We start from the raw sequence: 57,671 nt of genomic DNA on the forward strand, positions 1-57,671 counted from the left end.
AAAGAGGTAAATGCCAAGTTAATTGGGCACTACCACTACTATGGAGTGACCGACAACAGTAACGCAATACGTGCGTTTGGCTATCGAATACGCCGTAAAATGTTTGAAGTGCTCAACCGTAGAAGTCAGAAGAAGAGTCTGACTTGGGAAGGCTTTGCAAAACTTGAGAAACGATTTCCACTTGCTAGGGCAAGAATTTATATCAATATATATGGCTAAACATAGGTGAATGCTATTATGAAGAGCCGGATGCCTTAATAGGGCACGTCCGGTTCCGTGAGGGGGGCTAGATCGTGAGGTCTGCCTCTACTCGACTGCAAAAAGTAAACGGCCGATGGGTGAGGTGCTGGAAATATGCTTAATGTCAGCAATATAACCAAAGAGTTCAAAAATGGCTTATTTAAACGAACCCATACCCTTGCAGTGGACAATGTTTCTTTTTCAATTAAAGCCGGGGAAACATTGGGTTTGGTTGGCATGAGCGGGTCAGGCAAATCGACTCTTGGGCGTCTTGCTCTCAAACTTATACCATGCGATACTGGCAGAATCATTTTTAATGATGTAGAGATCAGCCATTTTACAATGAAGCAGATGAAAACACTGCGTAAAGATATGCAGATCTTGTTTCAAAATCCCGAGTCCTCGTTAAATCCTCGCATGACAATCTGTAGGAGTCTGGAAGAGCCTTGTCGATTTCATGACATAGGTGATAAAGGATATCTAGATGAGCAAATCGAGGAGCAGCTAAACTTTGTCGGACTTGGTGCGGAACTACTAAACAGGCGGCCGCATCAATTAAGCGGCGGTCAGCTGCAGCGCGTATGTATAGCAAGAGTGCTGCTGCTGCAACCCAAATTAATAGTATTGGATGAGCCTACTTCTATGCTGGATGTATCCGTTCAAGCCCAAGTAATTGAAGTACTTAAAAATGCGCAGAAAAAACACAAGATATCCTATCTGTTTATATCCCATGATCTTGATGTAATAAAAGCCTGTAGTGATGATATAGCTGTAATGTATAAAGGAAGAATCATTGAGCAGCAATCAGCCGAAGCGTTATACAAACAGCCTAAAGAAGAATATACGAAACAGCTGCTGGATACCTTTTTAAATTTTTAGAGGCATCTATAAGGGATAGGATTCAATCAAGAAAGTAAAATAATAGATTAAGTAAAAGAGGTAATAGGATGAAAAATAAGAGGATCGCTATGGCAATGCTATTCTACTTAGCTAGTACAGGTTTTATAGCAATGCCTGCCAACGCCGAAGAAGACCCGGAACAAAAATTGGATGAAGTAATTGTCGAAGCAGATCGGGAAAAAGAAGTTCAGCCTGGTGGATTTATCTATAGCGACGCAAGAAATGGTATTCTTGGCAATACCAATGTTATGGATATTCCTTTTAGCCAGATCGGCTATACGAAAAAGACCATTGAAACCTTTGGTGACCCAAGTCAGCCCCTCAATACGATCTTAGTGAACAATCCTTCGATCCGGACGAGCAGCAGCTCACCAAGGTATACTGACTTTTCTTTGCGCGGCATCAATATGAACGGTAATCATATGTATTTGAATGGGATTCCTAATTTATTCGCTCAGTTTCTAAGTCCGCCGGCTCATGTTATAGAAAGTATTGAAGTCATGTCCGGCCCTAATACAGTTCTAAACGGTTCCACTACTTCAGTAAACGGAACAAATGGTGTTGATGCACCTGCCGGTATTATCAGTATTACTACGAAAAAGGCCACAGATCAGCCAATTAACCAGTATACCCAAACCTTTTCCGGCAGAGGTTCTTTGGGGGAATATATCGATGTTGGCAGGAGGTTTGGCAAAGACAAAGAATGGGGAATCCGCGTCAATGCTGGTAATCTTGACGGGGATTTGTCTCTGCATGGAGCTGAAAAGGAAGAACGAACCCTGTTCATTAATTTAGACCATCGGGATGAAAAGAGTAAAACGAACCTCTTTGCCGGACATTTTGATTTAAGGACTGATGGAGGTCAGCGGTGGTTTGGTGTCAATAATGCCAGCACCAGCCTGGTTGATGCACCGGATTCTCAAAAAAGTTATGATTTCGATGGTATGACAAAATATATGCATGGCTATTTGATGACGTTGAACCATGAACAAAAAATGAATAATACCTGGAATCTCTTTTTTAATGCCGGAATGACAAATCGGAGCGGCTCCAAGTATGATACAGACAGTGGTTCTTTATCCCTAAATGGAAATACCGGTGCCATTAGCAGTTCCTTGATTCAAATGAAGGAAGCAAATAAGAACGTTTATTTTCAAACGGGTATAAAAGGTGAAATCTATACTGGTGCAGTAAAAAATAATCTATCTCTTGCGATTGATCGATCATGGACAAAAAATTATCGAACTTCTGCCTCTTTAAGCGGTAGTAAACTCGTGGGCAGCTTACTCGATGGCATTGTTGTACAAGGTGTACTTCCGCAGTCCGGTCCTGCAGCCTTGATTAACGAAGAAACTTCTGTGGGTATTACGCTTGCAGATACGTTGGAATATGGAAAAATGACAACATTGATTGCTGTTCAAAGACGTGATGGCAAATTTGATGCATATAATGCATCTACTGGAGCTAAAACAGAAAGTAATAATAAACTTTCCACTTCTCCTACGTATGCGATTTCGTATAAGCCTGTTGAGAATATATCCGTTTATGCCAGCCATTCCGAAGGGTATACACGAGCAAGAGTTGCTGATAGTAGTTATGCAAATGAAGGAGAATTGTTTGAACCTGCCAAAAATAAGCAAAACGAAATGGGGGTTAAGTACCAAAATGCCGGTGTATTAACAACTTTAAGTTTCTTTAAGTTGAACCAGGAAAACTTTTTTGATGTTACACCATCTACTGGGAAAAAAAGACTGACACGGGATGGCGAAAACACGTACAAAGGAATCGAATTGAATGTTAATGGCAAAATAACAGATAAATGGAATGCCATGGGCGGCATCCTGTACTTAGATGCTCAAAGAGAAAAAACTGCAAATGGGCTGCTGGATGGTTATCATGTTAACGGTGTTGCCAAATGGAGTGGTGTTTTGGCGTTGGAATACGAGGCTGATAAAAAGACTTCTATTATTGGTCGCGCTGTTTATAGCGGTTCTGCCTATGTTACCGATAATAAGGCACAAGTACCTTCTGTCGTGACATTTGATTTAGGCATAAAACATAGAACTGCATTTTCCGGTACTCCTGTAACCTTAAGTGCCATGTGCTATAACGCAGCCGACAAAGACTACTGGATTGCCAGGGGCGGGTCAAATACAATTGGCTTATCCATGCCAAGAACCTTAATGCTTTCTGCGACGTTTGATATATAATGATGTATTAAAAACAGGTTCATGATTTTTGATTGGAGGGAGATTCTCAACTAAGATTGAGAATCTCCCTTTAATTTTAGTTTTATCCTATGCAAAATGATCTTACAAAGAATGTCTAATTTTATCTCATAAGGATAGTTGTAGAATTATTCCAATAGGATTATAATGAAATAAATAGAATTATTTGAATTGCATTTAAAAACAATTATAAAAACTTAAATATAGGTACAGGTGCCCGTAAGGGCTTCATAGAAAAGTCGGTTAGATACCGGCGCGGTCCCGCCACTGTAATGGGGAGCAAATCCAAGATATGCCACTGGAACGAATTGTTCTGGGAAGGTTTGGAGGCGCAATGATCCTAAGCCAGGAGAACTGCCTGTACAACGATCACCGTTTTACCTGCGAGCGACAGGGAGGGAATTGGACTATAGTTTGTACAGCAGTTTAGCTGGGATAAATAATAGCTTCTTTTGATGTTGCCATCATAGGAGGCTTATTTTATTTTTAAAAAAAGAATAATCGTATAGGTGCCCGTAAGGGCTTGATAGAGAAGTCCGGTGCAATACCGGCGCGGTCCCGCCACTGTAATGGGGAGCAAATCCAAGATATGCCACTGGAATGAATCGTTCTGGGAAGGTTTGGAGGCGCAATGATCCTAAGTCAGGAGAACTGCCTGTACATCAATCACCGTTTTTACCTGCGAGCGACAGGGAGGGGAATTGGACTATTGTTTGTATTGGCCTTTTAGCCAGAAGGAAACAAAAAGCCTCTTTTGATGTCGCCATCATAAGAGGCTTATTTTATTTGCGGTAGAGCAGTAAAATTATTTAATTCATACATAGTGTTAGATAGTTGGATGGCAAGCTTCGTTATCTGCAGCAATCTTCGCTTAACCTGCGAGCGACAGGGAGAAGATTAGATACAGCTGCTGATTAGAAAAAAGCAGCATTTCTGTGAGTTTATCAGCACAAGAAAACTACTTGCAAATAAGGGGGGAAATAAAGACGGTAATTTACTAAAGAAATCCAGCCAGAGAAAGATAACTGCGGCATGCGAATTCAATATGTATGCTGGCAAGAAAGGATTCAGCTATTATTTTTATAAAATTTGAGATTTTTTGATTGTAAGAGGAGCGATTTTACAGTGATACGTAAGCTAAAGAAAAGATCATTGACGATGAGTATTGCCTGTGCTCTGGCGTTGACTATAACGCCAAGCTACTATAGGTGCGCTTATGGGGCTGAAAGCGATAGCGAGCAGCAGGATGAAATTTATCAATTACCTGCGGTGACAGTGGAAGCGCCTCGACCTGAATGGGAATCCAAGCTCTCGCCGGGCACCGTATCCATCGTTCGCCCTGAAGATTTCAAAGGCGAGCAAAAAACGTTGCCGGAATTGCTTAAGCGGGTGCCAGGGGTTCATATCAACGAACTTACCGGAACCGGGCAGTATACAGTGGCTAGTGTGCGTGGCAGTACGGCAGCTCAGGTAGGGGTTTTCGTGGATGGCGTGCTGACTAAGCTGGGCGGAGACGCGGCTAGTGATTTGTCCATGATTCCGGTGGAAAACGTGGAACGAATCGAAATTTACCGGGGTTACATTCCCGCTCGCTTTCCTGGTACCTGGATGGGTGGTGTTATCAACATTGTTACAAAGAAGCCACAAAAAACTGGTATTTCTCTAACCCAAGGGATGAGTTCCTACGGTGGCTATACGGGCAGCTTCGGAATGAACTCCCCGTTGGGCGATGGCAGCCTTTTTGTGGGAGTAAACCGGGATCAGAGTCAGGGCAACTATAAATATACATTCTATGATTCAGATATATCTCGTAATCGATTAAATAATGGCTATCAAAAAACTGATGTGCTGGTCAAGTGGCAGGATGATAACTGGCAGGTCAAATATGCCTGGAAACGGAATGATAGAGGGCTGCCTTATCACGTTCTTAATGAGAATTACGATAACCCTGCCTATTGGGGCAGCAAACAGCCATCTAAGAAGCTGCAGACGGATCAGTCAGATGTACTGATTGGTCGGCGACAGACGGTGGGCAACCTAGAGTGGGGCTGGCGGATGACTTACATGGATCAGGAGAAAAACTACAAGAATCCCTGGGGAAACAACGCTCTGTTTGGTAAGTGGAGCCGTTATCAGTCGCAGCGTTTAGGGGGCGCTCTGGATGGCTCCTTCAAGGCGGGTGACAACCATCTGTTGGAATTCGCCGTCAATTACTCGCATGAAGACCTTGATGTGAACGGTACTGGCATGACTTTACCATCCTATGCCTGGGTAAAGCATCACTATACGCAGACATTGGCAGATGCACAGCTTCAGGATACGATTACTCTAAATAAGGCGAAGGATTTTTGGTTTACTCCTAGCGTCCGCTGGAATTATTCCGGCGGACTGGGACAGGCCAATACGGGAGGTCTTTATTGGATAAAGGCCATTCAGGAGAATACAGACAGTAAATTCACCTGGCAGACTGCCTTGAAGAAAAAAGTGGATGATCATTATACTATGCGGGCGACCTATGGTACCTATTACCGTTTTCCCAATCTTTATGAACTCATTGGCGACGGTGCCTTTATTCTGCCTGTTTCTCCTACTAACACAGTACATGCCGCTCCGGCAGGACCGGAGAATGGCACCCAGTGGGATGTAGGCGTCCAATGGCAGGGAGAAATGCTCAAGGCCAAGTCTGACTGGTCCCTAACGTACTTCGGTCGCCATTCGGAGAACATGCTGGAACTGTACCGGATGGGCCTGACCTATATGTCTTATGTAAATGGCGGAGAAGGCCGGGTTAATGGTGTGGAACTAGAAGGCAAACTGAACTGGGAACGCTGGGATCTGGACTTGTCCGCCACCTATATGCAGTCCAAGGATCTGCAGCGATATAAAAAGATGTACTACCTCTATCCCAATGGTAACTATGGCAATTCACTGGAAAACTTTGCTCCTAAATGGGAAGGATTGCTCCGACTGACCTACCGTTTCCTTGGCGAACGAACTTCCGTCTTCAGTGAAGTCCGCTATGTAGGCGAAACGAATGTGGATGACGAAGTGGACTGGACTACCGCTTATACCACCGTCGGACTGGGGGTCAAGCATCAGTTTACCAAGAATACCAGGCTCACCGTAGGTGTCAACAATATGTTTAATAAGGTCCCCTATTGGAAGACGCTGCAGCAACCAACTGGATATGAACCTTGGTACGCTTACGGTACCATGAAGTATCCGCTGGCGGGCCGGACATATTATGCGACGATGCAGTGGGATTTTTAGGTTGTATACATGATAATAACCCCTTTGACAACCTAAAACGTCTATGTTATTATATAGGCAAATGGAAAATAATTGAATATTGGTGCAGGTGCCCGTAAGGGCTTGATAGAGAAGTCCGGTGCAATACCGGCGCGGTCCCGCCACTGTAAGGGGGAGCAAATCCAAGATATACCACTGGAACCATAAGTTCTGGGAAGGTTTGGAGGCGCTATGATCCCAAAGCCAGGAGAACTGCCTGTACATCAATCACCGTTTTACCCGCGAGCGATGGGGAGGGGATTTGGATACATTTCTATGCCAGAGGTTGAACTGGCTGGATGTATGATTTATGTCGGCAAAGTGTAGCCGATATAAAATAGGAGGCCCCTTCCGATGATGTCATCAGAGGAGGCCTCTTTTATTTTGCTATTTATGGCACTGTGGAGGTACAAGCTTCCTTATGACCGTCTTGTAGAAAGAAGGGAAATGACTGCATTTTGAAATACAATGATTGAGAGGTAAGTAGAGGTAAGGACTTTGGGGCTGGAAAGTGCCTGGAAGTTCAAGGTGAGCAAAGCGAAATTAGCGAGAGGAGGTGAAAGCGGTCCCGGAAAGCTTATAGCCAAGACAAAATCAAGGATATAATAAAAAGGGAGAGGATGATTTTTATGGCAAAGAAATTAGGTTATATCGTGACAAACTATAGCGGCAGTGATGCAGGGGATATCAATGTTGTCAGTACTACTGTCACCGTGAACAAAGCGCAAGTGCCGACGACGACGACTCCAGTGTGGGATTTGCATTCGAATGGTGATTCTAAAGTACATTCCTTCTTTGATACATCCAGCAATCTTCGGGTAGTTGTCGATCAATATGATTTCAGCACAGGTACAAGCCCCGGTTTACGGATCTACGATCCTTCTACAAGCACTTGGACTGCCGTGACTACTCCACGGAATTGGAGCGGCATTGAAAACCTGTACGGCGTGGTGAAATCAGGCAACTATCTCTATGCCATTGACTATGACGGCGCTAACGTTGTCAAAATCAGCCTGACAGGAGCCACGCCTTACACGGTAGCCGGTACCTATCACTTTGCTTCCGGCATATCGGGCTATGAAGACCATGGTGTGGCCATTGCAGCTGTAGGAGATTATGTCTATGCTCTCTTTATTACGTCGGATGCATCAGCTTCCAACTACCAAAACAGTACGGTAGTCAAGCTGGATGTCAGCGGCACTAACCCCACCTATGTGAGCCAGGCGTCAGTCGGTAAAAATGCCTTCACCTTGGAGTACTACGATGGCAAGTTCTATGTGGCTTGCATCGGTGGCATGCAGCAGGCCGGCAGCTATAACGCTGCGTCTCAGCTGAATGTGGTGACCATCAGCACGATGGGCGTCACTACTCCCTTCACCGCCAGTGCGACCATTCCTGGTGACTTCCGTGATATTGTCTTTAGCAACAGCGGCGATGCCTATATCCTGACAGGTTACTATGATTCCAGTTATACCAATCTAATTGGTAAGCTGTACAAAACTACCGCTGCAAATATCAATGCCGCCACTCCCAGTATTGGTACAGCGGTGGATACCTTCACGACGGCCGGCTATTTCTGGGCGACGCTGTACGAGGATGTCAGCGGCGGTAATACTGATTATTTCTGGTTTGCGAAAGGGAATCCCATCCAGATCTACCAGCCTGCTCCCACTACCAGTCCAGCTACACCTTTTGCAACGAAAACCCCAGCTGACTTGGGCAACTCTCCTAGAAATGTCAGCATCAACTGGATTACTCCATTTTGGGAACCTTCTTCACCTCTTGCTCGCAAGGGAGCTCCCCGATCCTTTGCAGCTCATGCCAAACTGGCTGTCGATGCCAAAAAGGCTGCTTTGGAGTTGGAAGACAAGAAATAATAGAGCCGATATTTTTACTTTGCTTGCAGAAACAGGACAAGTATCGTGAACTATCTAAACTCTAAAGTATTTAAAGATAATTTAATCTGAATAAAGAACGGTTCTCACGCAGCTTAGTTCCAGTTAAACCGGCAAAGAAGCTGCGATGAGACCGTTTTTTTTGTTAAATCTGCTTAGGTCAAGGAAGAGGTGATATTTCACTTTGAATTACTAGAATCCATAAAGAAGCATTAAGAAATTCTTCTTTATGGACAAATATGAATCGAATCTGAGCGTAATGCATAGAAATCTTTAATAGTAGGTTTAAGCAAAGATGCGAGGAGGGATCTGCATGCATGAAATAAAGCTTCTACCCTTTGAGGTGAAAGAAATCTTGGACAATGCGGAAAAAATACCTGATGGTATTCAATTAATGAAAGCACCGGAAGTTTGGGAGCCAAGCAAGCGAGGCAAAGGAGTGGTAGTTGCCATCCTGGATACGGGATGCCAGGTGGATCATCCCGATTTAAAAGACCGTATTATTGGCGGGCGCAACTTTACAGCTGATGATAATGGGGACCCGGATCAGTTTGGCGATAATAATGGTCATGGCACCCATGTGGCAGGGACTATTGCTGCTTCTGAGAACGGTCAGGGTGTTGTCGGTATGGCTCCTCAGGTGGATTTGCTGATTCTTAAGGTGCTTGACAGTAGTGGAAACGGAGGCTATGAAAATCTGATCAGTGCGATCAACTATGCTCTCCAGTGGCAGGGGGCTGAAGGGCAAAAAGTGCGTATCCTCTCCATGTCCTTAGGAGGAGAAACGGATGATTCTGCCTTACATGAGGCCATCATCCGAGCGACGCACAGCGGGGTGCTGGTCGTCTGTGCTGCTGGCAATACGGGGAAGATTGAAAGGCAGTTCCCTGGCGGGTATAACGAGGTAGTCGGTGTGGGAGCTGTGGATTTGAGCAAAAAGCTGGCAGTCTTTAGTACGATGAATAAAGAGATTGATGTGGTTGCTCCGGGAGTGGAGGTTGTTTCAACCTATCCTGGCAGCCGTTATGCCGTTCTTTCTGGAACCTCTATGGCCACACCCCATGTTGCTGGAGCTGCCGCCCTGATTATCAACCAATGCGAAAAGGATTTTGAACGCACCCTTACGGAAGCGGAGATTTATGCTCAGCTTTGCAAGCGGACCAGCACGTTAGGCTATAAAAAGATAAAAGAGGGTAATGGGTTCCTGGATCTGACTGTCGGTTATCAGAATGTTCTACATCCTATGGCGGTGGAGTCGGCAGTAAGGATGTGTTTATGATGAAAAAATTCCTTTTATGGCCGCTGGCATTTTTATTTGCTTTACCAGGGTGGGCTTGCGCGGCAGGAACGTCGTCAAAGACAGCTGAACTTCCCGCCTCTTTTTACTCGGCAGCAGCCAAGCAAATTGCGGAAGGTTATGTGTTAGCAATTAAAGAGAAATATACTGATCGTCAAAAAGATCAAAATTATTTTGAAGCTCGGCTAAAATATCAAATTGCAGCAGCCAAATTTTCCGGGCTCAGATCAACCCTTGAACTAGAGTCGATTGGGGGAAATCGAATTCCCAATGTGAATGATTCCAAATATCAGCCTATGGTAATGGAAGCATTAAAATCCTTTGATGAGTTCAGCGCCGTTTCCCAAAGAATTTTATTATCTTCACCTAATGCTATCAGCGAGCAAGCAGCAAGCCCGCTTAATTTTTCTACTGTTTTTACCGATATTTTTTCTTTTGTTTCCAGATTCCAGGAGCTATGGGTCAAACACGATGAAATCAGAGAGTTAAGGTTAAAAAAGTTGAGTGTATGGCTAGATCAATATTACAAATGGTCAAATTGGGATGAGATTGATATCAGTGCCACGGAAAATGGACCATAGAGATACGAAAAACACACGAAAAACGACTAGTTATTTTTGGCTAGTTGTTTTTCTATTTCTAAAGTCAATGTGATTTTATTGGATAGAGTGATACTCGATTTTTGTAAGAAATTAGATGATAAAAATTTATTATCATAAAAGGAAATTATTACCAAATATAGAACTTTAAAAATGTAGATGATTTAGATAAGAAGGAGATTATATGAAATACAAAAAGCTGTTGGAATTATATATACCCTTAGTTGATTTTATTGCCGATATTATTGGATCCAATTGTGAAGTTCTTTTACATGATATCGTTGATGTTGAAAACTCGGTGATTGCGATTCGAAATGGATACATAAGCGGACGTTCTTTAGGATGCCCTTTAACTGATTTAGGTTTCAAGCTGTTAGAGAATAAAACGTATTTGCGGCATAGTGCTTTTGTTAATTATCGAAGCCGTAATGACAGGGGAGAAAATTTAATTTCATCCACTTACTACATTAAAGACGGAGCAGGAAGCTTGATCGGTATGCTTTGCGTTAATATCTTAAATACTGTTGATCAGCAAGGACATAAATTTCTAAGTGAAGAACCTTTAAAGGCATTCTTCAGCAATGCAGTTCAACTGAATGGCAATGAAGAAATAACAGAATCATTAAGTACATCCTTAGATCATGTGGTAGACAATGGGATTCAGAAGTTGATTGCCAAATACAATATTGCAGTAGATCGAATGTCGCCTGAGGAAAAGAGTGTGATTGTACAGGAGCTGCGTGAAAATGGAATCTTTAAGATCAAAGGTGCCATCACAAAGGCTGCTGCCATCTTAAAAACATCTGAAAGTACAATTTATCGATATTTGGCAATGAAATAAATCATGGCGTGGTTTGGTATCGAGCAGGATTTCCTTAAAGGAGAGCTGGTTCAATAGGAAGGTATAACAAAAAGGGAGGGCATTCAGAGTATTGCTTGTTACTATTGATAAGAATGAAAGGAGAAAGAGTAGTATTATGGAAGAAAAAGAATTAACCAGAGGGTTGAAATCACGGCATATTGAATTAATTGCCTTGGGAGGAACAATTGGTGTTGGACTATTTATGGGCTCAGCCAGTACGATAAAATGGGCGGGTCCTTCTGTATTGCTTGCTTATGCATTAGCAGGCATTATCATGTTCTTTGTTATGCGTATCATGGGGGAAATGCTTTTCCTAGAGCCAGTAACAGGTTCTTTTGCAACCTATGCACATAAATATGTCAGTCCTTTAGCTGGTTATCTAACTGCTTGGTGTTATTGGTTTTTATGGGTTACAGTAGGAATGGCGGAAGTAACGGCGATTGGAATTTATGTTAAGTACTGGTTTCCTCTCATTCCGCAATGGCTGCCAGCTTTGGCAGGTGTGGCAATTGTGGCATCAGCCAATTTAGCTGCTGTAAAGTACTATGGAGAATTTGAATTTTGGTTTGCACTTATTAAAGTAGCTGCAATCATTGCCATGATTGTGATTGGACTTGGCATGATTCTTTTTGGCTTCGGTAATGGCAGTCAGCCCGTTGGCATTGAAAACCTATATGCTCATGGAGGATTTTTTGCAGGTGGTTTAGAAGGGTTTCTATTTGCGCTTTGTCTGGTAACGGCATCGTATCAAGGTGTTGAAATGGTTGGAATTACTGCGGGTGAAGCACAAGACCCTAAAAACACGTTACGTCGTGCCACCAAAAATATTATTTGGCGGATATTAATTTTCTATATTGGCGCCATATTTGTTATTCTAGCCATTTATCCATGGAATCTCGTTGGTACAATCGGCAGCCCCTTTGTTATGACGTTTGCCAAGGTTGGAATTGTTGCTGCGGCTGGTATTATTAATTTTGTTGTTTTGACGGCTGCTATGTCAGGGTGCAACAGTGGGATTTATAGTGCAGGCAGAATGCTTTACACCTTATCCAAGAATGGTCAGGCTCCTGCATTCTTTGGCAGGGTATCAAAAAACGGGATGCCCGGCAATAGTATTATGGTTACCATTTCCTGCTTATTATTGGGTGTTTTTTTGAATTACATCGCTCCAGAGTCCAAATTGTTTCTATACATTTACAGTGCTAGTATTCTTCCAGGTATGATTCCTTGGTTTGTGCTGGCATTTAGTCAGATCGCGTTCCGAAAGAAATGGAAAGAGGAAATGGAAGCACATCCTTTCAAGTCCCCTTTTTTCCCCGTTAGCAATTATATAACGGTTATTTTTCTTATATTGGTGTTAATCGGAATGTGGTTTAATGAAGATACGCGCATATCATTAATCGTTGGAGGCATATTTTGCGGAATTGTCTTAATGAGCTATTATTTTTTGGGTATGGGAAAGAGTCAATCTGCAAAAGAAATAGATGTTAATAATAAGCTCAGTTAGCAAGCTGCTATAAAACGTTATGGATGTAAAGATAGAAATAAATACAAACTGGCATCGCTTTTTGAGGTGTCAGTTTTGCTTTTAGTGAATAAAATAATAAATAATAAAGCGGATTTCTTACTAATTATTGGATAAATATAGAACGTGAATTGTAAAATAGTATATAATAAAGAAGGTGTGCGTGGAAATCATGTAGTAAAAATAAGTTTATGAAAAAAGGCACTAAATACAGTGATAACATAGGTATAGATCACTAGCTGGCAGTAATGGACTAGAAGGTCTATTTTACGGATGACTTGTTATATAGCAGATTGATTTCGATGTATAAATACTAACGGAATATAACGTTGATTGCCAATATCGATTAAGGAGGTAGAAGATGTATCCGTTAAAATTTGCACCTGTTTATCAGGAACGCCTTTGGGGTAGTACAAATTTAAAGAAAATATTTGGCAGAGAATTTACTAGCGATCATATCGGAGAGAGCTGGGATGTATCATGTCATAGCAATGGTATGAGTATCGTGGAAAACGGTTATTTAGCTGGTAAAAGCTTAAATCAATTGATGATAGAGTACCGGGACAATTTAATGGGGAAGACATTTGCAGAAGGGGAATCATTTCCCTTACTCGTTAAAATACTTGACGCGAATGATAATTTATCCATTCAAGTACATCCTGATGACGAGTATGCTCAAAAGGTGGAAGGAGAAGCTGGTAAAACAGAAGCCTGGTATGTGGTGTATGCAAAGGAAGATGCACATATTATATATGGTCTTGAAAGTCATATTACAAAGGAAGTTTTTATCGAAGCAGTGGAAAGGAATCAAGTTTGCAGCGTCATAAAAAAGGTCCCTGTGAAAGCAGGTGATATGATCTATGTGCCGTCGGGCACCGTGCATGCTTTGCTTGAAGGTGTAATGGTATATGAAATACAACAAAATTCAGATACTACCTATCGAATTTATGATTATGACCGGGTGACAAAGGAGGGAAAGCTGCGAGAACTGCATATCGATAAGGCGCTGGATGTCATAAATTTTGCAGAGCAGCCAAGTTGTGTATTTACCGATAATCGTATTGCATGTCAGTATTTTTCTGTAGAAAAGTTGTTTGTTACTGATGAGTTGCAAGAAGAAACAAACGGTCAGTTTATTATATATTGTGTGATTGAAGGTTCAGGGGAGGTTGCTTATCAGTCCCATCAGGAAAGTTTAAAGCCTGGAGATACGGTACTCATGCCAGCATGTTTAGAAAATTTTACATTAAGAGGTAATCTTCGATTGTTAAAAATAAAGTGAAAGAGTAGTTGTGTTCCTAAAATCAATTCTCAATAGGATAATCGTTACAGGATTTTTTTTACTAAATGAGGTACAATAGTTATAAAAATTATAGTTAATGAGCAGCGGTTCAAATCTACAAAGGCAGGTATTTTCGTGTCTAAGGAAATATTGATTATCAGACTCAGTTCGATTGGTGATGTGATTCATTGTACACCCGTAGCTAGCTCTTTGAAAGCTGCATGGCCTGATTGTAAAATAACATGGATGGTTGGTGGGGTTTCAGCAGACCTCTTACAAGGCAATCCTAATATAGATGAAATTATGATATGGTCTAGGGAAAAATTTGAAAACTATCTTAGAAATTATAAATTTAAAGAAGCTTGGAGAATGTGGTGTGATCTGAAGAATCAGCTAAAGGGACGGCAGTTTGATGCAGTCCTTGATATTCATGGTCTCTTTCTTACAGGAATGATTGCCAGGCAGGCAAATACAGCAAGGCGTATAGGTATGAAGGGGGCTAAAGAACTTAATTCTTTTTTTATGACAGAGACTGGCGAAGCCCGTGGTAGGCATATTACAGATAAATATCTTGCCGTTTTGCCTTGTTTAGGAATTGAGACTGCAAATCATACTATGAGCCTTGCAGTACCAGAACAAGCCAGAAAATTTGCAAGAACTTTATTGCAGCAATATACTGTTACACCCCAAGAGAAGGTAATAGTACTCATCTTGGGGACGACTTGGATCACCAAAAATTGGCCTATTGCTTTTTTTATAAAGGCAGCCACGCTTCTAGGAAAGGATTTTCGGATCGTTTTATGCGGAGGAAAGGCAGAAATTCCATTAGGTAAGGAAGTTGAGACAAAGGCAGGGGTTCCTGTCATCAACACCATTGGACAAACTACTCTGCTGGAAATGGCAGGTATTATTGAGCAGGCTTCTGTAGTAGTCTCTGGAGATACAGGGCCTTTGCACATGGCAGGGGCACTGAAAGTTCCAACAGTTGGGATGTTCGGACCAACAGATTCTGCTACCTACGCTCCACAAGGAGAGCAGCATGAGGTTCTTTCTTCTACTTCCTGTTTCAGTTGCCATAAGAGGCGATGTCCTAAGACTAACGGAGCGTGTATGGAAAGTATAGCCCCTGAAGCAGTGGTTCAAAAGGTGCATGAAATCCTGAAAAGATAAAGAGAATAAACAGCTCGTTGTCATGGAATTTATGTGGAAATGTCAACAAGTCTTATGACGAAATTCGATTTTCATTTTATTGAAATGGTCGTATATGTGATATATGATAGGAATAGAGAACAATAGTCACGCTAGTTGTAAAACTAGCGTGAACTCTTTCTTAAAGAGGGGTTATGGCTATGAATATTACCTCAAGACAGCGTATGATATTAACTATTTTATTAGCCGAGGCTCACGGAATAACTGTTAATGAAATTGCAGAACGAATTGAGGTAAGTACACGTACCATTCATCGAGAGTTAAATGATCTTGAAGATCTTTTAGCAACCCATCAATTACAGTTGGTTAAAAAAGCAGGTATTGGTATTTTTATTGAAGGCGATGCACAGCAAAAAGAAGTGGTCAGGTTATTGTTATATAGCCAAAGAGTTGCAGAATACTCTGCAAAGGAACGTAAATTGCTGATTTTATGTCAATTGCTTGAATCCAAAGAGCCAATAAAATTAGTAGCAATGGCAAATGATTTGAAAGCAACGATATCTACGGTAAGCAATGATTTAGATGAGTTAGAGGCTTGGATTCGAACCTATGATTTAACATTGATTCGCAAAAGAGGTTATGGTGTTGAGTTATATGGTACAGAAAATGCTATTCGAAAAGCAATGAGTACGCTGATTTCGGATAATTTAGATGAATTTGAGTTGCTAGGAATCTTGAGAGACAACATCTATGAAAAGCCTTCTAAGCATATTAGTACCGTATCCGAGCGCTTATTAGGACTCATTGAGAAAGAAAAACTAATTATCATTGAGAATTCTCTAAGAGATTTAAAAAATGATCTTCCTTATCCTTTAGCGGATAGTTCATTTATTGGCTTAGCGATTCATTTAGCTCTAGCCATTGAGCGTATTGAAAAAGGTGAAAAGATCAGTTTCGATGAAGCATATTTAAGGGAATTAGAGCATACTCCAGAGTTTCAAATTGCAGAAAAAATTGTGCAGACCCTTAGAAATCGCTTTCAATTAGACATACCTGCTGCTGAAATTGGTTATATTACGATGCATTTGCGGGGTGCAAAATTACGAAGTGCGCATGATGATGATTTTGAATTTAAAAATATGGAACTTGCTTTACAAGTAAATAAACTGATTAGCTTTTGTGAAGACAAACTTGATGTTGTGCTTAACGAAGATCCGACCTTAATTCAAGGCTTATTGGCTCATATTGAGCCGGCCATTTTTCGCATCCAAAAAAATATGAAAATTCGAAATCCCTTATTGGATGAAATCAAAAGTCGATATAATCATTTATTTCAGATTGTAAAGAGCGCAGTCGAAGCTGTTTTTACAGAGTTGTCTGTTCCAGATGAAGAAATTGGCTATTTGGTAATGCATATCGGTGCTTCTCTAGAGAGAAGGCGAAGTGATTGCATACAGCAGTATCATGCACTTGTTGTATGTGCAAGTGGCATCGGATCCTCAAAGATATTGGCAAGCAGAATCAAAAAGGAATTCCCTGCTATTGGCTCTACAAAGAATATTTCCATGTTTGATGTGGAGAAAACACCTAAAAGCGAGTATGACATTATTATTTCGACCGTTCACTTATCCATTCCCTCTCAAGAATATATTTTGGTTAGTCCCTTATTAACAAGAGATGATGTTAAGCATATTACTCTCTATCTTGAAAGTTTGGGCGAATGTAAGCAACATATAAAATCGGTTTCTTCTGTACAAGATGATGATTATTTAGGAACTTTAAAAATGTATCAGTCTTATATTAACCACAGTATCGAAATTATTGAAAGTTTTGCTTGTCATAGCATAAATAATCATAATATGAGTATCGAAAATATATTAGGTTTGATTTGTGAAGAATTTGAAAAAAATCATATGATAAGCAATAAACAGGAACTGATAAAAAAACTATTAGATAGAGAAAAATTAGGCGGTCTTGGGATTTCGAATATACAGTTGGCATTGTTTCACAGTAGAAGTAAAGACGTTTTAAAACCGGCTTTACTGTTATATTTTTTGGAAAAGCCAATCATTATTAAATCTATGGATAATAAATTTACCAATGTTGATAAGCTGTTAGTACTTTTGGCACCTGCTGCTATTTCCAGAGAAGGACTGGAGATATTAAGCGAAATCAGTTCCCTTTTAGTAGAAGAAGAGATTATACAGGTATTAGCCGCAAAAGAGGCGGAAGGCATACGATCATTCTTTTTAAAAAAATTATATGCATATGTTGTAAAAAAAGTAAAAGGGAGAGATCTGTAATATGGAAAACGTTATTTTTTCTGCCGATAAAATTGTAATGGATGCTAAGATTTCAAATAAGCATGAAGCAATCACGCTAGCCGGGCAGCTCCTTGTTCAGGGGGAACATGTGACTGATGATTACATTGCTAAGATGTTTGAACGAGAAGAATTGATGACGACTTATATTGGTAATGGTGTAGCAATTCCTCATGGCACGAATGAGTCAAAAGAGTTTATAAAGTCTTCGGGAATATCTATTGTACAAGTGCCTAATGGTGTAGATTTTGGTAATGGTAATATTGCGTATTTGATTATTGGTATTGCAGGAATTGGTGATGAACATTTGGAGATCCTTTCGAATATTGCAATTGTTTGCTCGGAAGAGGAAAATGTTAAAACTCTTATAAACGCTTCGACCAAAGAAGCAATTATTGAAATCTTTGAAAGGGGCTGAGCATATGCTTGCAGTACATTTTGGTGCGGGTAATATTGGCAGAGGCTTTATTGGACAATTATTGCATCAAGCGGGCTATAAAATATGCTTTGTTGATGTAAGCGATGAATTGGTTGCAGAAATCAATCGACGCCAGGAATACACGGTATCTCTTGCAAGTGAGGAAAAAGCTGCATTTACAATTGATAATGTAGTTGCCTTACTTGGAAGAAATGAAGAAGCTGTTGCAGAAGCAATTGCTTCTGCTGATCTGGTAACAACAGCTGTTGGCCCGAATATTTTAAAGTTTATTGCGCCTGTGATTGCAAAGGGGATTCTAAAACGAATCAATGCAGAAGGCAAAGCACTAAATGTGATTGCTTGTGAAAATATGATTGGCGGAAGTTCAGCCTTAAAGTCTTTTGTTTATGAATTTCTTAATGAGCAAGAACAAGAACAGGCGGCTTTAGTCATTGGTTTTCCTGATGCTGCTGTAGATCGTATTGTTCCCTTGCAAAAACATGACGATAAGTTGTGGGTTACCGTAGAACCGTTTTACGAGTGGGTTGTCAATCAGTCACAAGTGTTAGGTGCTGTTCCTCAGGTAGAAGGCATTACCTATGTAAGTGATTTAGGGCCATTTATTGAAAGAAAACTGTTTACAGTCAATACTGGTCACGCAGCAGTAGCCTATCTTGGCTATTTGCTTAAATTAGGCAGCATTGATCAAGCCATTCAAAATTCTTACGTGCTGGAAGTTACCGAAAAGGTGCTTTACGAAACAGGTGCACTGTTAATTGCTAAACACCATTTTGATAGTAAGCAGCATGCAGAGTATATTCATAAAATCATCAAACGCTTTAAAAATCCATATATATCGGATGAAGTTACTCGAGTGGGGCGGTCTCCCATGCGAAAATTATCGGCTAAAGATCGTTTGGTAGGGCCTGCGCTGCAAGCCTTAGAGTATGGTATTACACCTTCCGCCTTATCACTGGTGATTGCTGCTGCTCTGCTTTTTGATTTCAAGGATGATCCTGAAGCAGTGGAAATACAAAATCATATAAAAGAAAATGGCATTGAAGCGGCAATTCAAACATATACTGGAATTTCAAATTCCAGTCCATTATTTTCCTTAGTTCTGGAAGCCTATGAAAAAGTAAAAACTCAAATGAATGCAATTGCTTAGACGCTTCCTGGCTCTCTGATCATAGAGGGCTTTTTCCATTATATAAAAGTATTTTCATTTTCTTTTCAGAATCAACAATTATAATAAATAAATCGGAATACGGCATATATTCGTGTAATGCCGCAGATGCTGCTGAAAAGGAGTGACAAATATGAAATACATTTCAATTGTCGTACCTGTTTTTAATGAACAGGAGAATATGAAAGTATTCTATCAAGCTGTTTGTAAACATATGGAGTCCACGGGATATTCGTTTGAACTGATTTTTGTTGATGATGGGTCTACTGACCAAACAGCTGTTATATTGGACAAACTGGCAGAGCAGGATAGCCGGGTTTATGGAATTTTACTAGCTCGCAATTTTGGACATCAGATTGCATTGACCTGTGGTCTGGATCATGCCAAGGGAGATGCGGTTATTACTATGGATGGGGATATGCAGCATCCGCCCGAGATGCTGCCAGAGCTAATCCGCAAATGGGAAGAAGGATTTGAAATTGTACAAACCGTTCGTAAAAATACGCAAGGAGTTTCTTGGTTTAAAAAGTTTACCTCGGGAATGTTTTACCGCACAATCAATAAGATGTCTAATATTCATATAACAGAAGGCGGATCAGACTTTCGCTTGCTTGATAAAGCGGCAGTTGCAACACTGCAAAGTTTTAAAGAGAAAGCAAGATTTATTCGGGGGATTATCAGCGATATTGGCTATCGGCAAACGTATATTGAATTTGTGGCACCTGAACGTTTTGCTGGAAAGTCAAAGTTTTCGATTGCCAAAATGGCAAATTTTGCGTTAGATGGTATCACAGCCTATTCAAAAGTTCCTTTGCGATTAGCATTTTATTTAGGAGTGCTGACTGGTTTTTTAAGTCTGCTTGTAACTGTGCATGTAGTATACATCTATTTGTTTACAAGCGAAGCGGTTCCAGGGTGGGCTACAATCGCTGCCAGTGTCCTGCTGTTGGGGGGCATTCAATTAATGGGATTAGGTATTATTGGTGAATATATCGGACGCATATTTGAAGAAGTAAAGCAGCGGCCCCTCTATTGGGTAAGTAAAGAATTAAAAAGTAATGCAGAAATAAAATCAAAGAAAGAAAATGCAATTGCATGATATAAATAGCAGCGACTCTTTTACATTATAAAAAAAGAGTCGCTTAATTATTTGTGATAGGTTATGTAAGGTTATTGACAGTTAAGACTTAGGAGGCTATACTAATAAACAAAAAGTGTACATACACATATGGAGAGACAAATGCAAACAAAATCAAATCATGGTCAATCACATTGGCTGCTCATTTTCAGTGCTGCTGTCATTATGATGATTACTACAGGAGCTAGACAATCCAGCGGGCTTTTTGTTTCTCCTCTAGTTGCATCAACAGGTTTAAGTATTGCTTCCATTAGTTTTGCTCTTGCTGTAGGACAGCTTTTCTGGGGTGTGACCCAGCCCATATTTGGCGCTATTGCGGATAAGTGGGGAAGTTTTCCTGTGCTAGTCTTCGGATCATTTTTAATGGCTTTAGGAATGGCGATGACTCCATATGCGACATCGGAGTGGATGTTGACCTTGTCTATGGGGGTCATTAGTGCAGCGGGAGCGGGAGCGGGGAGTTTTGCGATACTGATTGGAGCAACGGCACAAAGGCTGCTGCCTAGCCAGCGTTCCTTTGCTGGAGGATTTATTAACGCCGGAGGGTCATTTGGGCAATTTCTTTTTGCACCGATAACACAGATGATCTTAGCAGCTCATGGCTGGATTACAGCCATGTTTACTCTTGCAGCAGCATCTTTATTAACGATTCCTTTAGCCTGGACTCTTCGTGAAAAGAAGGTATCCCAGTTGCATGATGATTCTCAGCCTTCTCAGAGCATAGGGCAGCAAGTCGTTCAAGCGATGAAGGATCGAAGCTACTTATGTCTTCATGCAGGTTTTTTTACTTGCGGTTTTCATGTTGCCTTTCTGGTTACTCATTTACCGGGAGAAGTGGCTCTATGTGGCCATTCGGCAGCTGTATCCGCTGCCGCCATAGGGATGATTGGCTTATTTAATATTGCTGGAAGCCTTTTGGCTGGTGTATTAGGAAATCACTATCGGATGAAATACATATTGGCTTTTATGTATGGGAGTAGGGCTCTTATGATTGGTTTATATCTAATAGCTCCAAAAACGGAATTAACTTTTTATATCTTTGCAGCTGCATTGGGGTTCACCTGGCTTGCCACAGTACCGCCCACCGTTGGACTGGTTGGAAAGCTTTTTGGTACTCGCTATCTTGCTACTCTATTTGGCTTAACCATTCTGACCCATCAAGTAGGAGGATTTTTAGGTGCTTGGCTGGGTGGAATTGCTATGGAGCAAAGTGGAAGCTATATGTGGATGTGGTATACCGATATTCTATTATCTTTTGCAGCTGGCCTGGTCAACCTGCCAATTCGGGAGGAAAAAATAGTAAAGACATGATTCATAATCGTTAAATGCGAAGGACACGAAGAATAGATATTTCTTTGTGTCCTTTGCATATTTGAGTTTAAAATCTTTTTATATGCGAGGAAATTTAAGATTTTTCTTATGATATTGCATTTTTTCTTCATAGGTATATAATATAAATGAGCATATGCCCATTTGGAGGAGTGATATTTTGACAAGAAGACGTTGTTGTGGTTTGGTAGAGCAAGAGCCGATCTTTCGCAAATTCGTACCTGATGGTCAAATGAATTCAGGAACCATTATACTTTTAGTTGAAGAACTAGAAGCTTTACGCCTAAAAGACCTTGATGGTATGGATCAAGTGAATTGTGCTATAAAGATGGGAGTCTCAAGGGCTACTTTCCAGAGAATACTGCAATCAGCTAGAAAGAAAATGGTTACCTCTTTAATAAATGGGCAGACCATCATAATACAAGGGGGAAATTATATGATAAAGTATAGAAAATTTGAGTGCAAGGATTGCGGGCATATTTGGGAGGTGGAGCCATGCTCAGAGGGGGGCAAGCATGGATATGAAATTCCTTGTCCTCAATGCGAAAGTATGAAGAAAATAAAATTGGCAGAAGACGGTACTCGTCATGCTTGTGGCGGGGGACATGGGCACGGACATGATCATGAAAGTGGATGCTGTGGTGGGCACAATAAATCATAAAAAGATGCTGATGGGATTCATCCCATCAGCATCTTTTATGATTCTTATTCTGTATAATCGTTATTAGCATCTGCTTTGGCAGTCAGGGTACCATATTGATTTTTGCTTTGTTGTGTTTTATTTGCTGCTTGATTTTGAGCTGAACTTGCGTAGCTGTTGCCGGTATAGGCAGAAGAAGCTCCAGCTTGACTGCCATATTGCTGACTTTGTGCAGAACTGGAGTAATCGTTATTAGCATCAGCAGTAGCAGTTAGGGTGCCATATTGATTTTTACTTTGTTGTGTTTTATTTGCTTGAGTTGAGCTTGCGTAATTGTTGCCGGTATAGGCAGAAGAAGCTCCAGCTTGGCTGCCATATTGCTGACTTTGTGCAGAACTGGAATAGTCATTATTGGCATCAGCACTAGCAGTTAACGTACCATATTGACTTTTGCTTTGTGCATTTTGACTTTGTGCAGATTGAGAGTAATTTTGGCTTGCATTGGATTTTGAAGTTGCTGCTGAAGAAGTCATAGATTGGTTGTTATTGCTGTTTTTATTGTTTGTCGCCATGTTTCATGCCCCCTTTATTTTTATTGATTTTGAATCCAGATTTATTTTCCCCCACTTACAACATGTTTATGTGATTGAAAATTAACATAAAATAGAAATATTAACCAATTATCCAATCCAATACCAATTCATAAATAAAGAAGTACATACTAACAAAATAGAGGCACTGATGAAAAGATAACAATAGTATGCTTTGCGGGGGAGCTGCCCCCAGAAGAGATAGAGAGGAAATATCGGCAGTGTAAAACGGGAGACACTGTATAGAGGGAGACTGGGAGAGGTAGAGCAGAGGGGGATGAGAAACCATAGCCAGCCGATTAAGAGGTAGGAGGTAGGGATTTTAAACTGTGGCAGAATTGTGAGCAGAAATAGACCAATGAGGCTGCTGATCGTGAGGAATGTATCTAAAGCAACTCCAGGTTGACTATAAGGATCATTGGAAAAAGTCAAAGGAATATTAGCTGCAATATTGTACCAGGGTAGTTCAAAATGTCTTCCCCAGTCTTGTTGGGTAGTTATAAAAGCAATCGGATTATCTAATAGATAGAAATTGTACAGCATAAAACAGGATAGGGCAATTGGCGGCAGGAAAAGTGGAATCATAGCCGATAAAGAGTGAGTGTGAAGAGATTTTTTTTTAAAGAATTCATAAAGTAAAAAAATAAAAAGAAAGATTCCCAAATTTCTGGTCAAAGTAGCTAGTACACCTGCTGCTCCTCCGCACCACCACTGACCTTTTCTAGAAAAATAGATACAAAAAAAAGAAAAAGTGATAAACAAAGGTTCTGTATAGATACTATTTAGAAACAGAGAAGTTGGCATAAGAGCATACGATAAGAGAGAATAGTGAACTTGATCTGGAGAAAAATCTAAACGGAAGGTTACATCCATAATCCAGAAACTGATGAACGCAAATATATTGCAAAGTAATAAACCAGCTAGAGAAATGGGGAAACCTACGTAAGATAAACATTTTATGAATATGATGAGCATGGGGAAAAAGACGATCGATTTTGAATCATATCCCTGTCCAGCAACATAGGTGTACCAATGGGCATCCCAACGAATAAATTTTTCGATCAAAGGAGGCATAGGGTATAATGATTGATCGACAAATCCTATTGGCGGATGGGAAGGTAAGTAATCAGCTAATTGGTAGGAGGTAAAAATAATAAGAGTGTGAATACTAAAGGCAAACCATACCGTTTTTGATGGAAACTTCATGAAATGGAACCCTTTCTGTTTTAAAATTCTACTTGTATGCATTTTTCTTTATTCGGTGATTCCTGGGTGACAATTAAATTTTCTTGCTCAGCATTAATTTGCGAGTACGTAGCAGACCATGTCCATTTGCTGTTAGCAGAAAAATTCCAGAGGATTGATACGGCAATACCTGTTAGCTGGCCTGCATAGATGTTCCACCCTAAAAAGAGAAACGCTTGAGTAAATAAAGTGGTAATGGCAATACCTAGACTACAGATTACTATAAATTGAGGAAACTGCATCATTTGCTTCCATAAACGTTGTTGTTTACATTCTTTCCAAGTTACTTTGTGATTCCACATAAAGTTATGAAACATAGCAATGGAAGAGGAATAAACAGAAGCTATTAATTCTTCCATTCCCAGAAAATGCAGAAAAAAATGTAAACACGATAAGTTGACTAAGACGCCCAAGGTTCCAATCATACAAAAATAATAAAATTTACGATGTTCAGGGTGATACATCATAAGTTGTCCAATGTGTTTTAGATAATTGAATTGCTCTTTCAAGTTCATTTTTGATGTTCCTGCTGCCCGTGCCAAAAAAGAATAAGGAATTTCATGTACGGTTTGGTATCTCCCTTTTACTAGAACTTCAATAAGTATCTTCCAGCCGATAGGATTTAACTGCACTTGATCAATAACACTTCGTTTCAAACCAAAGTAACCGCTGGTAGAATCGGAGATGCAGCGCAGCTTTTTAATAAAAACATAACCAATTCCCCTGGCAATCCCTGAGATTAATTTGCGTACGATATTTAAGCCTCCATCTGAACCGCCAGCAACAAAGCGGCTGGGGATGACAACATCATAATGTGCCAGTCGTTTGATCATCAAAGGGAGTAGTTCAGGAGGATGCTGAAGATCAGCGTCCATAACGATAATCTGATTGCCTTGAGAGTGCAAGAAGCCTTTAACAACTGCAGATGCTAGGCCTTTTTCATTGCGGCGGTGAATATATGTTACTTCTTTATATTGCTGACAAAGTTCTTCTAAAAGGACAGGTGTGTCGTCAAGGCTATCATCAACGAAAATGATTTCGAAGGAAGAATTACTTCCTTGCAATAAATTCATTATTTTCTCAGCAATGATTCTAACATTATTTTTTTCATTGAAAGTAGGAATTATGATACTAAGATCCATCAGAATGATTGTCATCCTTCCATATCGCTACCGATTCTTTTCGGTTGTAGTTTTTGCGATACGGATATTGTTATTCTAGGAAAAAAATGGTGATTAGAGAAGCTGTAGCTTAGCGAATCACTACTCGAATAGAAAAAACATATAAAACAAAAGAAACAGTACCTTGTGTTGGTACTGTTTTTCGTAAAGGGGTTCATGTAACTCCTTTTTATTTATTCTGTAGAGTCATAATTAACAAATATAAATTTTTAATGATGGATCGAGTTATTGCTTTATCCGATATTGAGAGGGGGTAACTCCTACGTTCTTCTTAAAGAGCTGACAGAAGTAGGAGACATTGTTAAAACCAATTTTATTACTGATTTCTTGCAGAGGCAAAGATGTTGTCCGCAATAATAGTGAAGCTTCTCTTAGGCGGCGATAAGTAAGATATTCGGTGATACTGCTACCTGTAGCTTTACGAAATAAGTGGGATATATGATAACGTGAAAGATGAAGCTCCTTTACTAAAGATTCTAATGTAAATTCTTCATGATAATTTGCATCAATCCATCTCATAACATATTCAGCATAGTGGATGTGACGAAGCTGCGTTTTTCTCTCCATTTGATTTTGAACATTCCATTGATCTTTTACTGTAGTGATAAAAAGTAGAAAAAATAAAGCAAAGTCTTCTGTAAGTTCCAATTGCTTTTGACGAGATCCATAGAGTGTAAATAGAGTTTCAAATTGGTAGGAATTAGTAGATTGAATGACTTGGCAACTTAAATTACTATGCCATAGATGCTGAAAGAAACGATGCAAATCAGTAAATTTTTGTAAATAGCAATCGATAATTGATGGCTCTAGCAGCAGCTTTGATCGAATGTAAAACGTTTTTTCTGGTATATATGCCTTTACCCTATGCAGCTGAAAGGGCTGAAAATACATGAGCGATCCTGGTTTAAATGGATAGATATTCTGATCGACAATTGCTGAACCTTCTCCTTGCAGAACATAAATAAACTCCATGCCTGGGTGGGAGTGGAATTTGTCCCAAGTATTTTTGGATGAAGTAGTATGCTGGTGGATAAATTGGTGCGGATTTGCATTGAGCCCAAAATCGAAATCAAAACCACTCATTGCCTGCAAGGTTACCACTCCTAGATTAAGAATAACAATACAACAACATTTTACCACAATATTCAGTCAATACAATGAAAAAAATTTCATATATACTTTAAAGGGAAAGACGCATTATGGCAATTCAACATGGACATTGTTATCTGTGCTAAAGGAGGATTTTAATGATTATTACAAATCAAGAGCTGCAAGGAAAAGATATTGGTGATAAAACGTCACGCAAAGTACTAGTTGCAGAGGACAAACTTATGCTAGTAGAATTTCAGTTTGCAAAAGGAAGCATTGGGGTCCCTCACAGCCATTCGGAACATGAGCAAATAGGCTATGTCGTTAAGGGAAGTTTTGAAATTACGGTTGGCAGCGAAACTAAAATTGCTAAGCAGGGGGATAGCTATTATGCTGCTAAGAATGTCTTGCATGGAGTTGTTTCTTTGGAGGATGACTCTGTATTGATCGATGTATTCACACCAATACGGAAAGATTTCTTCACACCGGATGAAATAAGGACTGTTTAAATTCTCATTGTTTGCAGTAAGTAGAGGGGAAGAGATCATTATAAGTAAAGCATCAATGGAAATTCTACATGGAGAACTTGGACAGAAGATGCTCAAGGCAATAGAAAAAAGTAATTTTTGGTCTTATACCCATTTTTCTACATTATAGCTTTATGACATTGGTCTGCCGTCCACGCTGTCATTCTTAAAAAATAAAAAATTCAGAATAAAAAAATTTAGAAGGAATTTTCAAATAAATAGCAAATTAAGTTAATTAAGTTAATTAAGTTAATTAAGTTGCTGCGGTTGGAGGGAAGTGATGGGATGAGATGAGCAAAACTCGGGTCATCGGAAAATTTCACGGCCGACGGCGTCCCCTGCAATTGGAATTCAATTGCAGAACAAGGTATGTGATTGGCTTGGAGGTAACGTGGCATGAACAAGTTTGGGTATTGCCAATCTAAAAAATGACCCAACGGGCATGCAAGTAAAAGCTATACTGGACAAATTGGGCATATGGTGATGCAGGAAGGGGGAACTTTGTGCAACTGCGGCAATCGTGGCTGTCTTGAATCTATTTGCGATATACCAGCGCTTCTGCGCAAGTCGAAATCAGAAATGCCCCTTATCGGCAGTGATGATCCGCTGACAGTTTGTTTTCGTGAAGAAGGCACTATAGTGAAGATAGTAAGAATTGGTATTAAATTATATATGAGGGGTTGATATTTTGGCAGATTCAAAAGAACCCGCACAAATTCAAAATAACGAAGTAAAGTGGATATCAAGTTTACTGCTATCTATTGATAAGGCCTTTGAAGAATTATCAAAGATACTGTTGCTAATAATGATCGTGATTGTATGTTTTCAAGTGTTTGCGAGAAAATTGTTCAGCTATACACCGACTTGGTCTTTAGATGCCACAATATTTTTACTTATATGGTTTTCATTTTTGGGCATTGCGATGGGCTTTCGTGAAAGAATACACCTTGCTTTTAACTCTATCCACTTTAGCGAAAAAGCAGATTTTTATATTGAAAGGGTCATTTCGATTATTGAAGTTGTCTTTGCACTAATATTGATCGTTTATGGCACAAAGCTTATGCTAAACGACTTTGGTCAAGTTATTCCTACCATGGGTAATTTGCCTATAGCCTACAGAACTCTTGCAGTACCCGTATCAGGTGTCCTTATTCTGTTCTATGGCATATTACAGTTTTTTGGCATTGATTTGAAAAGACATAAAGGATTGGGAGGTGGCCATTGATGGATCATACTACTCTTGAAATTATTGTTCTTACAGTAACATTTATTGGCCTAATGTTGATACGAGTGCCGATTTCGTTGTGTATTGTCGCCTCTACAATATCTGTTTTTTTAATGGAGGATTTTGGCCTTGAGTTAGTTTCTCACAAAATGATCGATGGTCTTAATACTTATGCGTTACTTACCATTCCGTTCTTTATTTTGGCTGGTCAAATTATGGGGGAAGGCGGGCTAGCAAAACGATTAATACGGTTCGCATTATTAGGTTTTGGCCGCTTTAAGGGTGGTCTTGCTATGGTAAACTGTCTTGCTTGCCTATTGTTTGGCAACATTTCCGGCTCAGCTAGTGCTGATATGGCTTCTGTGGGTACTGTTATGATTCCGCAGATGGTAAAAAAAGGTTATAGCAAGGAGTTTGCTACAAGCCTTACTATTTCTGCTTCTATACAAGGTGTTGTTGTTCCACCAAGTCATAATTTGATTTTGTATGCTCTTGCTTATGGCGCAGCTGCTCCGTCTATCAATGCTCTTTTCCTAGCGGGTGTTTTTCCTGGTATCGTTATATGTGCAATCTTAATGTTTGCTGGTCGCTTTCTAGCTATTAGAAATGGCTACACAATGACTGAAATTATACCGCAAGAAGAACGCGGGAAAGTTATTTTTGATGGAATATTTTCAATTATGCCATGCGTTATAATCCTAGGGGGTATTTTTACTGGGTGGTTTACAGCCACTGAAGCGGGGGCCATTGCTTGCTTGTACGCTTTCATTGTTACCTTCTTCTTTTATCGAGATATTCCCATTGCAGAGTTTTGGCCAATTATATTAAAAACATTAAGAATCTGCTCTCTTGTGTTTTTCCTAATGGCAGCTTCTGCAGCCTTTAGCTATGTTTTAACAATCTTGCGTATACCAGATATGGTTACTGCACTTCTATTAGGAATATCCAGTAACCCGCTCATGGTATTGTTTATCATAGCTTGCTTGTTGATTTTGCTAAGCGCACCGATGGATATGGCACCATTGATTATGATTATGACACCAATCTTAAAGCCAGTTATACTTAGCATGCATATAGATCCTCTCCATTTCGGAATTATTATGATGCTCAGTCTGGGAATTGGCTTGACGATTCCACCTCATGGTGCTGTTTTATTTATAGGGTGTGCCTTGACAGATACACCTATAGGGAGAGCGGTTAGGCACATGACTCCATTCTATGCTATCCTGTTTATTTGTTTGATGATAATTATTTACATTCCTCAATTATCTCTATATTTACCACAGTTCATGCGTTAAATATATTTTGTATTAAAAAATAATAAATTAAAAAAGGAGCTAAAAAAATGAAAAGAAGTTTGTCAGTTCTAATCTTATCGCTGTTATGTGCTGTTTTGCTGACAGCTTGTAGCGCAGGTGCTTCAAAAAATGCGGAAAAAGCGAGTGAAGGAGCAAAAGTGACTATAAGGTTGGCTGAAGCTCACCCAGCGGACTATCCTACAACTGAAGGCGACAAGAAATTTGCAGAACTTGTTAAACAAGCCACAAACGGAAGAATTAATGTTGAAGTTTATCCTGGCGGAACATTAGGTGACGAAAACTCAGTTGTAAGTCAGGTGCAATCAGGTGGTACAGTTGATATGACAAGAGTTAGCAGTGCTGCACTTACCTCCTTCAACCCACAAATGGGATTGTTTGCTCTTCCATATTTATTTAAAGATTCAAGTCAAGAATGGACATTTTTGAATAGTGATAAAGGGCAGAAACTGCTAAAAGATCTTCAAACATCTAATATGATGGGATTGGCTTACTACGAGTCTGGCGCTAGAAGCTTCTATTCCAGCAAACCTCTTACGAAGCTTTCCGACTTGAAAGGTCAAAAAATACGCGTACAACAAAGTGCAATTACCCTTGAGATGGTTACTGCTCTGGGTGCAAATCCTATTGTAATGCCATATGGTGATGTATTTGGAGCATTACAAACTGGTACAATCGATGCTGCCGAAAATAATGCGCCTTCATTTGACTCTGCAAACCACTATACAGTTGCAAAGAATTATATTTTAGATGGACATCAACGTGTTCCTGAAATACTTTTGATAAGCTTAGCTATGTGGAATAAATTGTCACCGGCTGATCAAAAGATTATTCAAGATGCTGCTACTGCTTCTGTTGCCACAGAAAAGGAAGCCTGGGCTAAATATGAGGAAAAATCTAACGCAAAGATTAAAGCTGCTGGCGTTACAATTACTACTGTTGACAACATAGCTGAGTGGCAAGAAGCCGTTAAACCGATAATTGAGAAGAATGGTGCGCAATTTAAAGATCTTATTGACTACATACACACTTTAAAGTAATAAAAAATAGAATATGTAAATATTCAAAGAGGCTATTCAGAACTCGGTTGAGTTTTGTAATAGCCCTTTTGCTTTATATTTAAATTCTTTTATAAGGCTTTAAATATAAAGCAAAACGAACGTCAGACCGTGTGAAAAAGGGGGGAATCTACTTTTTCTACTATAGTTGTTACGTTTTGAGTTACAGGATCGGAATAGATGTTTTTTGCCATTGCGAGCAGAGTGAAGCAATCTCTAAAAGGGATTGCTTCACTCTGACAGAACAGTAAAACATATAAAACGAATTGAACCACAAAGACGCAAAGGAACTTATTTATATCTTTCGTGTACTCCTTTGTGTACCGCAGCAGTGGCATTGTGCCTTTGTGATTCAATCATTTGTTCCTTTATTAAACCCATATCCTAAATCAGGATATGGGTAATTTTACGCAGAATTTTGTTCCTAATAGAGGCTGACTGGAAACTTTAATAGTGCCTCCATGACTCTCCACAATTAGCTTGGCGATGGAAAGTCCTAACCCTGTACCGCCTTTAAAACGAGATTTATCTACTTGGTAAAATCGATCAAATATTTTTTCTAAATGTATATTTTCGATTCCTTCTCCCGTATCAGTAAAAATAAATGTAATTTCTTTTTTAGATTGAGATAGTATTATGAAGAACTTTCCGCCAGAAGGAGTATGACGAATCGAATTGTCAAAGAAAATACTGATGAGTTGCTTCATAGATCCTTCATCGCCATAAAATTGGATTTCAGGAGCAATGGAAAGCTCAAGAGCAATTTCTTTGGCAGCGGCTAAAGGGGCAAGTGCTTCTATTGAACGAAGAATACCTTGACTTAGGGAAAAAACCTTTTTTTCCAGTAAGGGTTGTCTTGAATCTGCACGTGCCAAAAAGAGTAAAGAGGTTATTAATTTAGCCATAGCATCTGTTTCTTCTTTGATATTATGCAGCCACTTACTTTGATTGGCAATCGTCCCTTCCGGATTGTCAAGGACGATTTCTAAATTGGTTTGCATGACAGTTAGTGGAGTACGTAATTCATGAGAGACGTCTGCAATGAAATTCTTTTGCTGTTCCCAAGCGCTGGAAATAGGAATCATAGCACGATGTGCCATATAAAGGCTTGCGACTAAAGATAAGAGCAAACAAAGAATACCAACGATAATTAAGGCCTTGATGAGACTGTGAAGAAGATTTTTTTCATGATCAAAATTCTGAAAAAGGATAACCATTCCTGACTGGTCTCGCAGGGGAGCTTTTACATAATAATAATAGCTTTCCTGCAAAGAAATTGTACCAGTTGTTTCGTTTTGTCCCAGGCTTTCTTGCACAAGAATGGATAAAGAAGCGAAATCCAGAGGCTGGGTAGAGGAAGTAAAAAAAATTTTGTTGTCAGCATCTGTTTTAACAAAGAAAACAAGGGGATGTTCTGGTGGCGGCTGGCCTGGTGGCTGCCTTGGTGGTTGAAAAGATTCATCATGAGGAGGATGTCTGTCTTGATCTCGAGGACCGTGATCTGGCAGGTCGTTAATTAGGCCTGATTGAATGTCGGATATTAATTTGATTCCCATTCCAAAGGCACGATTTCTCATTTGGTTTTCAGCAAAAAAATAAGTTCCCACTGTTAAAATTAAAAAAAGTACAGCAATGATAATTAAGTGAATAATAGCAAGCTGTAAACGTAGTTTGTGAAACATACTAGTTCTCCTCGAATAAATAACCAACACCACGCACTGTTTTAATGGCAGATGTACTTAGTTTTTTTCTCAAATAATGAATATATAGATCTACATTTGCGATATCAGTTCCTGAATAATAGCCCCAAATCTTTTCGAAAATACGTTCTTTTGTAATGACCTGCCCTTGGTTGTACATAAGCAGCTCCAGCAGAAGAGACTCTTTAACGCTAAGCTGAATAATTTCCTGACCTTTGGTGACTTCGCCGCGCAGAGGATCAAAATTCATTCCTGAGGCTGTGATGGTCTGATTGATAAGCTCTTTTGTCTTTCTTCGGGCTAAAGCTCTTAATCTTGCCAATAATTCTTCAGATGAAAAAGGCTTAACCAAATAATCATCGGCACCTGCATCCAGACCCTCTATTCGGTCTTTAAGAGCATCTCTGGCAGTTAAGAATAAGACTGGAGTGTCAAAGCCCCGGTGACGAAATTCTTGTAAAAGGGAGATGCCATCTAGCTTGGGGAGCATTCGATCTAAGATTATGACATCATAAATGCCCGTTAACGCCATTTCTACACCACTTTCTCCGTCCATCGCGATATCCGTTGCATAGCCATTTTTCTTTAATAAATAAGAGAGGGCTTCAACAAGCCGCTGTTCATCTTCAACCAGCAATAGTTTCATAAAAACTCCTTATTTTTACAAATAAAAAAATATCGAAAAAAAACTAGATATGTATTATTTTAGCGGATAATTCTTTGAAATGCATTTACTTTTTTAAACTGGGACTAAAGGCTGATTTTTAAATAATTGGGGTAAAATACTAGAGAACAAGGAGTTTGATAGCAATATAAAGAATTATTACAATATTGGAAGAGTATTCGAAAGTAAAAGATACAGAATAGGTTAGATTGAGGTTGAGTTTGGTACCTGTATAAAGGATGGAGGAATGGCATATATGATGCGTGATGTAAAACTTGATCCCACTGTAATTATTATTTTTGGTGCATCCGGGGATTTAACACAGCGTAAAATTATACCTGCTATCTACAATTTGTTTATTGATGGATTATTGCCTGAGCCTTTCTGCATTATTGGCATTGCACGCACGAGTTCGGATGATGAAACGTTTCGCCAGCAATTGCGTAAAGGCGTGGATACCTTTTCTCGCAGAGGTAAGAGCAAGGACGATGATTGGTCAAAATTTGCAGCTACTATATCGTATATGGCAGCTGATTATCATGATGAAATAACCTATAGGAATCTATTGGAAGAATTAAATAAGGGGTGGTATAAGTCGGCGAACAAGGTATTGTACCTTGCGACCCCTCCTACCTTATTTACGGTAATTGTGGAACAGTTAGGACAGCAGCAGGTTTTCCGCGGAAAAACAAGCTATCGTATTGTCATAGAAAAACCTTTTGGCAGAGATTTAGAGTCTGCCCGAATGGTTAACCAGGTATTAACAGGGGTCTTTGATGAAGGGCAGATCTATCGTATTGATCATTATTTAGGCAAAGAAACCGTACAAAATATTTTGGCATTTCGTTTTGCCAATGCCATGTGGGAACCGATTTGGAACCGCAGCTTTATTGACCATGTGCAGATAACAGTGGCAGAAAAAGTTGGTGTTGGTAAACGAGGGGGTTATTATGAGGGGGCTGGAGCTTTACGTGATATGCTTCAGAATCATCTATTGCAGGTAATGTGCCTGGTGGCGATGGAGCCTCCTACTTCCTTTCAGGCTGATGAAGTCCGTAATAAAAGAGTGGATGTACTCAATGCGATTCGCCCGATTGGTAAAGATGAGGTAGAAAAATTCGCTGTTCGCGGTCAATATGGCAAAGGAGTGGTAGATGATCTTCCAGTACCTGCATATCGAGAAGAAGAAAATGTAGCGGCAGATTCAGGTAGAGAGACCTTTGTAGCAATGAAGTTATTTATTGATAATTGGCGTTGGCAGGGAGTGCCGTTTTATTTGCGTACAGGCAAGCATTTACCAGGTCGTGTTTCCGAAATCTCTCTGCAATTTAGGCCAGTACCGCATCATCCTTTTTCTGATAAGGTAATGCAATCGAATCGTTTGGCGATTCAAATTGAACCTAAGGAAGGTATTATGCTGCGCACACAGGCAAAAGAGCCGGGGCCGGGAATGAAGATCAAACCGGTGGAAATGCATTATACTTATCAGGAAGTATTTCAGTCTTCTTCTCCCGAAGCCTATGAAACATTGTTGTTAGATGTTGTGCGTGGCGATCCTGGACTGTTTATGAGAAATGATCAGGTAGAAACAGCTTGGTCTGTATTAGAATCGGTATTAGAACATTGGGAGGAGACTTCTCCGGCAGATTTCCCTAATTATGCACCTGGTGAGTGGGGGCCTGAATCTGCTGAAGATTTGATTACCCAGGATGGAAGAACATGGCTAGTTCCTGCCTGCTTAGAATTTAAGGAAAAGGAAGGAAGAAAAAGATGATTACAATGTATGAGGACGTAGATGCCCTGGGGAGGGCAGTTGCTAATTTATTCTTAAAGAAGGCATGTTTGGCAGTAGCGGAAAGAGGTAAGTTTACTGTATCCTTGGCTGGCGGGCAAACACCACAGAGAATATATGAAATACTAGCAAAGCCTCCTTACTCCGAGCAGATACCTTGGGAAGGAATACATATTTATTGGGGGGATGAACGATATGTGCCTGCAGATGATATTCGCAGCAATCAGCTGATGGCCCGAAAGGCGTTTTTAGATCATGTGCCAATCCCTCCGCATCAAATTCATCCCATTGTGTGCAACACAACTCCTGAGCAGGCAGCTAAGAAATATGAGGAAGTAATTGTATCGACCTTTTTGGAAGAGGTGCCTCAATTTGATTTTATTTTTCTTGGTTTAGGATCGGATGGGCATACAGCTTCTTTATTCCCTAATACTTCTGTATTACAAGAAAAAAAACATTGGACTGGTCATGTGTATTTAACAGAACTTGATAGTCATCGTGTGACCATGACAGCTCCCCTCATTAATAATGCCAGGACGGTTGCATTCTTAGTAACTGGGGATAGTAAAGCTCAAATTGTATGTGAGGTACTAAAGGGACCCCAGGATCTGCTGAGATTGCCCTCTCAAATGATTGTACCCGAAAATGGTGAACTATTTTGGTTCTTAGATCAAGGTGCAAGTAAGCTGCTTAACGCTAATAAGAAGTAAACAAATAACACCCCTTTACCATTGGTAAAGGGGTGTTATTTCAAGTCAGAGCATTCGAACGACTTCATTCATCCAGGTGGTCGCCAAATTCATTGCACCGCGAAATCCCATATAGGGTGGAGAATAGGGGTACAATTGCCATCCGCGGCTAGGGTTGGCAATTTGCATTGCCAAATTGCTGCGCCCGACCCACGTCAGTACTTCTCCGCTGGCCATGAGCAGCCCCTGATGTTTGCTAGTCACTGTTTGTGACCATTGTGTTTCCTGCCAATAAGGCAGAGTTTCTGTTGCCATGGCAGGACTATCACACCAGCACAGACCAGGGGTAAGTCCTAGTTCGCTGCAGGCATAAGTTAAGATTCCTGCAACTACATCAGCATGGCCTCCTACGGACAATTCCACTGGTTTCTTTTGATGAGAAAAAAAGCCGGGGGCGATTTCCATGATGGGTTGTGCTTCGTTCTGCTGCTGAATAATAAAATCTTGGTTGACAGGCCTATCTAGTATTTGGGCGATTTGCTTTAGCCAAGAGTATGTACCCTGCATGCCATAAGGGCGACCTTCTACTAAAGGGGTACCAAACTTCTGTTGTAAATGGCAGGCAGCGGGCAAACCTTCCCGGCGAATGACCAAATTGATGTGAGCGGCGCCCATATGCTCTATATCTTCAACTGAGGTGTCCGAGGTCATGATACATATAGGTCTTATTCCAAAAGCCCCCTCCATTATTCTTACAATTTCCTGGGCGTCTGCGTTAAATTGGAATAGATCAGTGCAGGATCCAATAAGGTTAAAGGTGGGGACTGACGTGGGGGGCACAGCCAGGGGCAGTGTTGTTGCCAGAAGAAGTAAGGTTTCCTGAACACCTTGATATAGTTCGATATTGAAACCACCAGCTCCAAAGGGCAGCAACCGTACCTGGGGATAACTGGTTTGCAGTTCTCTGCACAGAGCAGATAAATCTGTTCCAATCATTTCCGGTACAGAAGAGGGAAGTACAAATATTACTCGGGGCTGGTCTCTAAGAACAATATCAGCAATTGCTTGTGTCAGTCGCTTGGTTTCGCCCATTGCGATATCACTTTCATTGATATGGGTAGAATACAGTTTGCAATCTGGATTTTTCCCCATTCTTTTTAATGCGGCTCGCCCATAAAGCATATGTCCCATAGAGCCAAACTCTACTAGTGCCGCATTGCGTATAGTAGAAAGTGTCCACAAAGTGCCCATGCGTCCAGATGGCGTAGGATGAAAACGGTGCAATCCCATTTAAATCATCTCCTTCAACAAATCTGATGCAGGTGTGCTTAGGGCTTGCATCATTTTATCCAGCAGCCAGGTGGTGCGCTCGTAGCCAAAGAAGCCGTTCATTTTGTGCAGCTGGTCAACATGAGATATTTTTGGTTTCAGCGAGGGGGGGACAGGTCCTAGGCTAAAAGCAGGCTTTAGAATTTCAAACACAGATGTTTCTGCCAAATTGTTAACTCGGTGGCACACTAAGGGATCGTGTCCCTGAGTATGCATGGCTTGTACCCACTGTCTATCTTCCTGATAAAATTCTTCAATATGCAGCAGTAGTGGTTTCATGCCTTGGGTAGACAAGTAAGCAGATAAGGGAATGGGATCAAGAGATAGATCGGTGGCAAAAAAGCTTAGTCCTCTAAGCTTAGCAGCAGCTCTTTCCTCTGCTTTCTTCAATGCGCTTCGCCCCTCCGTGAAAGCATCACCAAAGTCCAAACCTAAATGCTCTCCAATGCGCGCATAGGCAGCATCAATGTCATGCATGCCGTACGTATCGTGCAAGGAAACAAAAGGGGTGTTAAAGTCATTGGCCATACGCTTTGCCAAGGGAAGCATATAAGGGGATAGAACAATATTAATAGCTGCATCTGTTGCACTGAGAAACTCATCAAGTGTGTTGTCTGGTCCTAAGCATCGCAGCTTTACGCCGGCATAAGACAAGGAAGTTAGCAGAGGGACTTCTGACGCAGAAGCGGCGTGCAGACCCAGGAGGTTCGCACTATGGGGAATCATAGTACGTTGCTGCATAATGCCAACCATAGCTTCTAAGGTGCGCCAAATGCCAGAAGGGTGGCCGTTGCAGGCAAAATGTGGCGCGGATATAGAAATAAGGCGCGCTGCTAGTTTTGGCTGCAGTTCATGGATAATCGCTTCTATATCCTCGCCGATTAAGTCTGGCAGACAAGTGACGATCAGCAATATAGCTTTTGCATCTGCTTGATCCATCTCAGCCAGTGCCTGGATCAAGCCTTCTCGACAGCCGAATACTACTTCATTGGCATCAAGCACATACATCCAATGCAGCTCGCCAGCTTTGCCATAGGAGTCTCGAAGAACCAATCGACTATAATAGGCACACTCTTGTGTGCCTATTACTAGGGAAGATAGTCCTTGTATTGAGCCAGCTAAACGAGCTGCAGAGTGCATTGGACAATGGCTGCCTGGAAATGCCGCAGGGGTTAGAAAATGAACTCCCTTATTCGAATGGACGGTAGATAATTTCTTTAAGTGAAGCAACATGTTTTCAGGTAAAACGGGCACAATCCTTGCTCCTTTCAAATCGGGCTGAAAATTATTTGGCTAATCCTTCAATAAAAGAGCTGCTAAGGTTTGATAATGCACAGCCATAGAGCTGACTGAAAACGCTTCCGTCACAGTTTTACCCTGGGCTTCTGCTTGCTGTACTAAGGGATCGCGTGGCAGATGATACAGAATTTGCGTATCCATTTCACTGGCAGCCTGTGCGACTAAAGGCTCTTCATTATCAATGTTTTTAGCATTGAGGATTAGACCACGAAGTGTGGCATATCCACGCTTCCCAAAGCTTTTGACCGCTTGAGTGATATTGGCAGCAGCATACAATGACATCATTTCTCCGGAAGTGACGATGCAGACTTCATCGGCATATCCCCCACGGATCGGCATGGCAAAGCCCCCGCAAACAACATCCCCTAGTACGTCATAAAGTACAATATCTGGTTCATAGTGTTCAAATGCGTTTAGTTCCGCTAGTTTTTCAAAAGCAGTGATAATACCGCGCCCCGCGCAGCCTACCCCCGGAACTGGTCCACCGGCTTCCACACAAAAAACGCCGCAAGCTCCTTCTACTACGAAATCGCTTAACAGGGCGTCACCTTTTCGCCGTAAAATATCCAATACCGTTGGAATGGATTGTCCACCCGTTAGATTGCGGGTAGAGTCAGCCTTAGGATCGCAGCCGATCTGCATCACACGAAGACCCATACAGGCCATAGCTGCTGCTACATTGGATACGGTTGTGGATTTTCCAATACCGCCTTTCCCATAAATGGCAATTTTTTTCAATCATAAACCTTCTTTCTTAAATAATATCGAAAATTAGTCAATATAACTACTATCATATCAAGCAAAAAAATAAAGTAAATGGAGAGAATTCAAAACGATCCTGTATTTTTTCCAGTCGTTTTTAATTGAGAATACTATTTTATATTAAAAAATGAACATTGAACCTAGTATTCTTAAGGGAGATTGATTGACAAATGGGGATCTATTCCATTATGATAATGATATTCATTGTCATAATGGAATTTGAAAATTGTAAGTATGAAGTCAATTGATTATTTAAATCGATAACAATAAAAATAATTCTCTAATTATTCTATTCTAATGAAGAGGAGCATGTACAATGAAGGTTAACATTGATGATATGGCAGACGGTTTCTCCCGGATATCATTTGATATTATCGACGCGGGTAGATTTGCGATAGAACCCGGCAGAAAATGTGTAGCCACCTATACTGCAGCAGCTTCAGGAATTATTTTTCCTTTGCGAGGAAAGGCAAGAATGACTTTCGAGGGTGTGACTTATGAAATGGAACCCGGCAGATTTTTTCATGCAGGACCTAAAATGACGTTGGATAAAGAGGTTCTTGGGGAGTCAACGTGGGAATTTGTACTGATACACTATAAAATTCCTGAAAGTGAAAAATGCACATTTCCTTACGCATTATCTCATTATGAACTAAACTCAGGTTACAGTCCACGAATTAATGATATGTTGCAAAGACTTTGCCACACCTTAAGAATGCCGAGCAACTTGCAGGCTTTACGAGCAAAATCACTGTTTTTAAGTTTTATGGATGAAGTTTTGACATGTTCGACAAATCGAGAAAAGGAAAGCGGACGTTCGTTAGTCGAGCAGTCAATTGAATATATGGACAATCATTATATGGAGCAGCTGACCATCCCTAAATTAGCTGGGCAGTACGGGTTGAGCAGTAAGCAATTTGCTTATTTGTTCCAAAAACATACGAAAATGAGTCCAAATGAATATTTGATATCTCAGCGAATGAAACGAGCCAAAGAATTATTATGTACAACTACTTGCTCTGTGTCAGAAATCTCTGATTATGTTGGCTATTCGGATTCGTATTATTTTAGCAAGCTTTTCAAAAAGCGTACAGGCGCTTCACCTAGTACGCTAAGAAACTTTTTTGAAAAAAATACGGGCTAAAGTAGGAATATGTCTATTCCTACTTTTTTTTTTACTTGATATAGTACTGTAGTGATGTCGAATTTCATTATTAATGCTAAAAATGTGACGGCAAAATAAACGGAGGAGGCATATGAAAAGAATAGTTGTAATACTTCTGTCATTAGGGATAGTTGCAGGAGGATTAGTAGGATGCAGCAACCATCTGAAAACAAATATTGTCTCCCAATCATCATCTGACAGTAGTAAAATGCCGAGAAAAGAAGCAGTATTCCCTCGGACTTACATAGATTCAAAAGGTAATAAAATTAGTATTGAGAAACAGCCTCAGCGAATTGCCATGGTGGCTTTCCCCCTAGTAGAAACGATGTTTGCACTGAATGCACCACCTGTTGCAGCACCTCAAGTTACAGTTATGACACAATGGGATTCACTAAAACCCTATCTGGCAGCCAATTCACTAATTGACTTGGGCAGCCAAACCAGCATTAATCTTGAAAAGTTGCTTGATGTTGAACCAGAGTTAATCATTGGTACAAGATATAATGAAGAGATATACGATGAATTATCCAAGATTGCTCCAGTAGTCTTGCTGGATACACAGCCGCTTTCCCTTGATTGGAGAAGTGTTCCGCGGGAAATTGCAAAAGTGATTGGCAAAGAACAGGATGCAGAGATGCGTATTGCCCAGCTGGAGTTGCTGATTGTTCAATCGCGAGATAAACTTTTACCCTACCAAGAGGAAACATTTGCATTCTTAGCATTGGCGGATAAAGGATCGTTTGGTATCTATGGTAAGCAGAACTATCCCGCGTATTTTGATGATCAAAGTGGTTTGGGACTGCATGTCCCGAATGGCTATCCTGAAAAGACAGGAAGGATTTCTTTGGAAAGACTGGCAGAACTAAATCCTGATCATATTTTTTTAATGAAAGTTCCGGGTATTGAAAAAAAAATGGAGGATTTGAAGGGCAATTCCATTTGGAGTGCTTTACAGGCAGTAAAAAGAGGGCATGTCTATTTTCTAGATCGATCGGGATTTACAGTGGGAATCGTTGCAACAGAGTATGGAGTTAAAAGTGTTGTCAAAACGTTGGCAAAGTAAGTTATTAGCAGCCTTATAGATTTGACGATAAATCAAATTATAATGGTTACGCTATTTTTGAAGAAGGAGCGAGAATATTTTAATGGTTCGTCGTTTTTTTAGTTATTATCGTCCCTACAAGGGGCTATTCTTATTAGATTTTTCTTGTACAGTACTTATGTCTGCTTTGGAATTGGTTTTTCCCTTGGCGGTCGCTCAAGTAGTGGATAAATTGTTGCCTAGCGGCAATTGGCATTGGGTACTTTTAGCATGCATAGGCCTGTTAAGCGTCTATGTCATTAATATGGGGCTTAATATTGTAATCAATTACTGGGGGAATATGTTAGGGCTCAATATAGAGACAGACATGCGTAATGAGCTGTTTAGTCATATGCAGAAATTATCTTTCCGTTTTTTTGACACCCATAGGACTGGTCAGTTGATGTCACGTATCTCCAATGATCTAATGGATGTGGGGAGTATGGCTCATAATGGACCAGAGCATGTATTTATTATCCTCATCACATTGATTGGTGCATTAGGAGTGATGTTTACTATCAGCTGGAAGCTGTCATTGATGACGTTTTTGTTATTGCTGCTTTTAATGGTGGTTATCTTTGTTTTTGCTAAAAAAATGACACGTGCTTTTAGGCAGATGTTTGCTAGTGTAGGCTGTTTTTATGCTCGGCTGCAGGACGCTCTGGGAGGTATCCGTGTAGTGCAGGCTTTTACGAATGAGGAGCATCAAAAAAAGCTGTTCCTTTCTGACAATCAATGGTTCCATAAGGTCAAGATGGAAGGATTTAAGATCTTCTCCGCCAGCACAGCGATTACCTACCTGCTTATGCGTTTTTTATCTTTATTCGCGTTAGCAGGAGGAAGCTGGTTTTTTCTGCAAGGAGAGTTGACTAGTGGGCAAATGTTTAGTTTTATTCTACTCATTAATATCATCATCCGGCCAATTCAAATGATCAGCACTCTGGTGGAGAGAATCCCTAAAGGCATTGCCGGATTCAAAAATTTTGTAGAAATTATGGATATCCAGCCAGATATTGTCGATGCACCTGATGCTGTTGATGCACCGCATTTGCAAGGAAATATTCGCTACAACAGCGTGAGTTTTGCTTATGAGGAAGACTGTCCTGTGCTGGAGAATGTGGACCTTTTCATACCTTCAGGTGAAACGGTGGCCTTCGTAGGACCCTCCGGTGGAGGAAAGACTACTCTGTGCAGTTTACTACCTCGCTTTTATGAGGTGTTATCCGGAAGTATCACCATTGATGGAATCGATATTAACAAAATTAAACTTCAATCTCTCCGACAGCAAATTGGTATTGTGCAGCAGGATGTTTTTCTATTTGCGGGAACCATTCGCGAAAATATCTTGTATGGTAAAATGAATGCAACAGAGGAAGAAATATGGGAGGCGGTAGTGCGGTCTCAAATGGATGAATTTATCCGTGCTCAAACAGACGGTCTGGATGCCGTTATTGGCGAGCGTGGCGTGAAACTTTCTGGTGGGCAAAAACAGAGACTTTCTATTGCTCGTATGTTTCTCAAAAATCCAGCGATTCTTATACTGGATGAGGCCACCTCTGCTTTGGATACAGAAACAGAAACGGCAATTCAAAAAGCACTGGCAGAGCTCTCCAAAGGAAGGACAACCCTTGTTATTGCTCATCGGCTGGCGACGATTAAGAATGCGGACCGTATCATCGTAGTTACAGCGGAAGGTATTGCAGAGCAAGGCAGTCATCAAAAGCTGCTGGCTGAAAAAGGAATCTACAGCCGTCTTCATCACGCTCAATTCAGTACTTAATACGGATTACTAAGTGCTGAATAAATGGTATGGAGGTGATGGCATAGATGAAAGTTTCAATAAATGACTCTGTTCGTTCAGATCCGTTTGTAAATAAAATAGGTCGCTCTTGGAGAGCGCTGTTAGTGATTATAGTTGGAATTTGTGTGCTAGTGATATCCATGGCATTCTCTCTTACACAGGGCGTGGTGCAGATGCCTCTGTCTGCTGCATGGGATGCACTAATGCACTTTACTCCCGGTTCAATGCAGCATTTAATTATACAGGATTTACGTCTGCCTCGTGTGTTGGCAAGTGCGTTAGTAGGGGCTGCTTTAGCTGTGGCTGGTGCAGTGATGCAGGGCATCACGCAGAACCCCATGGCGGATTCCGGTCTAATGGGGCTTAATGCAGGAGCAAGTTTTATACTGTCTCTCTGTTTTGCCTTTTTGCCCGGTCTATCTTACAACTACATCATTTTATATTCTTTTCTCGGTGCTTCGATGAGTGCTGGAATGGTATATGGGATTAGTTCCCTGCAGCGGGGAGGAGCGACTCCTATGAAGCTGGTGTTGGCCGGAATTGCGGTTAGTGCGCTGCTGGCAGCAATCGGCCATGGTATTGCTATTTATTTTGGTGTCGCACAGGAGATAAGCTTTTGGACGGCAGGTGGTGTTGCGGGGACGACGTGGCAGCAGCTTCGCATATTGTTTCCGTGTATAGCAGTGACTTTATTTGCAGCGATCCTGCTTTCCCGCTCCATTTCGCTGCTCAGCTTAGGAGATGACATTGCTCAGGGGCTGGGACTAAGGGTGAATATTGTAAAGTTCGCCGCTGCTCTTGTTGTCTTAGTACTGGCAGGAGCTTCCGTATCCGTAGTAGGGCCTGTGGGCTTAGTCGGACTTATTATTCCTCATATTGCTCGTTATTTGGTAGGGGTAGACTACGGCTGGATCATTCCTTCCTCGGCAGTGCTGGGGAGCTTGCTGCTGGTATTGGCAGATCTGGGTGCACGGATGCTTAATCCTCTGCATGAAACACCAATCGGTGCTATCATTGCCCTCATCGGTGTCCCTTTTTTCCTGTACTTAGCACGTAAACAAAGGAGGGAGGCGTAGATGGGTTCTACGGGCCGGCAAAAGAAGAAAAAAAACTCAAAAATTATTGCTGTGCTGCTTGTACTAGGGGTTTTACTGGTTCTTTCCATCATCTTCAGCATGAAATCCGGCTATACCCATTTAACTTTTCATGATCTTCTACGCATCCTCCTTGGAGGTGGCAGTGACAAAGAGAATTTAGTCTTGTTTACTTTTAGGATGCCTCGTATCATCATTGCTATGCTGGTCGGTGCGGGACTTGCCCTCTCAGGATGTATCATTCAGGGAATAGCCAGAAATGCGTTGGCTGACCCTGGACTGCTTGGAATTAACGCCGGTGCTGGATTGATGGTTGTACTATTTGTCCTGCTTTTTCCAACAAAAACGGCCCTTTCTATATTCACTCTGCCCTTTCTGGCACTGATTGGCGCTGGCCTTGCAGCAGTACTGATTTACCTATTAGCTTATAAAAATCTAGAGGGATTATCTCCCCTGCGCCTGATTTTAACGGGAGTAGGTATGCAGGTTGGGATCAGTGCTGCCATGATTGTTTTGGTGATTCTTTTGGACGAGAGTCAGTTTAATTTTGTCACAGTGTGGCAGGCGGGGCGCATCTGGGGCGCTAGCTGGAAGTTTGTCATAGCACTGCTGCCATGGCTGCTAGTACTGGTTCCTTATGTATTTTTCAAGGCGCGGGTACTAGATGTACTGGGTGCTGGTGAGGAAATTGCCTTGGGGTTGGGCGTAGCGGTAGAACAAGAGCGAAGGATATTATTGGCGGCTGCAGTGGCATTGGCGGCATCTTGTGTCGCCGTTAGCGGTAATATCAGTTTTGTCGGACTGATAGCCCCCCATTTAGCACGTCGCCTCGTCGGACCAGGGCATCAGATTTTATTGCCGTGTTGTGCATTGACAGGTGCCTTGCTGGTGTCCATATCGGATATAATAGCCCGGACTCTTGTGCAGCCATCGGAGATACCGACGGGTATCGTTGTTGCAGTTGTGGGTGCACCTTATTTTCTCTACCTTCTAGCGAAAAGTAGAAGATAGAGTCTTGCCATTCATTAAAAAGCAGGTGAAATTATGGATAGTATCACAACAACCAATTTAGCAATCGCCTATGATGAGAGTATCGTTATAGAAGCTTTAGAAATGAAAATTCCTCATGGAAAAATTACAACCATTATCGGTCCTAATGGTTGTGGAAAATCGAGTGTCCTTAAGGCAGTGGGGCGTATTCTGCGCTTTAAAGCGGGAGCGGTCTATTTAAATGAAGAGGATATTACAACCCTCGCGACTAAGGAAATTGCTAAAAAAATGGCGATTCTGCCACAAAGTCCTACCGCTCCTCATGGGGTGACCGTGGGAGAGTTGGTAGCATATGGACGCTTCCCTTATCAGCGGGGCTTTGGCAGGCTCGCCTTGAATGACAGAAAGATTATCGCCTGGTCCCTGGAAGTGACAAAGCTTTCAGAATTGGAACATCGTTCTGTGGATACCCTTTCCGGCGGACAGCGTCAGCGTGTGTGGATTGCTATGGCACTGGCGCAGCAGACCGATCTTATTCTGCTTGATGAGCCTACTACTTATCTTGATCTATCTCATCAGTTGGAGGTACTGGAGCTTTTAAGTGATCTTAACAAAAAGCAGGGTTATACCATTGTGATGGTCTTGCATGATTTAAATTTAGCGGCTCGTTTTGCCGATTATATGGTTGCAATCAAGGGCGGGAGCATCATCTGTCATGGGACGCCTGATGAGGTCATGGTACCTCATGCATTAAAAGAAGTTTTTCAAATTGATGCACAGATCGTTAAGGAACCACGGACAGGTCGTCCTGTGTGCGTCACTTATGATTTAGTCAGATAACGGGATAAACGTATAAGAATAAAGGGAAAAGCACGCCTTAAGAGCGTGCTTTTGTCGTTTAAAAATATGTTTTTTTCAATACAATGCTATGTGTGTTCGTTTAGGTTATTAATAGAGCTCCTTCATCAGTCCTGTTATATCCACATTATCGATCTTCTGCTGCATCAGGGATTGCTCGGAAAGCTGGGGCAGGGATTCATGAAAGGTCGGACGTATTGTACGATAATATAAACCTATAGGGATTTGTTCCCCCCATAAGCCAGCAAAAGACAGAGCCTTGTCTAGGCTGGTGGGGTCATAGCCTTTCATATTTTCAATGACTTTAACACGCTGCTGATACCATGGGTATGTATTCACATGGTTAAAAGTAACACAAGGCTGGAGAATATCAACTACGGCAAATCCGGGATGTTTAATAGCCTCAGCCATGAGAGAAACCAACTGCGTACTATTGCCGACAAATCCTCGTGCTACAAAGGTAGCTCCTGCATTTAAAGCCATTTTTACTATGTTGATAGGCTGTTCTACATTGCCAAGTGGGGCAGGAGTAAACTTTGTGACAGCTCCCAAATCACTAGTCGGTGAGGTTTGGCCTTTGGTTAAACCGTAAATTTGGTTATTATGAATAAAATAGGTAATGTCCAAATTACGTCTTGCTGTATGAATAAAATGCCCCATTCCCAGACCCATTCCATCTCCATCGCCGCCTTCGGCAATTACAGTCAGATTGTGATTCGCTAATTTGATTCCTGTGGCTACAGGCAGAGAACGGCCGTGCAAGGTTTCAATGCGATAGGTATTCACATATTGGCTGATTTTACTCGCGCAGCCAATCCCTGTGGCCAGTACCGTTTGTTCTAAATCCAAGTTAAGGGAAGTCAGGGCTTTTTTTAGTGAGTTGATGATGCCATAATTGCCACAGCCAGCACACCAGGTGGGAACATAGGATAAATTAATATCATGAGCACTCATTAGACAAGCACCTCCTTGATTTTTGCAAGAATTTCTGAAGGCACAAAAGCACGAGAGTTATATTTGAAGAAGGAATGGTCCGCTTTGTACCCCGTATGAGCAGCAATAATGCCGCCAAGCTGCCCTGTCTTATTGCCTTCAATGAGGAGGGTTTTCTTGGCTTTTTGCAAAAGTGGTTCAACAGCAGAAACTGGGAAAGGAGAAATATAGAGAACTTGCAAAAAGTTTACGGAGATCCCATGGATTGCAGCCTGTTCCATCGCTTCTAAGATCGCTCCTTTCGTTGAACCCCATGCAATAATCGTTATATCAGCTTCAGAAGGACCATAGAATTTAATGGCAGGTATCTCTTTTTCCAAAGAGGGTAATTTATTATACAGTTTATCCATACTCTCTTTAGTTATAATTGGTTCATTAAGGGCGTACTCCTTATTTCCTGAACTATAAAAACCGTCTTCTCCATGTGTATAACTAGTTGCAATATGACGCCCCCCAATTTGCCCTGGAAAAGCTCTTGTTGAAATGCCATCAGGAGTATTTTGATAGCGCAAATAAGGTTCTAGGCGATCTGCGCTTTCTTCAAAGCATTTGCCGCGATCAATTGTTAAATGATCAGTAGCAAAGAGAGGATGCGAAACCGATGAATCAGCCAAATATTTATCAGTTAAAATAATGCATGGTATTTGATATTTATCTGCGAGATTAAAAACTCGAAAGGTTTCATAAAAGCATTCTTCAATATCGCCGGGAGCTACCACAATCCGCGGGAATTCACCTTGCGAAGCATAAACGACAAAAGTTAAGTCCGCTTGTGCAGTCCGTGTTGGCAGACCAGTACTAGGACCGCCTCTTTGCGCATTGACCATAACCAGAGGGACTTCAGCTATCGCAGCAAAACCTAAGGCTTCTACCATTAAAGCAAAACCTCCGCCACTAGTGGAACCAATGGAGCGTACTCCTGTGAAAGAGGCTCCGATGAGCATGTTAATAGCGGCAATTTCATCTTCCGCTTGTTTAAAAACTAGACCATAATCTCTGCCATGATCTGCTAAATAACTTAAAACACTCGATCCTGGCGTCATGGGGTAACCAGCTGAAAATTTGCAGCCCGCTTTTATCGCAGCAATGGAAATGGCTTCATTGCCGTTAATAAGAATTTTGGGTTCTGCATGCTTATGAAAAGTAAAAGGAAATACATTCTGGGAAGGTAAGGAAGATACTACGTGTTCATATACTTCTTCTAAAATCTTAATGTTTTCCTGCTGTATATTAGCATTATGGAATTCATCTTTAATTACATCAATGACTACATTTTTGGAATAGCCTGTAAGAGCACAAAAACTCCCTAACATGGCACTGTTGATCATGATTTTAGCTCCGCCTTTAGGAATGAAACTTGCTAAGGGAACGGGATAAAGTATAGTACCTTTCGGAACCTTGCTTTCATCCACTTGAGTAGTCGCAGGGTCATATAATACAATAGCACCGGGATTTAGTTTATCCGCATAATAATCAAAGCCTTGTTGTGAAAAGAGTCCTAAGAAATCAAGGGTTTCTTCATAAGATGAAAGAGGTTGATCTGCTAGACTTACTAGACAAGAATTGAGTCCGCCTTGAATAAGTGAAGGGTATTCATTAACTAAAAAAGACCATAAGCCATTACGATTTGCTCCTTTAGCAATGATAGAACCAGCACTCATTACTCCGTAGCCAGCCTCACCAGCAAAGAGGCAGGTATAATTTCGTTTCTTCATCATAATATCCCCCTTGGTATTATTTGCCTTTCTATGACAATGACTTCGCGAAATTTAGGAGAAACCCTTTATGAAACTGACAAATAACAAGAAAAAATACGAACTATTCTTTTAACTTAATAAAGCATAATATATGGTTTTGCGTAAAAAGAGAAATAGAGTCAGTGTTTCCTTTTGCTTAAAGGAAACACTGACTCTATTTCTCCTATATGAAGGACTATATGCAATTCTAGTATAGTTCACCCTTGAGTCGTGCAGTTTCTGCCTGTTGCTCTAAGTAATACCATCGTATAGATTTTCCAATAATGCAGCGCATAGCATCAATTTTTCCTTCTTTAGCCAATTTTCTCATTTTATCGAGATCAAAGCCATTATAGGAAAAATAGCTCGCCGAGATAAAACCGCGATTTTTCAACTTCTTGCGATATTGACTCACATCTCTACTGTCTAATTCAACTTGCCAAATCGCCATACTGTATCCCAGCCTTTCGGTTTCATTATTTTTTAACTACATTATACACCTTTTTTTAAAAAAATGTTGTTATTTATATGTAAATTTAATGAAAAATTTATTGGTAATTTTTATTAATAGTACAGTTTGTGTTTATAGAAAAGACTGCAATGTTAAAAATAAGGTATACGGTCTTGTCTATTAGACAAAACTGTATACCTTACATTTACTGTTATGGATTATTTAGTACCAAAGATTCGATCACCAGCATCTCCTAAACCTGGGACAATGTATCCGTGATCATTTAATTTTTCATCAATCGCAGCGACAAAAATATCTACATCAGGGTGAGCATTATTAATTAATTGTATGCCTTCAGGTGAAGCAACCAGACACATGCACTTAATATTTTTAGCTCCTTTTCTTTTGAGGATATCAATGGAAGCAGCTAAAGAGTTGCCTGTTGCAAGCATTGGATCAATTAGAATAAAGTCTCTTTCTGCCACATCACTTGGTAGTTTACAGTAGTATTCTACAGGCATGAGGGTTTGGGGATCACGGTATAAGCCAATATGGCCTACTTTAACAGCAGGAATGAGCCTGACCACACCATTGGTCATACCTAAGCCGGCCCGCAAAATAGGAACAATGCCTAATTTTTTACCTGATAGCATTTTACAAGTGCATTTTGCAACAGGAGTTTCGATTTCTACATCTTCTAAAGGAAGATCACGAGTGATTTCAAAAGCCATTAACATTGAGATTTCTTCTAATAATTCACGAAATTCTTTGGTTCCTGTATGTATATTGCGTATTAGGGATAATTTGTGCTGAATTAGCGGATGATCGATCACTTTAGCATTCATATTCTTATCAACTACCTTTCTCAATCTATTGACTAATTTACAACAAAATACTCAAAAAAGCAACCTAACAGAAGCTTTTATTTTATTTTGCAAGAATTTCGTATAGAATTTGTCTTATTATGTTCACACTAGAGAAAATAAATTATAGATGAATAGAGGAAGTAGAATGAGCCATCAATTTATTCCCAAAAGAGCTTTCTTTGAACCCAAAGCACTAGAATATCCTATTGGACAACAGGTGTATGAACAGTTACAAGAAATGAAAGTACCGATCACGTTAACGAGATCCCATAATCGAATAACGGGTATACCAGGAGATAATCCGCAAGAGGCCTACCAAGAAGCCAAGAACACGTTGGTAGTAGGTATCCGAAAGAGCTTAAATTTTGCAGGATGCAAACCATCGGCTCACTATCAATTACCTTTAACTACGAGCTGTTCGAGTATGTGTGAATATTGCTATCTCGCTACTACTTTAGGGAAAAAGCCTTATTTAAGAGTGTATGTAAATGTGGAAGAAATATTGGATCAGGCTAGTCGTTACATCGAAACGAGAGCACCAGAAATCACCTGGTTTGAAGGGGCCGCTACTTCAGATCCAATTCCTACCGAATATTTGACGGGGCTGCTATATAAAACCATTGAGTTTTTTGGCAGACAGCCATTGGGCAGATTCCGTTTTGTTACCAAGCATGATCGAGTAGATTCTTTATTAATGGCTAAACATAACGGACATACTAGGTTTCGCTTTAGTATCAATGCAGCTTCGATTATTGAGCAGTATGAGCATAAAACACCGACCTTAAGCCAAAGGGTAGAAGCTGCTGCTAAAGTGGCGGAGAAGGGATATTTGATTGGTTTTATCATTGCTCCTATTTTTCATTATCCTGGCTGGAAAGAGGGGTATTTACAGTTATTACAGGAATTAGATAAACAGCTTCCGAAGAAGGAACGTAATAACATAACTTTTGAATTAATCTCTCATCGCTTTACTAAAAAGGCTAAAAATAACATTCTTGAAATATTTCCAGAAACGAAATTACCTATGGAAGAGCAGGAACGTAAATTTAAATACGGTCAGTTTGGTTATGGAAAATATATCTATCAGAAAGAAACGATAGACGAAATGAAAAACGATATGCAAGAAGGAGTACTTAGGTATTTTCCGGATGCCTCTATCGAGTACTTTGTATAAAAACTAGGCTCGTACAAGCCTAGTTTTTATAGATTCGATTTAATTTAATGATTATAATCTCATAGCCGCTTGTGCTGCCAAAGGAGATCTTTCGCATTCTTCAGGCAGTATGGTTACCTGAAAGCATAGTTCAGATCCAATCATTTTCTCACTGGCATAGCTTAAACCGTTCGACTGGCTGTCCAGCAGTGGATTATCAATTTGGGCTGGATCACCAATGAGTATGATTTTAGTACCCAGACCGGGACGGGTTAATACAGCCTTTGCTTGGCGTGGGGTAGCATTTTGCATTTCGTCAAAAATAACCCAATATTTTTGCAGCGACCGACCTCTTTGATATGCCAATGCTTCTGTTTGAATAATACGCTTTTCAAATAGCATATTAACCGTATCTTCAGTTTGCAGTATGTCTTTGTCTTCCATTGATGCGTTACTTGACATTAATGTAAATAGATTGTCCTTTATGGCCCTCATGTAGGGCTCAATTTTTTCGGCTTCTGTGCCAGGAAGAAAGCCAATTCCCTCATCCAGCATTGAATTTGGGCGACATATCAAAAGATGGTGATATTCCTTCGGACGGCATTCCATATAGTTGTAAAGTCCGACTGCTAAGGAATAAAAGGTTTTAGCGGTTCCAGAAATCCCTTTTAATATGACCAAGGGTGCTTCTTCAGCGCTCATCATAAGACATTCTTGCATGAAAATCTGGCCAACATTTCGAGGAGTGACTCCAAAGGGATTGCGATTTTGATAGAGCAAGTGAAGGACTTTCTTCCCATCAAAGCGACCTAATGCAGTATGACGGTCATTGTCTGTTGACCGTATTAGAAGGAATTGATTGGTAACCAGTGGGGCAGGCACTAATATGCCTGCAAAATCGTCGAAAACATAAAGAGCATCAGGGTCAATATAATGATTTGTACTCTCATGGAAGCGATTAATGACTTCACTAGAAGTATAAGCAATTAGACGTCCTGTATATTGCTGGTCTATATTTGAAACTTTATCATTACGAAAATCTTCGGCTTGAATGTTTAAAATGGAAGATTTAACACGCATATTCGTGTCGCGGCTCACTAAAATCGTTTGGTGACCGCTTTCTGCCAGTCCTTTGCAAACTTGCAGAATACGATTATCGGCTTTATCGCCTTCCCAGTGAAGCGGCATTGCAGTGGCAGTATGATTGGATTCGAGGATGAGAATTCCACCACTGTTATTGATGGGGACTCCTTTTAGTAAATTGCCTTGGCTGCGCAAGCTGTCAATGATGCGACTGACACTGCGACTGTTGCTTCCGCGTTCTGTTGATTCCTTTTTAAATTTATCCAGTTCTTCAATCACGACTTCAGGAATTACAATCGTATGTTCATTAAAAGCGTATAGGGCATTTGGAGAGTGCAATAAAACATTAGTGTCTAAGACATAATATTTCTTCAACGCTAATCCCCCTTTATTGAGAAAGTATTCTCTTTCTCATTATAAGGTTTACTAAATAAGATTACGTTAGGAATACATTAAAAATAGATTAAATTTTTGCTAAGTAAAACGTTACGTACCAAAAGATAAACGAACCGCAGAGAACACAGAGAAGAAATACATAGAGGGCTTAGAAAATGCTCCTCCGTGTTTTCTGTGCCTCTCTGCGTCCTCTGGGTTTAACGTTCTATTTTAGTGCAATTGTTTCAGGCTAGTGGTAGGCGAATGGTAAAAGTTGTTCCGATATTGACAGCACTTTTTACTTCAATCTTACCGCCATGCATTTCAACAATAAATTTTACAATCGCCAGTCCTAGCCCTGTGCCGCCGGCATTACGAGATCGTGCTCGGTCAACACGATAAAAACGATCAAAGATTAACGGTACATCAGTAGCTGGAATACCGATACCTGTATCTTCAACAATCAGTATAGCTTCGTGTCCTTCCTGAAGACAAGTTAACAGCACCTTTCCTAAAGGGGGCGTATATTTGATGCTGTTATCCAAAAGATTAATCAAGATTTGCTTTAACCAATCAGGGTTAGCCATAACGATAGGATCTGAATCTGCTTGTATATCTACAGTAATCTTTTTTTCTTCTGCATTGGTTTTAAGTTCGTCTTTTACCATATAAAGAAGAGGCGACACATGGGTCTCTTTTAGCTTAACTTGTTGTCTGTACTCATGAGAGTTCAGTTTTGCTAATTGTAATAGTTCGTTTACCAAACGCTGCATTCTTTCTGCTTCTGTATGGATAATGGTAAGAAATTTACTACTCAATTTACTGTCCGCTAAGGCACCGTCCAATAAGGTTTCTGCGAATCCCTTGATTGTCGTTAATGGTGTTGCCAATTCATGAGACGCATTAGCGACAAAATCAGATTGACGATCATGCATATCCTGCAGAGCAGTAATATCATGAAATACACTTAAGATACTAGTAATCTCATTTTCTGTAGCGGTAATTGGAGCAATAAATATTTGAAAGACCCTTACGCTGCCGTGTATATTGGCCTTAAGATAGATCAGCATATTTTTCCCTTGTTTAGTTGTCTGCTGTACTGCACGATCGAGTTGGCTGTAACCAAGAACTTGCATATTATGTTGATAAAGCATAGCATCTTGAATACCGAAAATATCCCTGGCCGTTTTATTGGCTGTGGTTATTTTTCCATAGCGATCAAGTAAAATGACCGCGTTATCCATATGCTGTAAGATCAGAGCTAGTTTTTTAGTTTCTGCAATCGTTTCATTGATTTTATCGTCTAAATTTGAGGTTAGATTATTAAGAGTATGGGCGAGTAATTCTAGCTCATCGCCAGTTCGTATATGGAGACGGCGGTCTAAATTACCATCTGCGATATCGCAGGCAGCAGTGGTGATTTCTTCTAATGGAGCGGTATATTTTCTAGCTAGCCAAATACTTAGAAGAATAGCTAATAAAGAGGTTAATAGGGTGGCAATAAGAAGTGTGGACTTAATCTGATTAAATCCAACATCAATGGCCGCCAAAGTGCTAGAAATACGAACCGCACCTACAATTTCATTGCCATTTCGTATGGGAATCGCTACATATAGCATATTTTGCCCTAAAGTGGTACTGTAGCGAATTGAAGAACCTTCATGTCCGGTGAGGGAAGAGGCAACTTCTGGCCTCTGTAAATGGTTCTCCATAGTAGCTGGATTTTCCCAGGAATCAGCAAGCACATCACCAGTAGGATTAATGACTGTTACTCGCAAATCAGTTTTAGTAGCCAATTCTTTGATACGGTGGTCAATCTGAGATTTCTCATTAGGACCGGACATATAGTTTTCTAAGAAATGCTCTGTAAGATGAGCATGGGTCGATAAGCTTGACGTCAAAATTTCTAAGTTATGCTGATAAGAATACCAAAGTAAGTATCCGCTTAACACTGGCATTGTAAATAAAATTAATAAGAGGTAGCTAATGGTTAATCGTAATTTTATACCCCATTTAAACATAGATGCCTCCTGATAAAAGTATTCTAGAAAAATAATACAATAAAAAATATGGATTGACTATGAAGATTTTACGCATAACTTAGATTTAACCTAAAAATAATGATTGCATAACAAATAGCGAGCTGTAGTTCTTTACTATTAAGTATAGATGTATAGATCGTTTGAATATGGAGGAAGACTGCTATGCCAGCTGTACTATGTAATCAGCTAGTTCGACATTATCAAGATACGCAAAAGGGAGAGAACGATTATTATGAATTGGAAAAAATAATACATAACAAAGACATTAAGGCTGTTTTTCAGCCAATTATTTCTCTTTTAGATGGAAATGTTGTTGGCTATGAAGCGTTGAGCCGTGGACCACAAGGTTCATCCTTAGAGCGGCCAGATGACTTATTTGCAGCTGCAGAGAGATTTAATAAATTGTGGGAATTGGAATTTATTTGCAGAAGCAAAGCTTTTGACAGGGTTAAAGGCTTGTCGAAAGATATGATGCTGTTTATTAATGTTGATCCTAATATTATAAATGATGAGCGTTTCAAAAAAGGTGCTACCTTGGAAATGGTAGCAGCTCAGGATTTTGACCTGAGTAATATTATTTTTGAAATTACGGAGAAAAATTCTATCGCTGACTATAAAAATTTTCGCAAGGTGCTAGATCATTATACCAGTCAAGGATATAAAATTGCGATTGATGATACTGGAGCAGGATATTCAGGTTTACGGCTGTTAGCAGAAACACGGCCGCAGTTTATTAAGATTGATATGGATTTGGTAAGGGATATTGATAAAGATGTTTTAAAGCAAGCGTTAATAAAGGCTTTTTATGAATTTTCGGTTGTAATGAATATGAAAATTATTGCAGAAGGTATTGAAACTATTGATGAATTGAATACATTAATTCAAATTGGCATACCTTATGGTCAAGGGTATTTGCTGCAAAGGCCGGCAGCAGAGTTCTTGACGATTCATTCTTTGGTGAAAGAAAATATCATTTCAAAAAACAAGCAGAAAAAACAAGAGGCCTTTCATACTCCGTTGACGATGCCTATTGGAGAAATTAGCAGACGTGATCCAGGCTTTCCAGAAGGGATTACTGGCAGTCAGGCGCTGGAATATTTTAACGAAAATCCTCACCTCATGGGTATTACCTTGTTACAGGGAGAGGTTCCAGTGGGATTATTGATGAAAAATAAATTCTTGGTGCACTTAGCAACTCAGTATGGCGTTGCTGTATATATGAAACGATCCGTGGGTTCGCTGATGGACAATCAGGCATTGATAGTAGATTATGATATGCCATTAGAGCAAGTATCAAAACTAGCCGTTGCCAGATATGAAGATAGCCTGTATGACTATATCGTGGTGACTCAATATGGAAAGTATTATGGAATTATTACAGTGCGGCAATTATTAGAGAAAACAACTCAATTAGAAATCAATAGGGCTAAGCATAGCAATCCTTTAAGTGGTTTGCCTGGAAATATCTTAATCGAAGAAAAACTGCAGCAAATTATTGAATCAAGAGAGTCTTATTCCGTATTATACTTTGATTTAGATAATTTTAAGGCCTACAATGATACCTATGGTTTTGATAACGGTGATAAAATTCTATGCATGACGGCACAGCTCATTCAATTGCAATTAAAAAGTGCGAATGTTGCAGAGTACTTTGTAGGGCACATTGGTGGTGATGACTTTATTGCGATTGTACATGGTGTTGATGTTGCTCCTTTATGCCAGACAATTATTGACTACTTTGATGTTAGGATTCGAGGATTTTATACTGAAGAAGACCAAAAGATAGAGTATATCGTTGCTAAGAATCGGCATGGGATAGAAGAAGAATACCCTATTGTTTCCTTATCCATTGCAGTCGTGACGAGTCGTGAATGTAAATTCAAAACGCCTGCTGATTTAGGTGAAGCCGCTGGCGCAGTGAAGAAAAAATGTAAAATGGTTTGGCGAAGTTGTTACTGTATCGATTAAGTCCATAAGTGATTTAACATAAAGTTAACAATGCCGTAACACATTTTACTGAATATTGTCTTACAATTTAACTATAGTAAATTTTACAGGGGGGTCTTCAAATGAAATTAGTAAAAAAATCTAAAATACTTGTAGCGGCAATGTCTTTAATGCTGGGTGTTAGTTTAGTAGCAGGCTGTGGCGGTACAAAAGAAGCGCCTAAGGCAGCTGCTGATGTACAAGGAACAGTAACTGCATCTGGTTCGACAGCGTTGCTTCCTTTATTAAAACCTGGACAAGAAGAATTTCAAAAGAAATATGATAAAGTAACGGTTAATATTGCAGGCGGCGGCTCTTTTACCGGACAAAATCAAGTTGCTGCAGGATCAGTTAACATTGGTAATTCTGATGTAGCCTTACAAGACAATTTAAAAGATAAAGGACTTGTTGAGCACAAACTGGTAGGAATTCCATTTGTATTCATTGTGAATAGTGATGTAACTGTAGACAATTTATCTCAACAACAATATATTGATATTCTGACTGGTAAAATTACCAACTGGAAAGATGTAGGCGGTAAGGATCAAAAAATTACGTTAGTTCATCGTGCAAAGTCATCAGGATCTCGTGCAACGATTGCTGAAGTAGTACTTAAAAATGCTGACTTCACAGATAATGCTGTTATTCAGGACTCAAATGGTGCTGTAAGATCTGCGATTGCAAGTACTCCTGGTTCAATTGGTTATGTGGATGCTGCCTATGTAGATCAAAGCGTAAAAGGCCTGGCTTATAATGGAGTGAAATATTCGATTGACAACGTTGTAAATGGCAGCTATCCCGTATATACCTTTGGTCGTATGTTTACAAAAGGAGAACCTACTGGCGCAGTAAAAGCCTTCATTGACTATGTGACTAGTAAAGAGTTCCAAGAATCATATGCTGAAAAAAATGGATTTGTGCCTGTTACAAAATTAAAAAAATAATCGAATCAGATAAATGTGGATAAACGAAAAGGTCATGTATATATCATGACCTTTTCTGTTTAATCTATTTAATTAGTAAAAGTTACTAAATAGGCATAACATTTATTATATAGAAGCAATAATGCTTGGGGGAAATAAGCATGCAAAAAAAAGTGATGAATTTTATAAAAAATATGAAAGTTAGGTTTGTACCTAAATTTAAAAGTAATCCGATTATATGCTTAAGAGAATTAAAGCAGTACAGAAATGAGTTACTTAAATTTTCCGGAAAAGGCAATCATGTAAAAAAT

At 40.3% G+C, this 57,671-nt stretch carries 50 protein-coding genes and 3 riboswitches (1 of these 53 running past the window's edge); of the genes, 35 read left to right on the forward strand and 15 right to left on the reverse strand.

The window, feature by feature from the left end; all coding sequences use genetic code 11:
* From BMZ99_RS26700 to BMZ99_RS05635, 18 genes are all read left to right on the forward strand, one after another.
* Positions 1–219: hypothetical protein (locus BMZ99_RS26700; protein ID WP_456107084.1), on the forward strand; the 219-nt coding region annotated here is incomplete at its 5' end.
* A 135-nt stretch (positions 220–354) separates the two neighbouring features.
* On the forward strand, positions 355–1,119 hold the full coding sequence (locus tag BMZ99_RS05560; protein WP_090933777.1) for an ABC transporter ATP-binding protein: 765 nt from the start codon (positions 355–357) through the stop codon (positions 1,117–1,119).
* Between the two features lie 68 nt (positions 1,120–1,187).
* Complete coding sequence (locus tag BMZ99_RS05565) at positions 1,188–3,350, forward strand: TonB-dependent receptor (RefSeq protein WP_090933779.1); 2,163 nt, start codon at positions 1,188–1,190, stop codon at positions 3,348–3,350.
* Positions 3,351–3,562: 212 nt separating this feature from the next.
* A riboswitch (cobalamin riboswitch) is annotated at positions 3,563–3,744 on the forward strand.
* 114 nt (positions 3,745–3,858) lie between these two features.
* A riboswitch (cobalamin riboswitch) is annotated at positions 3,859–4,041 on the forward strand.
* 452 nt (positions 4,042–4,493) lie between these two features.
* On the forward strand, positions 4,494–6,638 hold the full coding sequence (locus BMZ99_RS05570) for a TonB-dependent receptor plug domain-containing protein (protein ID WP_245754830.1): 2,145 nt from the start codon (positions 4,494–4,496) through the stop codon (positions 6,636–6,638).
* Between the two features lie 69 nt (positions 6,639–6,707).
* Positions 6,708–6,891: riboswitch (cobalamin riboswitch) on the forward strand.
* On the forward strand, positions 6,849–6,983 hold the full coding sequence (locus tag BMZ99_RS27340) for a hypothetical protein (protein WP_281246754.1): 135 nt from the start codon (positions 6,849–6,851) through the stop codon (positions 6,981–6,983). Its footprint overlaps the riboswitch before it by 43 nt.
* Positions 6,984–7,285: 302 nt before the next feature.
* Positions 7,286–8,533: a hypothetical protein gene (locus tag BMZ99_RS05575; RefSeq protein ID WP_090933781.1), complete on the forward strand. Its 1,248-nt coding sequence runs from the start codon at positions 7,286–7,288 to the stop codon at positions 8,531–8,533.
* A gap of 331 nt (positions 8,534–8,864) precedes the next feature.
* On the forward strand, positions 8,865–9,830 hold the full coding sequence (locus BMZ99_RS05580) for a S8 family peptidase (protein WP_090933784.1): 966 nt from the start codon (positions 8,865–8,867) through the stop codon (positions 9,828–9,830).
* Complete coding sequence (locus BMZ99_RS05585) at positions 9,827–10,429, forward strand: hypothetical protein (RefSeq protein WP_139214742.1); 603 nt, start codon at positions 9,827–9,829, stop codon at positions 10,427–10,429. Before BMZ99_RS05580 ends, BMZ99_RS05585 begins: the two co-directional genes overlap by 4 nt.
* A 202-nt stretch (positions 10,430–10,631) precedes the next feature.
* Positions 10,632–11,288 (forward strand): helix-turn-helix transcriptional regulator, encoded by a 657-nt coding sequence (locus BMZ99_RS05590; protein ID WP_090933788.1) that lies wholly within the window; start codon positions 10,632–10,634, stop codon positions 11,286–11,288.
* 136 nt (positions 11,289–11,424) lie between these two features.
* Positions 11,425–12,816: an amino acid permease gene (locus BMZ99_RS05595; RefSeq protein WP_090933790.1), complete on the forward strand. Its 1,392-nt coding sequence runs from the start codon at positions 11,425–11,427 to the stop codon at positions 12,814–12,816.
* A 379-nt stretch (positions 12,817–13,195) separates the two neighbouring features.
* The gene (locus tag BMZ99_RS05600; protein ID WP_090933792.1) at positions 13,196–14,116 is read left to right on the forward strand and encodes a type I phosphomannose isomerase catalytic subunit; all 921 of its coding nucleotides are present in this window, start codon (positions 13,196–13,198) and stop codon (positions 14,114–14,116) included.
* A 135-nt stretch (positions 14,117–14,251) separates the two neighbouring features.
* Positions 14,252–15,286, forward strand: a complete 1,035-nt coding sequence (locus BMZ99_RS05605) for a glycosyltransferase family 9 protein (RefSeq protein ID WP_090933794.1) — start codon at positions 14,252–14,254, stop codon at positions 15,284–15,286.
* Between the two features lie 179 nt (positions 15,287–15,465).
* The gene (locus BMZ99_RS05610) at positions 15,466–17,568 is read left to right on the forward strand and encodes a BglG family transcription antiterminator (RefSeq protein WP_090933796.1); all 2,103 of its coding nucleotides are present in this window, start codon (positions 15,466–15,468) and stop codon (positions 17,566–17,568) included.
* Position 17,569: 1 nt separating this feature from the next.
* Positions 17,570–18,004 (forward strand): PTS sugar transporter subunit IIA, encoded by a 435-nt coding sequence (locus BMZ99_RS05615; protein ID WP_090933798.1) that lies wholly within the window; start codon positions 17,570–17,572, stop codon positions 18,002–18,004.
* 4 nt (positions 18,005–18,008) lie between these two features.
* Positions 18,009–19,172: a mannitol-1-phosphate 5-dehydrogenase gene (locus tag BMZ99_RS05620; protein WP_090933800.1), complete on the forward strand. Its 1,164-nt coding sequence runs from the start codon at positions 18,009–18,011 to the stop codon at positions 19,170–19,172.
* Positions 19,173–19,323: 151 nt separating this feature from the next.
* The gene (locus BMZ99_RS05625; RefSeq protein ID WP_090933802.1) at positions 19,324–20,289 is read left to right on the forward strand and encodes a glycosyltransferase family 2 protein; all 966 of its coding nucleotides are present in this window, start codon (positions 19,324–19,326) and stop codon (positions 20,287–20,289) included.
* A gap of 141 nt (positions 20,290–20,430) precedes the next feature.
* Positions 20,431–21,639, forward strand: coding sequence for an MFS transporter (locus BMZ99_RS05630; protein ID WP_090934001.1), 1,209 nt, complete (start codon positions 20,431–20,433; stop codon positions 21,637–21,639).
* Positions 21,640–21,817: 178 nt separating this feature from the next.
* Complete coding sequence (locus BMZ99_RS05635; RefSeq protein WP_090933804.1) at positions 21,818–22,318, forward strand: DUF134 domain-containing protein; 501 nt, start codon at positions 21,818–21,820, stop codon at positions 22,316–22,318.
* A gap of 44 nt (positions 22,319–22,362) precedes the next feature.
* Here the strand turns inward: BMZ99_RS05635 and BMZ99_RS05640 are convergent, their stop codons facing one another.
* The 4 genes from BMZ99_RS05640 to BMZ99_RS05655 all read right to left on the reverse strand — a co-directional run bounded on the left by BMZ99_RS05640 (position 22,363) and on the right by BMZ99_RS05655 (position 26,453).
* Positions 22,363–22,869 carry a hypothetical protein gene (locus tag BMZ99_RS05640; protein ID WP_090933808.1) on the reverse strand — a complete coding sequence of 169 codons (507 nt, stop codon included), beginning with the start codon at positions 22,867–22,869 and terminating at the stop codon, positions 22,363–22,365.
* A gap of 108 nt (positions 22,870–22,977) precedes the next feature.
* Positions 22,978–24,093 carry a mannosyltransferase family protein gene (locus tag BMZ99_RS05645; RefSeq protein ID WP_090934003.1) on the reverse strand — a complete coding sequence of 372 codons (1,116 nt, stop codon included), beginning with the start codon at positions 24,091–24,093 and terminating at the stop codon, positions 22,978–22,980.
* A gap of 20 nt (positions 24,094–24,113) precedes the next feature.
* Positions 24,114–25,289 carry a glycosyltransferase gene (locus tag BMZ99_RS05650; RefSeq protein WP_245754831.1) on the reverse strand — a complete coding sequence of 392 codons (1,176 nt, stop codon included), beginning with the start codon at positions 25,287–25,289 and terminating at the stop codon, positions 24,114–24,116.
* A 249-nt stretch (positions 25,290–25,538) separates the two neighbouring features.
* Positions 25,539–26,453, reverse strand: coding sequence for a helix-turn-helix transcriptional regulator (locus BMZ99_RS05655; RefSeq protein ID WP_245754832.1), 915 nt, complete (start codon positions 26,451–26,453; stop codon positions 25,539–25,541).
* 107 nt (positions 26,454–26,560) lie between these two features.
* Between BMZ99_RS05655 and BMZ99_RS05660 the strand changes: the two genes are divergently transcribed.
* The 5 genes from BMZ99_RS05660 to BMZ99_RS05680 all read left to right on the forward strand — a co-directional run bounded on the left by BMZ99_RS05660 (position 26,561) and on the right by BMZ99_RS05680 (position 30,510).
* Complete coding sequence (locus BMZ99_RS05660; protein WP_090933814.1) at positions 26,561–26,911, forward strand: cupin domain-containing protein; 351 nt, start codon at positions 26,561–26,563, stop codon at positions 26,909–26,911.
* Positions 26,912–27,397: 486 nt separating this feature from the next.
* Positions 27,398–27,613, forward strand: a complete 216-nt coding sequence (locus tag BMZ99_RS05665) for an ROK family protein (protein ID WP_281246758.1) — start codon at positions 27,398–27,400, stop codon at positions 27,611–27,613.
* Between the two features lie 4 nt (positions 27,614–27,617).
* A complete protein-coding gene (locus tag BMZ99_RS05670; protein WP_090933819.1) occupies positions 27,618–28,154 on the forward strand; it encodes a TRAP transporter small permease in 537 nt (178 codons plus the stop codon).
* A complete protein-coding gene (locus BMZ99_RS05675) occupies positions 28,154–29,452 on the forward strand; it encodes a TRAP transporter large permease (RefSeq protein WP_090933821.1) in 1,299 nt (432 codons plus the stop codon). Before BMZ99_RS05670 ends, BMZ99_RS05675 begins: the two co-directional genes overlap by 1 nt.
* A 47-nt stretch (positions 29,453–29,499) precedes the next feature.
* Positions 29,500–30,510 (forward strand): TRAP transporter substrate-binding protein, encoded by a 1,011-nt coding sequence (locus BMZ99_RS05680; protein ID WP_090933823.1) that lies wholly within the window; start codon positions 29,500–29,502, stop codon positions 30,508–30,510.
* A 407-nt stretch (positions 30,511–30,917) separates the two neighbouring features.
* Here BMZ99_RS05680 and BMZ99_RS05685 read toward each other — a convergent pair whose 3' ends face one another.
* Positions 30,918–32,210 carry a sensor histidine kinase gene (locus BMZ99_RS05685; RefSeq protein WP_090933825.1) on the reverse strand — a complete coding sequence of 431 codons (1,293 nt, stop codon included), beginning with the start codon at positions 32,208–32,210 and terminating at the stop codon, positions 30,918–30,920.
* Position 32,211: 1 nt separating this feature from the next.
* Positions 32,212–32,874 carry a response regulator transcription factor gene (locus BMZ99_RS05690; RefSeq protein ID WP_090933827.1) on the reverse strand — a complete coding sequence of 221 codons (663 nt, stop codon included), beginning with the start codon at positions 32,872–32,874 and terminating at the stop codon, positions 32,212–32,214.
* A gap of 274 nt (positions 32,875–33,148) precedes the next feature.
* On the opposite strand from BMZ99_RS05690, the gene zwf reads away from it, so the two are divergent.
* Together zwf and pgl are read left to right on the forward strand one after the other, a co-directional pair.
* Entirely contained in the window at positions 33,149–34,666 is a 1,518-nt protein-coding gene (zwf, locus tag BMZ99_RS05695) for a glucose-6-phosphate dehydrogenase (protein WP_090933829.1), read from the forward strand.
* Entirely contained in the window at positions 34,663–35,394 is a 732-nt protein-coding gene (gene pgl / locus BMZ99_RS05700) for a 6-phosphogluconolactonase (RefSeq protein WP_090933831.1), read from the forward strand. The genes zwf and pgl overlap by 4 nt, the downstream gene beginning before the upstream one ends.
* Before the next feature lie 45 nt (positions 35,395–35,439).
* Here pgl and BMZ99_RS05705 read toward each other — a convergent pair whose 3' ends face one another.
* The 3 genes from BMZ99_RS05705 to BMZ99_RS05715 are packed head-to-tail and all read right to left on the reverse strand — an operon-like array spanning position 35,440 to position 38,739.
* On the reverse strand, positions 35,440–36,663 hold the full coding sequence (locus tag BMZ99_RS05705; protein ID WP_090933833.1) for a nitrogenase component 1: 1,224 nt from the start codon (positions 36,661–36,663) through the stop codon (positions 35,440–35,442).
* Positions 36,664–37,956, reverse strand: a complete 1,293-nt coding sequence (locus BMZ99_RS05710; protein ID WP_090933835.1) for a nitrogenase component 1 — start codon at positions 37,954–37,956, stop codon at positions 36,664–36,666.
* A gap of 39 nt (positions 37,957–37,995) precedes the next feature.
* Positions 37,996–38,739: a nucleotide-binding protein gene (locus BMZ99_RS05715; protein WP_090933837.1), complete on the reverse strand. Its 744-nt coding sequence runs from the start codon at positions 38,737–38,739 to the stop codon at positions 37,996–37,998.
* Positions 38,740–39,079: 340 nt separating this feature from the next.
* On the opposite strand from BMZ99_RS05715, the gene BMZ99_RS05720 reads away from it, so the two are divergent.
* The 6 genes from BMZ99_RS05720 (at position 39,080) to BMZ99_RS05745 (ending at position 45,734) form a co-directional block, all read left to right on the forward strand.
* Positions 39,080–39,907 (forward strand): helix-turn-helix domain-containing protein, encoded by an 828-nt coding sequence (locus BMZ99_RS05720; protein WP_090933839.1) that lies wholly within the window; start codon positions 39,080–39,082, stop codon positions 39,905–39,907.
* 112 nt (positions 39,908–40,019) lie between these two features.
* On the forward strand, positions 40,020–40,991 hold the full coding sequence (locus tag BMZ99_RS05725; RefSeq protein WP_090933841.1) for an iron-siderophore ABC transporter substrate-binding protein: 972 nt from the start codon (positions 40,020–40,022) through the stop codon (positions 40,989–40,991).
* A gap of 82 nt (positions 40,992–41,073) precedes the next feature.
* Positions 41,074–42,789, forward strand: coding sequence for an ABC transporter ATP-binding protein (locus BMZ99_RS05730; RefSeq protein ID WP_090933842.1), 1,716 nt, complete (start codon positions 41,074–41,076; stop codon positions 42,787–42,789).
* A 47-nt stretch (positions 42,790–42,836) separates the two neighbouring features.
* On the forward strand, positions 42,837–43,886 hold the full coding sequence (locus BMZ99_RS05735) for a FecCD family ABC transporter permease (RefSeq protein ID WP_090933844.1): 1,050 nt from the start codon (positions 42,837–42,839) through the stop codon (positions 43,884–43,886).
* Complete coding sequence (locus BMZ99_RS05740; protein WP_090933846.1) at positions 43,887–44,915, forward strand: FecCD family ABC transporter permease; 1,029 nt, start codon at positions 43,887–43,889, stop codon at positions 44,913–44,915. It begins immediately after the preceding gene.
* A gap of 33 nt (positions 44,916–44,948) precedes the next feature.
* Positions 44,949–45,734, forward strand: a complete 786-nt coding sequence (locus BMZ99_RS05745; protein WP_090933848.1) for an ABC transporter ATP-binding protein — start codon at positions 44,949–44,951, stop codon at positions 45,732–45,734.
* Positions 45,735–45,842: 108 nt separating this feature from the next.
* On the opposite strand, the gene BMZ99_RS05750 is transcribed toward BMZ99_RS05745, so the two are convergent.
* From BMZ99_RS05750 to upp, 4 genes are all read right to left on the reverse strand, one after another.
* A complete protein-coding gene (locus tag BMZ99_RS05750; protein WP_090933851.1) occupies positions 45,843–46,706 on the reverse strand; it encodes a 2-oxoacid:ferredoxin oxidoreductase subunit beta in 864 nt (287 codons plus the stop codon).
* Entirely contained in the window at positions 46,706–48,463 is a 1,758-nt protein-coding gene (locus BMZ99_RS05755; protein WP_090933853.1) for a 2-oxoacid:acceptor oxidoreductase subunit alpha, read from the reverse strand. The genes BMZ99_RS05750 and BMZ99_RS05755 overlap by 1 nt, the downstream gene beginning before the upstream one ends.
* 226 nt (positions 48,464–48,689) lie before the next feature.
* Positions 48,690–48,932: a hypothetical protein gene (locus BMZ99_RS05760; protein ID WP_036680902.1), complete on the reverse strand. Its 243-nt coding sequence runs from the start codon at positions 48,930–48,932 to the stop codon at positions 48,690–48,692.
* 218 nt (positions 48,933–49,150) lie between these two features.
* Positions 49,151–49,777, reverse strand: a complete 627-nt coding sequence (gene upp / locus BMZ99_RS05765; protein WP_090933855.1) for a uracil phosphoribosyltransferase — start codon at positions 49,775–49,777, stop codon at positions 49,151–49,153.
* A gap of 166 nt (positions 49,778–49,943) precedes the next feature.
* Between upp and splB the strand changes: the two genes are divergently transcribed.
* Positions 49,944–50,972: a spore photoproduct lyase gene (splB, locus tag BMZ99_RS05770; protein WP_090933857.1), complete on the forward strand. Its 1,029-nt coding sequence runs from the start codon at positions 49,944–49,946 to the stop codon at positions 50,970–50,972.
* A 51-nt stretch (positions 50,973–51,023) separates the two neighbouring features.
* Here splB and BMZ99_RS05775 read toward each other — a convergent pair whose 3' ends face one another.
* Together BMZ99_RS05775 and BMZ99_RS05780 are read right to left on the reverse strand one after the other, a co-directional pair.
* Positions 51,024–52,409, reverse strand: coding sequence for a PhoH family protein (locus tag BMZ99_RS05775; RefSeq protein WP_090933859.1), 1,386 nt, complete (start codon positions 52,407–52,409; stop codon positions 51,024–51,026).
* Positions 52,410–52,654: 245 nt separating this feature from the next.
* On the reverse strand, positions 52,655–54,430 hold the full coding sequence (locus BMZ99_RS05780; RefSeq protein ID WP_090933860.1) for an ATP-binding protein: 1,776 nt from the start codon (positions 54,428–54,430) through the stop codon (positions 52,655–52,657).
* Between the two features lie 183 nt (positions 54,431–54,613).
* Here BMZ99_RS05780 and BMZ99_RS05785 point away from each other — a divergent pair, with 183 nt between their 5' ends.
* From BMZ99_RS05785 to BMZ99_RS05795, 3 genes are all read left to right on the forward strand, one after another.
* Entirely contained in the window at positions 54,614–56,419 is a 1,806-nt protein-coding gene (locus tag BMZ99_RS05785; RefSeq protein WP_090933861.1) for a GGDEF domain-containing protein, read from the forward strand.
* Between the two features lie 101 nt (positions 56,420–56,520).
* On the forward strand, positions 56,521–57,381 hold the full coding sequence (locus BMZ99_RS05790) for a phosphate ABC transporter substrate-binding protein (RefSeq protein WP_090933863.1): 861 nt from the start codon (positions 56,521–56,523) through the stop codon (positions 57,379–57,381).
* Between the two features lie 140 nt (positions 57,382–57,521).
* Positions 57,522–57,671, forward strand: partial view of a methyl-accepting chemotaxis protein gene (locus BMZ99_RS05795; protein ID WP_090933865.1) — the start only. 2,016 nt of this gene lie beyond the right edge of the window; 150 of the gene's 2,166 nt are visible here — the first part of the coding sequence; it begins with the start codon at positions 57,522–57,524; the stop codon falls past the right edge of the window.

The organism is Pelosinus propionicus DSM 13327, from assembly GCF_900114615.1.
Classification (GTDB): Bacteria; Bacillota; Negativicutes; order DSM-13327; family DSM-13327; genus Pelosinus; species Pelosinus propionicus.

Excerpts from the sequence above, each read along its gene's own strand:
- BMZ99_RS05560 (WP_090933777.1), top strand. The coding sequence starts at position 355 with ATGCTTAATGTCAGCAATATAACCAAAGAGTTCAAAAATGGCTTATTT.
- BMZ99_RS05565 (WP_090933779.1), top strand. The coding sequence starts at position 1,188 with ATGAAAAATAAGAGGATCGCTATGGCAATGCTATTCTACTTAGCTAGT.
- BMZ99_RS27340 (WP_281246754.1), top strand. The coding sequence starts at position 6,849 with ATGATCCCAAAGCCAGGAGAACTGCCTGTACATCAATCACCGTTTTAC.
- BMZ99_RS05575 (WP_090933781.1), top strand. The coding sequence starts at position 7,286 with ATGGCAAAGAAATTAGGTTATATCGTGACAAACTATAGCGGCAGTGAT.
- BMZ99_RS05580 (WP_090933784.1), top strand. The coding sequence starts at position 8,865 with ATGCATGAAATAAAGCTTCTACCCTTTGAGGTGAAAGAAATCTTGGAC.
- BMZ99_RS05585 (WP_139214742.1), top strand. The coding sequence starts at position 9,827 with ATGATGAAAAAATTCCTTTTATGGCCGCTGGCATTTTTATTTGCTTTA.
- BMZ99_RS05590 (WP_090933788.1), top strand. The coding sequence starts at position 10,632 with ATGAAATACAAAAAGCTGTTGGAATTATATATACCCTTAGTTGATTTT.
- BMZ99_RS05595 (WP_090933790.1), top strand. The coding sequence starts at position 11,425 with ATGGAAGAAAAAGAATTAACCAGAGGGTTGAAATCACGGCATATTGAA.
- BMZ99_RS05600 (WP_090933792.1), top strand. The coding sequence starts at position 13,196 with ATGTATCCGTTAAAATTTGCACCTGTTTATCAGGAACGCCTTTGGGGT.
- BMZ99_RS05610 (WP_090933796.1), top strand. The coding sequence starts at position 15,466 with ATGAATATTACCTCAAGACAGCGTATGATATTAACTATTTTATTAGCC.
- BMZ99_RS05615 (WP_090933798.1), top strand. The coding sequence starts at position 17,570 with ATGGAAAACGTTATTTTTTCTGCCGATAAAATTGTAATGGATGCTAAG.
- BMZ99_RS05620 (WP_090933800.1), top strand. The coding sequence starts at position 18,009 with ATGCTTGCAGTACATTTTGGTGCGGGTAATATTGGCAGAGGCTTTATT.
- BMZ99_RS05625 (WP_090933802.1), top strand. The coding sequence starts at position 19,324 with ATGAAATACATTTCAATTGTCGTACCTGTTTTTAATGAACAGGAGAAT.
- BMZ99_RS05630 (WP_090934001.1), top strand. The coding sequence starts at position 20,431 with ATGCAAACAAAATCAAATCATGGTCAATCACATTGGCTGCTCATTTTC.
- BMZ99_RS05640 (WP_090933808.1), bottom strand. The coding sequence starts at position 22,869 with ATGGCGACAAACAATAAAAACAGCAATAACAACCAATCTATGACTTCT.
- BMZ99_RS05645 (WP_090934003.1), bottom strand. The coding sequence starts at position 24,093 with ATGAAGTTTCCATCAAAAACGGTATGGTTTGCCTTTAGTATTCACACT.
- BMZ99_RS05650 (WP_245754831.1), bottom strand. The coding sequence starts at position 25,289 with ATGACAATCATTCTGATGGATCTTAGTATCATAATTCCTACTTTCAAT.
- BMZ99_RS05660 (WP_090933814.1), top strand. The coding sequence starts at position 26,561 with ATGATTATTACAAATCAAGAGCTGCAAGGAAAAGATATTGGTGATAAA.
- BMZ99_RS05675 (WP_090933821.1), top strand. The coding sequence starts at position 28,154 with ATGGATCATACTACTCTTGAAATTATTGTTCTTACAGTAACATTTATT.
- BMZ99_RS05680 (WP_090933823.1), top strand. The coding sequence starts at position 29,500 with ATGAAAAGAAGTTTGTCAGTTCTAATCTTATCGCTGTTATGTGCTGTT.
- BMZ99_RS05685 (WP_090933825.1), bottom strand. The coding sequence starts at position 32,210 with ATGTTTCACAAACTACGTTTACAGCTTGCTATTATTCACTTAATTATC.
- BMZ99_RS05690 (WP_090933827.1), bottom strand. The coding sequence starts at position 32,874 with ATGAAACTATTGCTGGTTGAAGATGAACAGCGGCTTGTTGAAGCCCTC.
- zwf (WP_090933829.1), top strand. The coding sequence starts at position 33,149 with ATGATGCGTGATGTAAAACTTGATCCCACTGTAATTATTATTTTTGGT.
- pgl (WP_090933831.1), top strand. The coding sequence starts at position 34,663 with ATGATTACAATGTATGAGGACGTAGATGCCCTGGGGAGGGCAGTTGCT.
- BMZ99_RS05705 (WP_090933833.1), bottom strand. The coding sequence starts at position 36,663 with ATGGGATTGCACCGTTTTCATCCTACGCCATCTGGACGCATGGGCACT.
- BMZ99_RS05720 (WP_090933839.1), top strand. The coding sequence starts at position 39,080 with ATGAAGGTTAACATTGATGATATGGCAGACGGTTTCTCCCGGATATCA.
- BMZ99_RS05725 (WP_090933841.1), top strand. The coding sequence starts at position 40,020 with ATGAAAAGAATAGTTGTAATACTTCTGTCATTAGGGATAGTTGCAGGA.
- BMZ99_RS05730 (WP_090933842.1), top strand. The coding sequence starts at position 41,074 with ATGGTTCGTCGTTTTTTTAGTTATTATCGTCCCTACAAGGGGCTATTC.
- BMZ99_RS05735 (WP_090933844.1), top strand. The coding sequence starts at position 42,837 with ATGAAAGTTTCAATAAATGACTCTGTTCGTTCAGATCCGTTTGTAAAT.
- BMZ99_RS05740 (WP_090933846.1), top strand. The coding sequence starts at position 43,887 with ATGGGTTCTACGGGCCGGCAAAAGAAGAAAAAAAACTCAAAAATTATT.
- BMZ99_RS05745 (WP_090933848.1), top strand. The coding sequence starts at position 44,949 with ATGGATAGTATCACAACAACCAATTTAGCAATCGCCTATGATGAGAGT.
- BMZ99_RS05750 (WP_090933851.1), bottom strand. The coding sequence starts at position 46,706 with ATGAGTGCTCATGATATTAATTTATCCTATGTTCCCACCTGGTGTGCT.
- BMZ99_RS05755 (WP_090933853.1), bottom strand. The coding sequence starts at position 48,463 with ATGATGAAGAAACGAAATTATACCTGCCTCTTTGCTGGTGAGGCTGGC.
- BMZ99_RS05760 (WP_036680902.1), bottom strand. The coding sequence starts at position 48,932 with ATGGCGATTTGGCAAGTTGAATTAGACAGTAGAGATGTGAGTCAATAT.
- upp (WP_090933855.1), bottom strand. The coding sequence starts at position 49,777 with ATGAATGCTAAAGTGATCGATCATCCGCTAATTCAGCACAAATTATCC.
- splB (WP_090933857.1), top strand. The coding sequence starts at position 49,944 with ATGAGCCATCAATTTATTCCCAAAAGAGCTTTCTTTGAACCCAAAGCA.
- BMZ99_RS05780 (WP_090933860.1), bottom strand. The coding sequence starts at position 54,430 with ATGTTTAAATGGGGTATAAAATTACGATTAACCATTAGCTACCTCTTA.
- BMZ99_RS05785 (WP_090933861.1), top strand. The coding sequence starts at position 54,614 with ATGCCAGCTGTACTATGTAATCAGCTAGTTCGACATTATCAAGATACG.
- BMZ99_RS05790 (WP_090933863.1), top strand. The coding sequence starts at position 56,521 with ATGAAATTAGTAAAAAAATCTAAAATACTTGTAGCGGCAATGTCTTTA.